This is a genomic window from Leminorella grimontii ATCC 33999 = DSM 5078, assembly GCF_000439085.1.
Classification (GTDB): Bacteria; Pseudomonadota; Gammaproteobacteria; order Enterobacterales; family Enterobacteriaceae; genus Leminorella; species Leminorella grimontii.
Genome location: NZ_AUUA01000004.1, coordinates 114,803 through 172,473 on the forward strand (window position 1 = coordinate 114,803; position 57,671 = coordinate 172,473).

A 57,671-nucleotide genomic window follows, 5' to 3' on the forward strand; every position below is an offset into this window, starting at 1 on the left:
AAGAGCGTGCAGGCGAGCGACGGACAGCGGCTCAGAGCCCATATCGAGGCCGGTGACCTTTGCGCCTTCCTTCGCCATGCTTTCGGCCAGAATGCCGCCGCCGCAGCCGACGTCGAGCACGCGTTTGCCGAACAGACCGTCAGCGCGACTTTGAATGTAGTCCAGACGCAGCGGGTTGATCTGATGCAGCGGCTTAAATTCACCGTCAAGATCCCACCAGCGTGAAGCCATGGCTTCAAACTTGGCTATCTCGTTACGGTCGACGTTTTCTGTGGCGCTCATGACTCGATACCTGAATAAACTATGGGGCCGACAGTATACCCGCAATTTCCCGCGGAGGGGAGTTAGGCTGTGCGGAGAGGAAAAATGGGGAATATTAGAAACCCCCTGCGGGATGTGATATAATTTTGCACCTTTTCGAGGCTAATAAATTAGAGGGATAGCGGCTTCATGAGCGACCTTGCCAGAGAGATAATGCCGGTAAATATCGAGGACGAACTAAGAACGTCGTACCTCGACTACGCGATGTCCGTTATTGTCGGACGCGCGCTGCCGGACGTTCGAGATGGACTTAAGCCGGTACACCGTCGCGTGCTGTATGCGATGAGCGTGCTCGGCAACGATTGGAACAAACCTTATAAGAAATCAGCGCGCGTTGTCGGCGACGTTATCGGTAAATATCACCCTCACGGCGACAGCGCGGTGTATGACACCATCGTCCGTATGGCGCAGCCTTTTTCTCTGCGCTATATGCTGGTCGACGGTCAGGGGAACTTCGGTTCCATCGACGGCGACTCCGCGGCGGCGATGCGTTATACCGAAATTCGCATGTCGCGCATGGCGCACGACCTGCTGGCGGATCTGGATAAAGAGACCGTCGACTTCGGGCCGAACTATGACGGCACCGAGCAGATCCCGACCGTGCTGCCGACCCGCGTTCCCAACCTGCTGGTTAACGGCTCCTCCGGCATCGCCGTGGGCATGGCGACCAACATTCCGCCTCATAACCTGGTTGAAGTGATTAACGGCTGTCTGGCCTATATCGACGATGAGAACATCACCCTTGAAGGGCTGATGGAGCACATCCCGGGGCCGGACTTCCCGACGGCGGCGATCATCAACGGTCGTCGCGGCATTGAAGAGGCCTACCGCACCGGCCGCGGCAAGATTTATCTTCGCGCTCGCGCCGAAATCGAAACCGATGAGAAGAGCGGTAAAGAAACCATCATCGTTCATGAAATTCCCTATCAGGTCAACAAAGCGCGCCTGATTGAGAAAATTGCCGAGTTGGTGAAGGATAAGAAGGTTGAAGGCATCAGCGCGCTGCGCGACGAGTCCGATAAGGACGGTATGCGTATCGTGATTGAAACCAAGCGCGACGCGGTCGCTGAAGTGGTGCTGAATAACCTTTATTCACAAACTCAGCTGCAGGTGACGTTCGGCATCAATATGGTGGCGCTGCACAACGGCCAGCCGAAGCTGCTGGGCCTGAAGGACATGCTGGAGGCGTTTATTCGCCACCGCCGCGAAGTTGTTACTCGCCGCACCATCTTTGAACTGCGCAAAGCCCGCGAACGCGCCCATATCCTTGAAGGTCTGGCGATTGCGCTGGCCAACATCGATCCGATCATTGAGCTGATTCGCGCCGCGGCAACCGCTGCTGAAGCGAAAGTCGCGCTGCTGGCTCGGCCTTGGGAGTTGGGTAACGTAGCCGCAATGCTTGAGCGCGCCGGCGACGACGCCGCTCGCCCTGAATGGCTGGAGCCTGAATACGGCATTCGCGACGGTCAGTACTACCTGACCGAACAGCAGGCCCAGGCGATCCTTGAGCTGCGTTTGCACCGCCTGACTGGCTTAGAGCACGAAAAGCTGCTGGACGAATACAAAGAGCTGCTGGTTCAAATCGCAGCGCTGATTCTGATTCTGGAAAGTCCGGAGCGCCTGATGGAGGTGATCCGCGAAGAGCTGACGGCTATTCGCGATCAGTACAACGATCCTCGTCGTACCGAAATCACCGCCAACACCGCCGATATCAATATCGAAGACCTGATCGAGCAGGAGAACGTGGTTGTGACGCTGTCCCATCAGGGCTATGTCAAGTACCAGCCGCTGTCCGACTACGAGGCTCAGCGTCGCGGCGGCAAGGGTAAATCGGCTGCGCGCATTAAAGAAGAAGACTTTATCGAACGCCTGCTGGTGGCCAATACGCACGATACTATTCTGTGCTTCTCCAGCCGCGGCCGCCTGTACTGGCTGAAAGTGTATCAGCTGCCTGAGGCAAGCCGCGGCGCTCGCGGTCGACCCATCATCAACATTCTGCCGCTGGAACAGGATGAGCGCATTACCGCCATTCTGCCGGTTCGCGAATATGAAGAGGGCCGCAACGTCTTTATGGCGACCGCCAACGGTACCGTGAAGAAGACCCAGTTGACCGAATTCAGCCGTCCGCGCAGCGCGGGCATTATCGCTATCACGCTGAATGACGGCGACGAGCTGATCGGTGTTGACGTCACCGGCGGTTCCAACGAAGTCATGCTGTTCTCCGCTATGGGTAAAGTGGTTCGCTTCTCTGAGGCGGCGGTTCGCTCCATGGGCCGCACCGCTGCCGGCGTTCGCGGTATCCGTCTGGCCGACGGCGACAAGGTGGTTTCACTTATCGTTCCTTACGGCAGCGACAAGCCGCAGGTAGCGGGCGATGAGGCGCTGGAGGACGACGAAGCGCTGGTTAACGACGACCTGCCGGAAGATGACGACGATGACGGCGTAGAGGAAGCCACCTCCAGCGGCATCGGCGATATTCTGACGGTGACGGAAAACGGTTTCGGCAAGCGCACCAGCCTGAGCAGCTATCCGACCAAGTCGCGCGGCACCAAGGGGGTTATCTCCATCAAGGTGAGCGAGCGCAACGGTCAGGTAGTCGGCGCAGTGCAGGTCGATGCCTGCGACCAAATCATGCTTATCACCGACGCCGGTACGCTGGTTCGTACGCGCGTGGCGGAAGTCAGCGTCGTGGGCCGTAATGCTCAGGGCGTAACGATTATCCGTACGGCGGAAGACGAGCGCGTCGTTGGCCTGCAGCGGGTTGCCGATGCGGAAGAGGATGACGAAAACGTCTGTGACGAAGAGGCGCTGGAGGGTGATACCGATACGGTATCGTCTTCTGACGAAGAGTAAGCCGCCTTACCGTCAGTGAATAGAAAAAGCCGATGCGAAAGCGTCGGCTTTTCTTTTACATGGAGTGCGTAAGACAATGCGGTCCGCTACTGATAGGCATCAAACCAATCGTCGGCGCTTTCCCAGGTTTGCTGAAGGATTTCGCTCACCAGCTCCTTATCCGACTTCATTCCACCTAGAACCGTAATGTCATTAGCGCTGCCGCGCCGCACTCTGACGCGCACGTCGGCAAAATGGCAAAACAGCCGCTTTTCCAGCTCTTCCTTCAGCGCGGCTTCGGCTCCGTTGGGGAGAACGTCTTCTTTGCGTATAGAGATTTCAACCTGCATGATTGACCTCGAGATTAAAAAATACTGTATATTTATATAGTATATTAAGCCGAAAAATAAGGCAAACGTCCTTTATTACTCATTTTTGCGGATATTGGGAAAATTACATAAACTCATAGTTGCAATGCGTTACTAATTTGCTTTGTATTATGCATTACTTTGTTAAATAGAATTTTTCAAATTTTTTAGGGGGATAGAATCACTTAAACGGAGGTATAAACATGCCTGATGTCCTTATCGTGAAAGAAAGCCGTTCCGTTTTTTCTGGAAAAATCACTCCTCTGGTCGCCCATGAGGGGCTTTCGATATGCGTTGTGAAGAACGTTTGTGACGTCGAACGATGCATCAAGCGAGAATGCCCGTCTGTCATATTTTTTGATATGAATATGCTGCACGGCCAGCACATTGACTTTTCTTTGCTGAGAAGCGCCAGCGTTATTATGCTTACGGATCATGCTGCTACCGGGTCAACGCTGAGAGCGATACATATTAACGGCCCTGAGAACCGCATTGAGGCAGTGGGTGAACAGCAGCTGCGAGGCCTGCTGTCTCAGGTCAAACGTACGGCAAGATCGGCCGATAGGGCTAGAAACGGCGCCGCGAAGATTAGGACGTGCGATCGCTTCGGCTCGCTTTATGGGCGCTCCCCGCTGATGCGTCACGTCTATGAACAAATTGCCTGCGTTGCGCCAACGAATGCGACGGTCCTTATCGTTGGCGAAAGCGGTACGGGTAAAGAGCAGGTTGCCCAGACTATTCACACCTTGAGCGCTCGCGCTCAGCAGGGCTTTATTCCGATAAACTGTGGCGCAATCTCTGCACAGTTGGTAGAAAGCGAACTGTTTGGCCACGAAAAGGGAAGCTTTACCGGCGCGGACTCTCTGCGCCGGGGGTTGTTTGAGCAGGCCAATGGCGGAACGCTTTTTCTGGACGAAGTGACGGAGATGTCGAGCGAGCTGCAGGTAAAGTTTCTACGGGTGCTGGAAACGGGAAGCTTTATGCGCGTCGGTTCGTCCGGCCTTCGCGACGTTGATGCGCGCATTATCGCCGCGACGAACGCACAGCCTGAAAAGGCGGTCGCTTCAGGGAAGCTGCGGGAGGATCTGTATTACCGCCTGAACGTTTTCCCCATTCAACTGCCCCCGCTGCGCGAACGGCGTGAAGATATACCGATTTTGGCAGAGCATTTTCTTCAGCAGGTTTGTAAGCGGGAAGGGCGCACGAAGCGCTTTCTGCCCTCCACGATTATTCAAATGTGTGACTATGACTGGCCAGGTAACGTTCGTGAACTGCGTAACGCGGTACAGCGTGGATTTATCATGAGCCGCGGCGATAGCATCGGTAGCGAGTGGCGGGTACAGGCTTTTCAGGAGCCGGACAAGCGCCTGCTGATTGACGCCGAGCGAGAGCTTATTTTTACGACGCTTGAACGTTTTCACGGGCACAGAGAGAAAACCGCTGCGGCGCTGGGGGTGAGCCTCAAGACGCTCTACAACCGCTTAAAAAAATATGGTACTGGGCCTGACGGCGGCGAACGTCGGTAAAATTTACCGGAAGATCGGTAAAAAGCGCGTTCCTTTCTCGCTGAGCTTTGTTTTTCCCCTTAAATAGCTCTTTTTTGTTTTCCCTTAATAAATAGCGTGATACGCAAATATCCTTTTGGATATGCCTTCTCCTTACGCGTTGGCACGCCCGTTGCTTAATGGTAGAGGCGCGGCGGCGTTTTTGAAAACGATGCCGTGATGAATTGATTCTATTTATTAGGCTTATTTGAGGAGGAAACCATGACTCAGACAAAAAGGCCGGTGCCTGAAGATTGTCAAAACGAGACGTTTCAGGATGAGAAAGAGAGAAGGAGAGACGACGAAATGGGTGCTCAGCCGCGGGAGAAGGAAGAGGCGTACAACGATAAAAAACGGGAAAAGCCGTGAGGCGGATGGAGGCAGCGATGAAAACGATAAACGTAGTATCTAACGTGCTGGCGGTAGTATTTTTTTCCGGCTTCGTCCTGTGGGTACAGGCTGCCGAGTCGGAAAAGAATCCGTTCGGCGAAAGCGCTCAGACGACGAAAGAGACGAAGAAAAATAGCGACGATAGCTTTATTGACGACGCCGGGCTGACGGCCAAAGTGAAAAGCGCATTGGCCGGTGAGGCGGGTCTGAAAACGTTGAAGCTCAACGTTGACAGCCATAATGGCAACGTCATCGTTACAGGGACCGTGAAAAGCGTGCGCGATAAAGAGGCAATAGGGCGCGCCGTAAGTGGCGTAAAGGGCGTTGAATCATTTAATAACGCCGTCACCATTCAACCATAGCGAGCGGTTACAGAGGGTAATCTATGAACTGGGATATTGTGGAAGGCAACTGGAAACAGTTGAAGGGTGCCGTTAAGGAGAAGTGGGGAAAGCTGACCGACGACGAGCTTGACCAAATTGCCGGGCGGCGGGAGCAGCTGGTCGGAAGAATACAGGAAAGTTACGGCATCTCTAAAGACGAGGCCGAAAAGCAGATTAAAGAGTGGGAAACGCGTAACTAGTACGCGTCTCTCTTCGGTGAGCAAAGAGGAGGGCAATAAACCGCTGTGCTTATTGCCTTTCTCTAGGCGACGTTTCATCACGACGTATCACTTGATCTTGTGCAGAGTGGATATTACGGGGGAATTCATATGCTTTATTACGCCCTGCTGTTTTTTGTCATTGCCCTGATTGCCGCCGCGTTTGGCTTTGGCGGCATCGCCGCCGGGGCGGTGGGGATTGCAAAGATTCTCTTTTTTGTCTTCCTCGCCCTGTTTGTCGTCGCGCTATTTGCGGGGCTGCGGCGCTGATTTCCGATTTGCTTGGCTATCAAGGGGCTTAAGCAAAAAGCCGAACGCCCCGATTTTTGATAGCTGCGTGGGATTGGCCTAGGCGTCGATATGTATCGAGAACCCGGATTGCTCTGGCATGATGTTGGCACTTAAGGTTAAGCTGGGAATGACGTAGTCCCCATCGTTTTGTCGCCGAAATGCGATGGGGGGTATGTTCCATAAATTATCCAGCTTTTGGCCCAGTTCGTCCTGAATATGGGCCATTCTTTTTTGGTCCATTTTTCCCGTCCGATAGATAACCGACGGAGGGAGAACGTCGAATCCCGGATACCAAAGAACGCCGTGGTGTATGGGAAACAGGAGGTCGTCCATAGGGCCATTAATGCCTCTGGCGCTGTAGTGGGGTTCCCAGCCGCCGACGGTGACGAGCAACATGGCACGCTTTCCCTTCATAACGCCGTCGCCAAAGCGGTCACCCCAGTGCGTATCAGAATGCTCGCCAACGCCGTAAGCAAAGCCATAGGCATAAACCCTGTCTATCCAGCCTTTAAGTATGGCGGGCATGGAGTACCACCATAGAGGAAACTGGAGAATAAGCGCATCGGCCCACAGGAGCTTTTTCTGCTCTTTGGCGATATCCACACTCTGTGTTCCTTGCTCAAAGGCCTTTTGGGAATCCAGCGACGGGTGAAAGGGGGCGGTTTTATCTCTGTGCGGAAAATCGTCGGCATCGAGAGCGGACTTCCACTTCATGGCGTAAAGATCGGATACCTGAACGCGGTGTCCTGATTTTTCTAACCTGTTGACGGTGAACTCTTTGAGTGAACCGTTAAGAGAAGTGGGTTCCGGGTGGGCGTAAACCAAAAGTATGTTCATTAATAGCATCTCCGTGTAAATGTCTATCGCAGAATAGGGGATGACTATGTATAGTAAAAATTGATAATTAATATATTTGATATAGCTATGGTTAATTTGATGAGGCTGGATCTTAACCTGCTGATAACGCTGGACGTTTTGTTAAAAGAAAAGAACGTCTCGCGCGCGGCGCGGCGATTAAACCTGTCCCAGCCTTCGGTAAGCGTTCAGTTGGCTAAGCTTCGGGAGTATATGAACGATCCTCTACTGCTGCCCGCCGCCAGGGGAATGCGTCCTACCGCCAGAGCCGAGGCGCTTCAAAAACCGCTGGAACAGGCGCTTTTAGCGCTAACGCAGGCTGTTTCTCCGCCCGATGAATTTAACCCCATGAATTCGTCCCACGAATGGCGCGTTATGGCGTCAGACTATAGTGAAATGACGATATTGCTCCCGGTGCTGGGCGCGCTTCGTCGTAAAGCGCCGGGAACTCGGCTGGCGGTATTTGAGAACGTGCCCGAGAAAATCTCCCGGCTGGTGGAGCAGGGGGATATCGATCTGGCGTTTCACACTCGAAACGACGCGCCGCCGGGCCTGAGAAGCCGAAAGTTGTTTACCGAACGCTACGTGCTTGCCTGCCGGGCCGCTCATCCTTTGCTTACGGCAGCGCCGTCCGTCGAGCAGTTTTGCTCGTTGGAACACGTTATCGTTTCGCCCGATGGCGGCGGCTTTTATGGCGAGACGGACAGGGCGTTGGCTGCAATCGGGACATCCCGACGCGTCGTGCTGTCGGTGCCGCACTTTATGTTTTTGGTTCCCATCCTGATGAAAACCGACCTGGTCGCGATGCTGCCTTCCCGATTAGCTGCGGATATCCCAAACCTTGTAACCTATGAGCCGCCGGTTGAGGTTCCCCCTATGGAAATGCTGATGCTGTGGCATGAACGTTTGCACAGGGATCCTGCACACCAGTGGCTGAGAGAGTTTATTGCCGGTGTGGTTTAACCCTTGGTTTTAAGGCCTTTTGCTTCTCTAAGCGATTGGAAAAATTCAGCAACATGAATTTTTTTCATGCCCCGTGAAATTTCCTCATTTGCCAGACAGTGGCCTGCATGTCAATAATTAGCTATCCAGACGTTTAGCCGTCTATGTTAAATTGTGAATCAAATGGAGATAGCTCATGCAGCGACATACCGCCCCCTACCGCGCCGACATCGTCGGCAGTTTTCTGAGACCGGACGCGATAAAAGAGGCCCGTGAACGGTTTGCCCGCGGAGAAATTGACGCCGCAGCGCTGCGCCAAGTTGAGGATGACGCTATTCGGATTTCGGTTGAAAAGCAGTGCGCCTGCGGCCTTCACGTGGTAACCGACGGCGAGTTTCGCCGCGCGTGGTGGCATCTTGATTTCTTTGCTGGCCTGGAGGGCGTAGAGCTATACGGTGCCGAACGCGGCATTCAGTTTAAGGGCGTTCAGACCAAGGCCCAAAGCGTGCGGATAACCGGCAAGGTCGCATTTGGTAACCACCCGATGCTGAAGGACTTTCTCTTTCTGAAAAGCGTCAGCGGCAACGCCCAGCCCAAAATGACCATTCCCAGCCCCAGCGTGCTGCACTTTCGTGGCGGCTCTGCGGCTATCGATCGTTCGGTTTACCCCGACCTGAGCGACTATTTTGATGATTTGGCAACGACGTGGCGAGATGCGATCCGCGCATTTTATGATGCGGGCTGTCGTTACCTGCAGTTGGATGATACCGTTTGGGCTTACCTGTGCTCCGAAGAACAGCGGGCTGAGGTTCGTGCAAGGGGGGAAGATCCGGACGAGTTGACCCGAATTTACGCCCGCGTGCTGAATAAGGCGCTGGAGGGAAAGCCGGAAGATCTTACGGTAGGTTTGCACGTTTGCCGCGGTAATTTCCGTTCGCGCTGGATCTCCGAAGGCGGCTATGAGCCGGTGGCGGAAGTGCTGTTCGGTACGGTTAACGTCGACGCTTTCTTCCTTGAATACGATAACGATCGCTCCGGTGACTTCTCGCCGCTGCGCTTTATTCGACCGGGAAAGCAGCAGGTTGTCCTGGGCCTGATTACGACAAAAAACGGCGAGCTGGAAAATCCGCAGAGCATTAAGGCCCGACTAAGGGAGGCATCGCAGTATGTCCCTCTGAGCCAAATTTGCTTAAGCCCTCAGTGCGGCTTTGCCTCAACGGAAGAGGGAAACTCGCTGAGCGAAGAACAGCAGTGGCAGAAGGTACGGCTGGTGGCCGAGGTCGCCGCTGAAGTGTGGTGAGAAGGTCTTTTTTGATAGAAGGCGAAAAGACGTAAATCGCGCTATTTACTCGATCCCTGCAATCGCGGCTCTGTAATCAGAGCCGCGTAGTTACTTAAAATGCGGCGTATTGGTACCTCTGTTAGTTCTGACAGGTGATTGCCTAAGTTCTTGTTGATATGATGGGGAGACAAACTTAAAAAGGGCATAAAAATGAAAAAGATAGTTTTTGGCTGTTTGGTATCAGTTCTTTTAACTGGATGTACATCCCCTACATACAATTATGTTCCAAAAACTGAGTTTGTCAGTAAACCATCCGTAGGTAGTGTTAATACGGCTTTTGTTGGTGATGAATTGGTGAGGCAGGGGACGGTAAGTCAATATGAGGGAATAAAAGTTACTGCTTTGGCTAAAATTGGGATGGCTTATAGCATTATGCCTGGCTTTTTGGCTAAGAGAGGTGAAGATGAAAACAGTGAGTTCTACTTGCCAACTGGTGGTGCTGATTCGGCTATTATTGATAAGTCATTTCTTGCTGATCCATGGCAGGCTGTAATGGTAAAAAAAGATACAAAAACTCTTTGTGTCATTACTGCTTTTAATATTTCTACATGTGCAGACAATATGCCATTTGAAAAAATATCACTATCGGTTTCTAGTGATAGTAGCTTTCAACAAACATTACTCTATAACGGTAGGGTTGGTAATAAAATTAATATTGGTTATAGGGAGTTATCTAATAATATGGCTAGACCGGCCTTTAATAATGATGTCGAGTATGATTTATCTGCGTCAAGGTTAATTGGCTATAAAGGCGCTCGTCTTGAAGTTATTGAAGCTACGAATCAAAGCATAACATATAAATTACTTGGTAATTTTAACTAATCAAACTGACATTTAGTTAAACGACTATAAAATATAACTGGCGGCCAATATTGGCCGCCTCTATCGTTTTTATGCCCTCTTAAATGTGTACTACTTTTGACGTAGTATCACTTTACTCCAATCTCCCACTAACAGATTATTTCTATCCTTTCTATGATGTTACACTAATACTTGTGGTGACCGATGAGGATGTACCAGTGATACTTTGGGCAATATGCTATTGGCTGATAAATCGTCATAAAAGTAAATGGTTATTTGATTTAACTTTGTCAGAATACCGTCTCAATGCATCACCGGGATGCAGAGTGCCATCATAAAAAAGGACATATGTCCTTTCTAAGTAAAATTTAATAATATTTTTGTTAATAAGTGTCTTTTGAATTTCTTAATTATCACTATTAATGGTGGTGTTTTTTAGAGCTTACATTACGGTTTGAAATTCACAGGAACTAGCATCGGTATAGTAGCAACCGCTATTTCTAGTTCTGTGACTGGTCTGTTCTTTGGTATAAAAATAAAAGAAAATTAGTCAAAAAGGAATGTACTATTTTTAGGGGGTCAACAAGTCCTATTAGTGTGTTTTTTCTTCATATACTATATTTTTACTAGGTAAAAGCATTTTTATTCTACGCGTAATGAATCTATTAAATTAAGGTCGCTTATTATATTCTTTATTGATTCTATAAAACAGTGTGATTTCATTTCTGAGTGGTTAGATTTTTTCACTTTATTTGTGTTAATTTACTGAGTAAAAAGAAAAGCAACGCAATTAAATTTAAAAGAACAAGGCGGTCATCTGCAATCTGAACAAGATGTTTTATCGCGGATACCGCTGTATATCCGCCGAGGTAGTTTCTCAAGAGCTCAGTTGTATGAGATCGCATTTGAGTGCATGCGTAAGCTTGAAGTGAGTGAGAAAGTGTAGAAGACAGAAACGATCCACATTTGAGCCGCCATTTTTTAGACTTGTAAAGTTGGCTGTCGTAGATGGCTAGATCTGGTTAATGATGAATTAGACGGTTTCGCCATCTTTTTACCATAGTTTCACCACTACCAAACTCAGAACAAAAAAAATCAGCCGCATTGGGCTGATTTTTTGGGGAAATTTGGTCGGCACGAGAGGATTTGAACCTCCGACCCCCGACACCCCATGACGGTGCGCTACCAGGCTGCGCTACGTGCCGAACTAGTGGGCTAATACTACCCTTTATTTGCGTTAATGCAAGAGCGTAAAAGCGCGTTTGCTTTTGTTTTAATCAGTTATTGCACAAATCTTGGTACGCTTTCTGCGTTTTACACTCGTCCGGATTGGTTTTTGACCAACCGGAACGATAGGCAACGGGTTTCCTACCTCTTTTTACGTATTTTGACAAATTCCCGTAGCGCCTTGTATTTCAAAGCTATGGACTTTCCTGCAAATACTTTACAAAGTAAATTATTTAATTTGTTTATATGTGACGTAATGTGTTGCTAAAATTTACATGTAGCATGCTATTCTCTTCTGCTTCGCCGCTTGGGTAAAGCATCAGCGAAGGGGAATTACTCTGGTCTATTTTTTGGAGGAAGCTTAATGAAGCAGAGAAAACATCTGACTCGTCATGAGGTTGAGCAGATTCTTCTGGCGACGGAGCAGGGAAAGCATTTTGAGAGAGACTACTGCCTGATTAAGATGTGTTTTATCCACGGGCTTAGGGTCAGCGAACTGTGTGGTTTAAAGCTGTCGGATATCGATCTGGACGGACGTGCTATCTTCATTCGACGGCTTAAAAACAGCCTGTCGACGATGCATCCGCTGTTTGATGATGAGATCCAAGGGCTGCTTCGTTGGCTTAACGTTCGGCGAGGATGGAGAGATGCAGATTCAGATTGGTTGTTTTTATCTCAAAAAGGGGGGCCGTTGACGCGACAGCAGGTACGTAGGCTGTTAGTTCAATATGGTTCGGAAACGAATATCAGCGTTCGCCCTCATCCACACATGCTTCGGCACGGGTGCGGATTTGCGCTGGCTGATTTGGGAAAGGATACGCGCCTGATACAGGACTATTTGGGGCATAAAAATATCCGACATACTGTGCTGTATACCGCCATCAATACACAGAGATTTGTGAATGTGTGGGGAGGGAAGGTAGGTGAAAATGTTACAAATAGGACCAAGTTGTAGTATAGTTTACTTAGAAATTAATATGAGTCAAATAATTTTGTTATAAAACTTTCCAAATATGGATATCATTATGAAATATAAATGGATTAATAGAAATAAACGCTTTCTCCAACCAGTATGAACTGGCAATAATACAAAAGTAATGTTGCCAGTCCATACGCTCCCTCTCTTTTGGTTATCCTTTTTTTGAAGCTATCCTCCACGCGTTCGTAAAAAATCCTCTTTTCACTCTGTATGTTCCTCTAATTCCGGCGAATATTCCCCTCTTTCCACTTTGGTCCTAAAGGGGTTGTTTGCTGCTTATTATTTAAACAATTGGCCGCGATATGATTGTGGGCGAATCGGGCGTAGCCCGGTCGCTTTTATGTGAGGAAAGTGAAGTCTAAGGAGATGTCATGGATAAGAAAGTGTTATTGGGAATAGCTATCGCCGCCGGTTCATTATGCAGTGCAGTTCAAGCTTCCGATGGTACGATCAATTTTACCGGTTCAATTACCGATAAAACGTGCACCATCGATAGTGGCTCTAAAAGTCTTAACGTTCCGTTGGGGAACGTGTCTAAAGCGTCGCTTCACGGCGCCTCCGGTATGAAGTCATCACCAACAAGCTTTCAGATTGGGTTGAGCGGCTGTCCGGAAACGGCAAAAGCGGCCACCGTAAAGTTTGACGGTAAGGCTACCGGTTCGGATCAAAGCCTGCTGGCGTTAAACGGTGTGGATGGCGTTGCAACGGGTGTTGGCATTGAAATTTCTGATGTGAATAACAATCCTATTGCGCTGTATACGGCATCGCCAGAATTTACCCTAGTTCAGGGCGCTAATACGTTGAAATTCGTTGCACGGTACGTTTCTACCGGCCCTGTAGTAACCACGGGCCCTGCGGACGGAACTTCGCAGTTTACTATCGTCTACAAGTAATTTTGTTTCCTCGGGGTGCGTTTTAGGTCCTTTCTTATCTTTGACTCATCCCGTGTTTGAAATGCGTCATAGCAAGGATTATCCGTAATACCATCTGGAGCAAAAAGTGATACTTCGCATTTCCATTTTACGCCGTTTGGTTATTTGTTCCGTTTCGCTGATTCTGCTGACATTTTTTATCGCCCAGGTCCGTGCGGATATAGCCATTGGCGGGACGCGAGTTATTTATCCTGGGAATAAAAAAGAAACAGGCGTTTCAATAAGCAACCTGAAGGGAAACGACGTCTATTTAATCCAAAGTTGGATTGAAGATGGGGATGCTAATAGAAAAGCGCCGTTTATCGTCACCCCTCCGCTTTTTCGTATCAACGCAGGTGAAGAAAATCAGCTGCGTATAATCCGCACCGGCGGCGAGCTGCCGCAAGACAGAGAATCGCTATTCTGGCTAAGCGTCAAAGCAATTCCCGCTATGACGGAGAGCAATTCGGTAAACGTCCTACAGGTAGTCGTTAAGTCAAGGTTGAAAATGTTTTATCGTCCTGACGGGCTTTCCGGCGAGCCGACAAGCGCCTATCGCCAATTAAACGTTTTCTCTGAGGGAAAAAAGCTCCGAATTGAAAACCCGACGCCCTATTTCGTTACGTTTTTTTCTTTAAAAGTAAATGGAGTAGAAATTAAAGAGGCGGACATGCTGCCGCCTAAAAGCCACATATATTTTACGCCGCCTGGCGGCCGCGTTTCGACGGTCAGTTGGCAGACTATTAACGATTATGGTGGCATCAGCCGAGAAGAACATCGTCAACTATAGGGACGTAAGGAAAGAATATGGACCGTTTCTTTTTACGACGAGAGCGTTTGCTGCTGCTGTTTTCATTCTCCCTGGCGTTGACGGAAGAGTGCGATGCGCGCGAGATTTTTAACATGAGCGCGTTGGAAATTGACCGTGAAGAACAGTCCGTGGTCGACCTGTCGTATTTTTCTGAGGATATGGGCCAGATGCCCGGAACCTATCGCGTTTCCATTTTCGTTAACGGCGAACCTCTGGACAGCGAACAGGACGTTGATTTTATCGCTGGCAAAAACGGGCTGACGGCCCTGATAACGCCAGAGATGCTGTCTCAATGGGGAGTAAGGATTGACGCATTTCCAGAGCTAAGCGCGCTTCCTAAAAACGGCGCGATTGAGGATCTTGGCCGATATATTCCTATGTCGAGCAGCAGCTTTAACTTTAATTCACTGAGGTTGGACGTCAGCATTCCGCAGGCGGCTATCCGTTCTCACGCGCGTGGATGGGTTGACCCAACGCAGTGGGATGAAGGCATACCCGCTGCGGTCGTAAGCTATATGTTCAACGGTTCACGGACGCGACGGGACGATGAAAAAAACGCTCAGGATGACTACTTCCTTAATTTGCAAAGCGGCTTGAATGCGGGTAGCTGGCGCCTGCGTAACTATTCGACCTGGAATTACGCGTCGAGAGACGGTGGACGCTGGGATTCAATTAACACTTATCTTCAGCGCGACGTTAAGTCGCTTAAGGGGCAGTTGACGCTCGGGGACGGCTATACGCCTTCGGACGTTTTTGACAGCATACAGTTTCGCGGCGCACAGCTGGCGTCTGACGATAACATGCTGCCGGACAGCCTGCGCGGTTTCGCTCCCGTCGTTCGCGGTATTGCACAGTCCAATGCGAAGGTGAGCGTTAGGCAAAATGGCTACGTTATTTATCAAACCTATGTGGCGCCGGGCGCATTTGAGATTAACGATCTTTATCCTACTTCCGGTAGCGGGGACCTAACGGTGACGATTGAGGAGTCGGACGGCAGCGAGCGCTCCTTCGTCCAGCCTTTTTCCGCCGTTCCTATCATGCAGAGAGAAGGGAGATTGAAGTATGCGCTCACCGCCGGGAAATATCGCGATTCCGTCTCAGGGAGCGCTGAGCCTAATTTTACTCAGGCGACGGCGATTTACGGTCTGCCTAAGGGCGTCACGGGCTACGGCGGCGCACTCTATTCTGAAGACTATCGCTCCGGCGTCACGGGGCTTGGATTTAACCTGAGGACCTTGGGATCTGTTTCTACGGATATGACCGTTGCCCGAAGCACAATAAATAATAATCAGTCACGGCGCGGTCAGTCATACCGGTTTCAGTACTCTAAAGACGTTCGCAGTACGGGAACGACCTTTACGCTGGCCGCTTACCGCTACTCCACCTCCGGGTTTTATACCTTTCAAGAGGCTAACAGTTCTTCGATTAACGGTTTAAATAGCTGGCAATCGATTGCCCACAAGCGGCAAAAATTTCAGTTGGATATCAGCCAGAACCTGGGCGATCTTGGCTCATTCTATATTTCCGGCTATCAGCAGAACTATTGGAACCTCGACGGCTATGAGCGCACGATAAGTACCGGTTGGAGCAGCGTGTGGAGGAATATCAACTACAGCCTCACCTATAGCTATAGCGATAATCCGGGAGGCATTCGGGGAGACGACCAGCGTTTGGCATTTTCCATCCAGGTCCCGCTTGGCGGCCATACATCCAACGTTTGGGCAAACTACAGCGCAAACGCCAGCAAAGGCGGAAAGGTTAATCACCAGATCGGGATTAACGGGCTGCTTCTGGAGGGGGATCGCCTCAGCTATGGCATTCAGCAAAGCTACGCTAATCAGGGCGGCGGCTATTCGGGTAACGCAAGCCTTAATTATAAAGGAACCTATGGTGAACTCTCCGGCGGCTATAACTATGACGAAGGTGGAAATCAGGTCACCTATGGCGTGAAGGGGGGAATGGTGCTTCATCAGTACGGTCTGACGCTTTCCCAGCCTCTAGGGGAGTCGATTGCCGTTGTCAGAGCGCCGGGCGCTAGCGGCGTGCGGCTTCAAAATGGTACCGGTATTTATACCGACTGGCGAGGATACACCGTCATTCCCTACCTCAATCCCTATCAGAAAAATCGTATTGGATTAGATTCAGATACGTTTGGTGATGATGTTGATGTAGATACGGCTGTGCGTACCGTAACGCCGACTCGGGGCGCGGTTGTGTTGGCCGATTTTAATACGCGGGTTGGGCGCCGCGTGCTGATGACGTTGAGCGAAAGCGGCAGGCCGCTACCGTTTGGTTCGTTAGCTACATTAGACAACGGGGGGAGCGGCATCGTCGGAGAGGATGGGCTGGTATATCTGATGGGCGTGCCGGATGAGGGGGATGTCATTGTTTCTTGGAATGGCGAGCCGCAGTGTACCGTGTTCTATCGATTGCCGGATCTGGAGGAGGGCGCTTCGGTTACTACAATTAGACAGGAATGCCAGCGATGAAGCATCTAAGACAACTAGGTATGTTTATTATTTTGTTGGGCTTTTTATCTAACGTCCATGCCAGTTGTTATAAAGGAGGCGATTTTATAAAAACCATCTCTTTTGGAAATGTCATCGTACAACGCGATATGCCTATTGGCAGCACTATTGCGAGCGTCGTTACAGGGGACTATAACGGTGGAAAAACGATGGCGGGCTGTACAACGGACTGGACGTATCGATGGGAACGATCTCAATGGCCTATGTTGAGCGATCTTGGTAATAAGATTTATCTTACCAATCTTCCTGGCGTTGGAATTCGGTTGACAAATACGGCATCCGGTTTTGTATTGCCTTACGATGAAGCTTTCTATGCAAATGAATACGTCATACTTACTGGCAACGGTATAAAAGCGGAATTGATAAAAATCGGAGATATAACAGGAGGTGCATTGGACTCAGGCCGGTTGGCGCGAGCCTCTGTTGCAAATCAGTTTTATTTTGCCGATTTGCACCTGACGGGCGTCAACAATATTACGTCAGTAGCCTGTAGCGTTACGACGCCTGCCGTCAACGTTCCTTTAGGTCAACGTAATAAAAGCGAGTTCAGCGGTATCGGTAGCGGGACCGTCTGGCAAGACGTCAATATTATGTTGGATTGCAATAAAGACGCGCGTATCAACGTAAGAATTGATGCGATAGCCGATCGGTCCGGCCTGCCGGGCGTTTTGGCGATTGATGAACAGCCTGGAGATATGAAAGCCGGCGGCATAGGTATACAGCTCTACTATCGGCCGGATAATAAGCCGGTTGTATTTAGTCAGGAAACTTTCTATTACCAGTCTCTATATGGCGGCCAGGAGATCGTTAAGTTGAAAGCTCGCTATTGCCAAACCGAAGCAAACATTATTCCCGGTAATGCCAACGGAACGGCAACGTTTACGCTGAGCTATAAATAGTGCGCTTTTATTGGTTTGAGGTTCGCCACGGTGGTCCTGACTGAGGGAGAACTTATGTATATAAAGAAAATCCATGGCGTAACGTGGGGCTTTTTTTTCGTGATAATTTTAACCACATTGGCGCCATGCGTTCACGCAGGCTGTACGCCCATCAACGGCTGGAACTATAAGCGCACGATAGTTAATTTACCCAACCGAATTATTATTCAAGCCAGCGCGCCTTTAGGCGTGCCTTTTTATGAGTCAACCATTAATGGAACATCCGGTGGCGAGCAGTATGCTCGCTGCAGTGGCTCAATAACTACCGGCACAAGGTACGAAAACGGTTGGTCAACGGATGGCTCCGGCATTGCGGCAACGAACGTTGCGGGCGTTGGAGTCCGCCTCTATTGGATGGCCGATGGCGTTCGTCCCTACGCTGTGCCGCACGATCCCATGAGTACTTTTAATACTGATGAACAGCATCCTTTAGCCTGGAGAAATGGCGAACCCTCATGGCGAATTCAACTGATTAAGACGGGTAACATTAATGGTGGAACCTTGAGAACGGGAGACTATGCCGTTTTTGGCGCAGGAGGGGCTTTAATTACGGTGTTAAGCATTGGCGGAGGCGGGGAGATTGTGCCTGCCGGGTGCACAATCATGAAGTCAAACATCCTTGTGCCAATGGGAAAACGCGACAAGTCTGACTTTCAGGGCGTTGGTTCGTCAACCGCGTGGGAAAACGTTGATATTCCTCTGAGCTGCAGCCAGTCCGCAAAAATTAACGTTCGTATTGACGCGGTTGCCGATGGAAGCGCGCCGGGATTAATGAAGCTCGACGGCGCGCCGGGAGATATGGCGGCTTCCGGAGTGGGCATCCAGCTTTATTATCGTTCGGATAATAATCCGGTTGCGTTCGGTCAAGAGCGTTTTTATCAGCAGTCAGCGAACGGAGGAAACGAGAGCGTTCAGCTAAAGGCGCGCTATTACCAAACGCACGAACGTATTGTTCCCGGAACGGCCAACGGGACGGCGACGTTTACGTTGACCTATAAGTAATGCGTTAATGAGCGTGCGATTGCGCTCTCTCCATTGTTCCAATATCGCTAATGGTTCCGTGACTTCTTTCCCCGCGCCTATAATTTAAATCGAATTTTTCCAAATGAGACTTACTTTCAATAGCTATTGATTTGCATTATCATTTAACGAGAAATAAAACATCCGGCTAATAGTTATAAAAACGAGTCTTGGCTAAGTAGGCTGCAAATTTATGCTTAATATTAAATGCATCATTACCACCTTTACCACCCTTATGCTTTTTTTCGTTAGTTCATCCTGCTGGTCTGAAGAGAACGTCGGCTATCCGATTTCGATCCAGCACGCATTTGGCACTACGGTGATAAAGCAAAAACCCGTGCGGGTTGCGACCGTCGCTTGGGCTAATCATGAGGTTCCGTTGGCCTTAGGGATTGTGCCGGTAGGTTTTGCTGCCGCTAAATTTGGTGATGATGATGGCGATGGCGTATTGCCGTGGGTGAGTGCGCGTTTAAACGAGTTGGATGCAAAAACGCCGACGCTATTCGATGAAGGCGACGGTATCGATTTTGAAGCCGTCGCCGCAACGCAACCTGACGTGATCCTCGCTGCGTACTCAGGTTTAAGCCAGTCGGATTATGACACTTTGAGTATGATAGCCCCCGTCGTTGCCTATCCTGATTCTCCTTGGTCAACCGATTGGCGAAGCATGATCCGCATTAATAGTGCTGGTTTAGGGCTGGCTAAAGAGGGGGAAGCGCTGATCGCGACAATTGAAGGCGATATTGCTGAACGCGTGGCCAGCTACCCGGAATTGCGTAATAAAACGGCGATGTTCATTACTCATTTGGATCCAACAGACCTAAGCGTTTTACGTTTTTATACTGCGAATGATTCCCGAGTGAAATTCTTTAAGGATTTGGGCCTGGCCTCGCCGGAAAGCGTAGAAAAATTAAGCCGCTCCGGCGTATATTCCGGCGAAGCGAGTATCGAACAAATCGACGCATTTAATGATGTTGATATTTTTGTGACTTATGGTGGGAAAGAGCTGCTTGACCCGCTGTCTTCTAATCCACTGATGACAAAAATGCGTGCAGTAGAGCAGGGCTCTATCGTCATGTTAGGCAATAGCCCTCTTGCCACGGCGGCAAATCCAACGCCGTTATCGATACCCTGGGTATTGGACGACTATCTTAAGGCGCTGTCTACCGCGGCTCGCAAAGCAAAATGATGGTCATTGTCTCAAAACAAGACTGTCAGTCGAGTAAAAAACGACGTATTTCTCGCCCTGTGAGCTTAGCGGCACTAATAGCTATGTTGCTGTTACTGTGTTTGCTCTCCGTTGCGCTGGGTACGCGCGACGTTTCTTGGCAGGAGATCGTCGGGGCTTTGCAAGGCCATATGGATACGGTTGGTGAAGCCGCCGTTACGATGCGTATCCCTCGCACCGTATTAGCCGTTGTTGCCGGGGCTTCTTTAGGTCTGGCGGGAGCCGTTATGCAAGGGGTTACGCGTAATCCTTTAGCAGATCCGGGGATTCTCGGGGTGAACATTGGCGCTGCGTTTTTTGTCGTCGTTGGGCTCGCATGGTTAGGCATTAATCAGATGCAAAGCTATGTGTGGATGGCGATTTTAGGATCTGCGGTTACGGCTGCTTTCGTCTACACCATCGGCTCAATGGGGCGGGGTGGGGCAACACCGCTAAAGCTGGCCTTGGCGGGGGCAGCTACGTCCGCGGCTTTAGCGTGTTTTACCATAGCCGTTGTGTTACCCCGCAATGATATCGCTGGTGGCGTTCGTTCGTGGCAAATTGGCGGCGTAGGCGGGGCAACTTTTGAGGCTTTACTGCTCGTTCTTCCCTTTATGCTGGTCGGGTTAATTATCACCGTTCTTACGGCAAGAAAGCTCAATACGCTTGCTTTGGGCGACGATCTGGCCGCAGGTTTAGGTGAAAACGTTGTTTGGGCCAGATGCGCCGCCGGGCTAGGAGCGATATTGCTATGCGGAGCAACGACGGCAATCTGTGGCCCAATCGGGTTTGTAGGACTGGTTGTGCCGCATTTTTGCCGCCTGCTAGTAGGGGTTGACCACCGATGGCTGCTGCCATTTTCCGCTTTGGGGGGCGCAAGCTTATTAGTGCTCGCTGATATTTTAGGACGCCTCATTGCGCGGCCTAGTGAACTATCCGTCGGCGTCGTGACCGCTTTTATCGGCGCGCCGTTTTTTATTTGGATTGTGCGCTGTCAACGGGTTAGAGAGCTGTAATGAATGAACCAGTGAGTTTGTACACGCAAGTTAGACACGTACGCTTGCAGCGCTTTCGTCGTTGGATGGGAATTACCATTGGGTTACTGCTGCTCAGCATTGCCGGATGGTGGTTGACTCTACTCCTAGGACAATCGTACACGCCTCCGCCCGTGGTGTGGCAAGTGCTCAGCGGTGAGAATGTTCCCGGAGCAAGCTTTACGGTTGGACATTTACGATTACCGAGAGCGATAGCTTCGTTATTGGCCGGCATGAGTTTTGGCATGGCGGGCGTTGCTTTTCAAACCATGCTGCGTAATTCGTTAGCGAGCCCTGATATTGTCGGCGTCTCTTCCGGGGCAAGTGCGGCAGCGGTCTTTGCTATCATTGTTTTAAAAATGGATGGTTCATCGGTAGCGGCCTTTTCGATTGCCGTAGGCCTATTTGTTGCACTGCTGGTGTACGGGCTTTCCTATAGAAACGGCATTGCCGGAACTAGACTGATTTTGGTGGGTATCGGTATATCCGCGATGATAGAAAGTTGTATAGCTTACTTATTGTCTCAAGCAAACTCTTGGGACCTGCAAGAAGCGATGCGCTGGCTAACCGGCAGCGTCAATTCAGTACAAATCCATCAAACGTTGCCTTTACTGGCGTCGCTTGTTCTTTTTGGTGGCTTACTGCTTTGCCGTAAAAGAGATCTTGATGCGCTGCGCATGGGGGAAGATACCGCCGCTGCATTAGGCGTTAATATTGGATTGACACGTATTACCGTCATTGTGTGTGCCGTAGGGCTGATTGCGGTTGCGACGTCAGTGACCGGCCCCATTGCCTTTGTTGCCTTTTTATCCGGACCAATTGCCGCCCGCATATTGAAAGGAAGCGGCTCGTTGTTAATTCCTTCGGCTCTAGTAGGGGCGGGCTTAGTTTTATTCAGCGACTATATCGGGCAATTTTTGTTACCAAGTCGTTATCCGGTGGGAGTTGTGACGGGCGCTTTGGGTGCGCCGTATTTAATCTATTTAATCATACGCGTTAATCGGAAAGGGGGCTCTTTGTGACAAAAGCTCATGAGCTCGTTATCGAGCAACTGTCTGCCGGATATGGAGAAAAAACAATCTTACAAGACATTAGTCTAAAGATAGCGGCAGGAAAAATAACCTCGATCGTTGGCGCTAACGCGTGCGGTAAGTCTACGTTGCTACGCACGATATCTCGACTGTTGCCACCGTCACAAGGGCAAGTGCTGCTTGATGGTAAGTCGGTACACCATAGCCCAACTCGCATCTTGGCGCGCACGCTCGGCCTATTGCCTCAGTCCCCCATCGCGCCCGAGGGCATCACGGTTGGTGATTTAATCAGTCGAGGAAGGCATCCTCATCACGGGCTGATGTCTCGTTGGAATATCAAAGATGATGAAGCCGTTGCTAACGCGCTAAAAATGACGAAAACCGCTGAGCTGATTGATAGAGACGTAGACAGGCTCTCCGGCGGACAAAGGCAAAGGGTATGGATAGCCATGGCGTTGGCGCAAGAAACCGATATTTTACTGTTGGACGAGCCGACCACTTTTTTGGACGTTACTCATCAGGTTGAAGTATTGGATTTGCTTGTGGATCTTAACCTGCAGCGCGGCATCACAATTGTCATGGTCTTGCATGACCTCAATTTGGCTGCGCGCTATTCGGACTATCTTCTGGCGATGATCAACGGTCGAGTTCACGCACACGGCAATCCACATGAGGTTTTAACGAATGATATGATCCAAGCCGTTTTCGGTTTGAATAACCATATCATTCAAGACCCAGTATCCAGCATCCCCATGATGATCCCAATAGGGCGCCATAAGCTAAAGGGAGCCGCATAAGCGGCTCACCGCATTTTGCCTGATATAAGATTTAAAAACGCCTTTAGCGCCGGGTTATTGGACGTATTTTTATATATAAAGCTCAGCGGAATCGTGTTTGGTAAAATATCGAGCGTGGTATAGGAAACCATGTTGGAGCTGCGAACAAAATGGCGTTCATTGACAATTGCAACGCCATTACCTGCTGCAACTAAACCTAGTATCGTGCTTTCACCGTGTGCCCACTGGGTCATTTCCGGCTTCCACCCCATATTTTGGAATAGCGTTTCCTGCCAGTCATAATAGTGCGGGTCAGCGCTTCTTGGGAGGCGAATGGATGGAAATGCGTTGAGTTCTTCAATAGTAGTTGAAGATGAAATTTTCCCTTCCCAACCGGTCGGATAAGCCAGAACCAGCTTATCTTCAGCAACATGCTGAATTGAATATTCCGCAGACAGTGGAGAGAAATAATACAAAAAAGCGCCATCAATTTGTTCTAACTCTAGCCTCTTCAGCAACACCGTTGGCGTGTCTGAATATGCTTCTAATTCAATCAATAAATTGGCGCGGCAAAATTGACTGATACACTGGGTCACTTCCCCTTCCCATAACACAAAGTCTGGCGCACCAAGGGATAAAGAACCGTATTCAGTATTCGATAGCTGACGCACCTTCGCATTCGCATCTTCTATTTGCTTCATGATTGTCCCCAGCCGCTTCTGGTATACCTTGCCAGCTCTGTTCAGGCATAGCCCCTTAGGCAAACGGTCAAACAGTTGAACGCCTAATTCACTCTCTAGTTCTTTGATTTTACGTGAAATAGCAGGTTGGGTAACGTGAACCTTCTGCGCGGCTAAACGGATATTTTGCGTTTCAGCAACGGCAAGAAAGTATTTTAGGTGACGTAAGTCCATCTCTTTACTACTCAATATAGGCATCGATTGATAACGATATATCAATTCAATTAATTGCAAATAGGACTCATTATCATTATTTGTGGTAAAAAGATCAATCCGTTGATGCTTTCGGCGACTGTCGGCTGTAAGGCCCTTTGCTAAAAGCGATGCGGCACATACACGCTTAAACCTGATGGTGGTGCTAAAAGTGGATTAAAGAGCAAAATTTTACTCACATAGATCGCACGGTAAAAACGGGCAAGTTTTCTATGAAAGATAAATAACGAGTTGATTAATATTATTTCAATGCAAGGACTATTAGAATTTTAAGGGTTAGGATCTCTATGAACATTAATAGAAATGGTATGTGTTTCCCTAAGACGCGCCGTAGCGCAAAACACATGCTCTTATTCTGTCTGCCCGTCTTTACCTATTCGGGGTTAGCGTATTCTCAAGACCAAAATAGCAACGAGGAAAAAGAAGCTCATCGCGTTAATACGATAACCGTTTATGGCCAAGTGCCATCTGATGATGCAAATACGACGGTTGCAAAAGAGCTTTGGGTTGGCGGTAAAGTAGCTACCAGCGTTTTAGATACGCCGGCCTTGGTCTCGGTAATTACAGAAAAAGAAATAAATCAAAGAAACGCGTCCACAACGGAAGAAATTCTTCAATATACTCCGGGATTAATTACTGACTATTATGGATCAGATGACCGTAACGACTATTTCAAGATTCGGGGGTTTCAGGCAACGACCTATCGTGACGGCATGACGCTAGGATCTATGCGGGGCGTACGTGAAGATCCCTATGCCTATGAGCGCGTGGAGGTTATTCGTGGCGCCAACTCAACGCTGTTTGGCCCCGCCGATCCCGGAGGTTCAGTCAACTTTGTCAGTAAAAGGCCTAAATTCGGAAGCTTTGGCAATAGCTATGTGTCATATGGTTCGTTCGATCATAAAGAGGTGGGTTTGGATTTTGGCGATGCGCTTGATGAAGGAAAAACCATTGCCTATCGTTTGACGACGAAAATAAAGGATAGCGATTTAGAGTATGATTATTCGAAGGATAACTCTCAGTTTGTAATGGGAGGGATCACTTGGCAACCTTCGATAGATACGACGGCGACCTTAATCGTTGACTACTTGGGGCAAGACTCTACGCCCAACAGCGGCGGCTATCCATTGGATAAAGAGTATGACCGCAGCGATTTTTACGGTGAGCCTGACTACAACAAGCACGACGTTGATCGTACAAACGTGACGGCGCAGGTCGCGCACTACATTTCTGACAGCATCAAATTTAGCGGTAACCTACGCTATAGCCATTTAAAAGACAACTATGGGTATGTCTATCTGTATGACTATGCGGGACGTAAAGGCAGTGATTTATCCCGCTATTATTTCGGAACGGACACGTCTTCGAGAGAGCTGATTGGTAATACCATCATTCAATATGATACAAGTTTTGCGTTAGTCGATAGCAGTACGCTGGTTGGTTTGGAATATCGCGATGCTTCAAGCCATGATAAGTCAGTTTATGGCTTAGCCAATAGCATTAATATCGATAATCCTGTTTACAGCGGCACTCCGAATATAGGTGCGCCCTATAGCAAGAATGACCAGGATTACACGACTAAATCCGCCTTCTTACAGCAAAATCTCTCATTCGACGATCGCTACATCGTGACTTTTGGTGCGCGCTATGACTATCTGGATCTCTCGAATCGCGACATTAACGGTATACGCACCAGCGATAATTTCTCAGAGACTTCGCTGCGTGCCGCGTTTACGTATAAAGTGACGGAAGAGTGGTCATCTTATATCAGTCAAGTAGAGTCAGTTGCGCCTCCTTCAATAGGCGTAAAGCCTGAACGAGGCGAGCAAATAGAATTCGGCGTCAAATACGCCCCACAGAGCGTTAATGCGCTGTTTTCTGCCGCGGTGTATGACCTGAAGAAGAAAGACGTGACGATGGCGGTCGTTCAGCCAAATGGAACGATTGAGCGAGAAACGGTCGGTGAAACCCGGGTTAAAGGGTTTGATTTCGAGATGAAGGCTGAACTAACGGAAAACCTTAGCTTGACGGGCGGCTATTCCTATATGAAATCTGACGTGGTTCGCGGTAGCACCAGAACGGGCGCTTCGCTGGAAGGGAATGAGTTTGCCAGCGCGCCAAACCACACCGTATCCCTGTGGGGTTATTATACGTTGCCTAACCAAAGTATGGATGTGGGATTAGGGACTCGTTATGTTGGCAGTTACTACTTTGATGCGGATAATACCTCAAAAAGTGAAGCGGCAATGCTTTTTGATGCGGCATTCTCGTATCGAATTACAAAATCGGCGAATCTGTCCGTCAACGTCCATAATATAACGGATAAGCAATATGTCGTAGGCTCCGGTACGGCAAATTACTACAATCCAGGACGTTCGGTTAACGCCGTTTTACATTATTCTTGGTAAGCAAGGAATATAAACAAAAGAGCTGCAGTTTGCAGCTCTTTTGCTTTAAGCGGAATGCTCGCCTCAGATAGCGCATGGATGCCGAGTCAGAACGTAAAACGGGATACGGTGATGACGTCGCCGTATCCTGTTTTTGATCAATTCGCCATAAAGCGTCGAACTTCGGTCAATACCTGCAGCAGCATCGTCAGGCTGGGTTTTTCTTCCAGCCGCTGGTAGTCTGCGTCGTAAGTGCGGTAGCGGCCGTTGTCGCCGATGATGGTGGTTTGCTGCGGCGTAATCACGACCAGCTGTTTGTTGTCGCCTGCAGTTATCCACGGCTGGCGGCGCTGCGGCAAGAACAGGTCTTCGCCCTGTGTATAGGTGTTGGTGGCGTTTTTAACGTATAGCAGGCGCTGCATCAGCGTCGCCATAACGTCTTCATGGCCGGTGAGCTTATTGATTTTTTGCGCCGGTGTGCCGGGCCAGTGAACGACCAACGGAACCTGCACCTGATAGCGGCTGTAGTTTTGACCAAATCCAATGGCGTTCTTGCCGGTGTCATTAAACTCGACTCCGTGCGCGGCGGTGATGACGACGATGGTATTGTCCAGCAGCCCTCGCTGGACGAGCGTTTTCATCACCGTATCAATTTGCGTATCAATATCCGCGGCAGACTGGCGGTAATACTGTTTAAAGGCGTTCAGAGAACCATCTTGCGCCGCCGCAGCCAAATCGCCGTTGCTGTATTGAATATAGGAGAACCAGGCGTCGCCTTCAGTACGTTTCTCCAGCCATTCTTGCCACTGGGCCGTCGTCGCCTGATTGCTTTGGGCAATAGGCTGCGGCAGTGAGAAGTCGGCCAGCAGCGCCTGACGGTAAAGCGGCGCGTCAAAAGCCGAAGAAGAGAACAGACCGAACTGGTAGTTCCGATATGTCAGCGACGCAATCAGCGCCGAGGGCTTTCTGCCCGCCAGCACGCCGTCGATATAGGTCGGAGAGATACCGTAAAACAGCCCGAACAGTCCGGTATCCTGCCGGTTTCCGCTGCTGTAGTGCTGAGTAAATTGGATATTCTCGTCGGCCAAAGCGGAAAGCTTCGGCATGTCCTGCGCTATGCTTTGGTTGCGAAGGCCGTCGGCGACGATCACCAGCAGATTATGGCGCGGCGTCTCATCCAGATAGCTGAGCCTGGCCAATGGATACTCCACTTCGACCGCTTCCGGATTTCCCCGCGTGGCAAGTTTGTCCTGATAGGCCTGAGCGTCCAAAAGGCCGTGCTTTTCAAGGAAGCGCCTGGCGGTCATTGGATAGGACAGAGGCAGATTGGCGCGCTGCATGGTGATCGGACGATAGAAGTTAGCGTCGGCCCAGATGTAGGCCAAATGGGTGAACATAAAGGCCAATATGAATATGCCCGCCAGCGGCCGCCCGAAATGACGTCGGTTAAGGCTGCGAAGCTTTTGCCAGCTCCAGGTGCTAAACAGCATCTGGACTAAAAAGATGATGGGGATGCAGATGAAAAGCAGCTGCCAGTCGCGGGACAGCTCGCTTTCTTCCGGATTAATCAACAGGCTCCAGACCGTCGGATTCAGGTGCAGCCGGAAGCGGAAGAAGACCTCGGTGTCGATAATCAGCAGCGTCAGCCCTGCGGTAGCCAAAATGGCGGACAGCACCCGCATAAGCCGCTGGGACATCACGACAAACGTTAATGGGAAAAGGATCAGCAGATAGGCGGAAAAAGTCAGAAAGCTGAAGTGGCCAAGCCAGCTTATCAGCGCATAGACGCGGCCAAAGAGCGTAGAAGGCCAGTCCGTTACAAACAGATAGCGGCTGCTCAGCGCCAGGCTGAGAATGATGTTAAAGAGAGCGAACCAGTGCCCCCAGCTAATCATCTGGGAGACTTTCTCTTTATAGGACTGACGGTTTATCACCATGTTCACGTTAATTTCGTTCTGTCAACAAACGCCTAGTGGGCTTTATCTTCTCTGATAGAGGCCTGCAGAGCCTCAATAAAAGAGCGAACGATCGCCGGGCGAGCAGCGGGGGCTATGCTGGTATTAATCAGGTTGGTCACCATATTGCCCAGCACCATCAGCGACAGGTCAGTTGGCGTTTTTTGATTTTCGAGGACCTGAACCAGCTCGGCCAGCAGTTTTTCTACGTGTTGATCGCTATAACGGGACGCTTGTGGCATAGGTTTGCGCTTATCTACTCATTAATGCATTAAGGCCGGATATCTTACCGTATTGCCCGATGATTTTCTGTAGTTTATGCAGAAAATATTCCGTTCTTGTCTTTGCGTGCGGTGAGTCGCGCACGGCCTGTTAAAAAACATATAGCCCATAATTTGCTGTGATGCGAAGCTGTCCGCGCGACCTGCATTTTTTAATAGAAGCGCGCCGCAACCCGTACTATCATGCACAGCCTGGGCTAACTGACGACATATTGCATGGAAAACGTGCGTTGAGGAGTATCTATGAGTCTGGATATCGACCAGATTATTTTGCACCAGCTGATTAAACGCGATGAACAGACGCTGGAGATGGTTCTACGGGACTCCCCCCTTGATGCGAACGCGGCGACGGAAGAGATGGTTGCGGAGCTTCACCGTATCTATACCGGCAAAAGCAAGGCGTTCGGGCTGTTCAATCAGGAAAGCGCTTTTGCCGACGCGTTGAAAAACTACCGTTATGGAGATATGCCCTTTTTAGACTTCACGCGCGACAGCACTCAAAGGCTGCGCGACGAGCTGGCTAAGTATCCGTTTGCCGAGGGCGGCATCGTCGTTTTCTGTCAGTATCGCTATCTGGCGGTAGAGTATTTGCTGGTGGCGGTGCTCAGCAGCTGTAGCAGCATGCTGGTCAATGAGCAGCTGGATATTACAACCACGCACTATCTGGACCTGGACAGGGCAGACATCGTCGCCCGTGTCGATCTGACCGAGTGGGAAACCAATCCTGAGTCCGCACGCTACCTGACGTTTTTAAGAGGGCGGGTGGGCAGAAAGGTGTCTGACTTCTTTATGGACTTCCTGTCCGCCGCCGAAGGGTTAGACGCTAAAGCGCAAAACCGCGGGCTGCTGCAGGCGGTCGACGACTACTGCGCGGAAGGGCAGCTTGATAAGAGCGAGCGCCAGTCCTATCGCCAGCAGGTGTATACCTACTGCAACGGCCAGCTGCAGGCCGGTGAAGAAATTGAGATAGACGCGTTGGCGAAAGAGCTGCCGCCGGTAGGGGAGAAAGACTTCCGCCAGTTTACGCAGGACAACGGCTACCAGCTGGAGGACCACTTCCCGGCTGACCGGAGTACGCTCAAGCAGCTAACCAAGTTTAACGGCAGCGGCGGTGGGGTGACGATAAGCTTTGACGCGCTGCTGCTCGGCGAACGCGTTTTCTGGGATCCGGCGACGGACACTCTGACGCTGAAGGGGCTGCCGCCGAACCTGCGCGACCAGCTCCAGCGCCGTATGAGCGGGGGCGGGAATTGATATTCCGGTGAAATAAAAACGCCGCGCATCGAGCGCGGCGTTTTTACGTTTAGAACCGGTTGAGCTAACCGGACTCCGGACTCGACGTTCAGCGATTAAACGCGAACGAAGTCCATGTGGGCCAACTTCGGCTTGAACGGGTGACGCTGTACTGCTTGTACTTTGACTTTAACAGACTTACCGTCGATAACCAGAGTCAGACCGTCTTCGTAGAAGCCAGGCTTTTCCTGCATGTTCATCACGATGTCGTGATCCAGTTCGATGGCAATTGCTTTCTCAGCTCCGCCATAAACGATGGCCGGGAACTTGTTAGCATGACGCAGGCGGCGGCTCGCACTCTTTCCCTGCTCGGTACGTACTTCAGCGTTCAGTGTAAACATAGTTTTTTCTCTTTTAAAAAAATGATACCCGCTACAGGCGACCCAGCAGCGGGTTTATACGTTCTGCTTATAAAAGCGGGGCCGATTCTAGCGAAATTTTAACCGTACGGCAAATAAAACCGTTATCCGCGCAGCTCGTTGGCGCGACGGTAGCGCCCCTGATAGTCGAACATCTTTTCACGCACCCGCCAAAACTCGCCGTGCAGATAGGCAATCACGAAGTCCGGGTGGCGAAGCTTGTCCTGCTGGGCGATAACGTCCAACGCATTGTTCCAAAGAAAGGAGACACCCGGCGCCCTCTGATGCGGCAGAATAAACTTTTGCGTAAAGGCGGCCCGCTGCCCCGGCGTTTTTAGCCTGAACCGCTCGCCGACGTCGGCGCCGTCCTCGTCATAGTAGGTGACGCCAAGCCATTCGCCTTTGTCGTCTTGCCCGCGCTTAAGCGCCATGCCGGAACAGCGTAACACCTTGGCGTTCTTGAGGTTCAGGGCGTCTTTGAGCATGTCGTCAGGGTCGACCAGCACTTCCTGACACTGGTGACAGCGGCGCGCGGCGATGTCGTTTTCCGCCCCGCAGTGGGGGCAACTTTTAAAGCGAAAGCGATAGTCGCACTGTTCGCGATGGCCTTCTTCGTCTTGCAATATTCCCTGGCAGCGCCTGCCGTAGTGTTCAATGACTTCTCCGCCAGGGCCGCTCTTGCCCCAAAACGTATTGGCAAACCCGCAGGCAGGGCAGAAAACCTGAACCGGCTGGCTATCGCCTGCGGGCTTTCGGCTTCCCACTTCCGGCGTATAGAGGTCATAAGGGTTGCCCGCGTAGTCCAGAATCAAACAGTCGGTTTTTCCCGGCGACAGCCGCAGCCCGCGGCCGACGATTTGCTGATAGAGGCTGACCGATTCTGTTGGGCGCAAAATTGCAATCAGATCGACGTGAGGGGCATCAAAGCCGGTGGTGAGCACCGCGACGTTAACCATATAGCGCAGGCGCTGCTGCTTAAACTCGTCGATGAGCCGGTCCCGTTCGGCGGGGGGCGTATCGGCGCTGATAAACGCGGCGCTGCCGGCGGGCAGCAGTCCGTGAACTTCTTTGGCATGCTCGACGGTGGCGCAAAAGATCATGGCGCCTTTACGCGCGTTTGCATATTCCTCTATCTGGCTGACGATATGGGGCGTGATGCGTCGCTGGCGCTTGATTTCCCGATTAAGGTCGACCTCACGAAACAGGCTGCTGCTTCCCGCCTCTAGGCGGCTGAAGTCGTACTGAACGATAGGCATATCCAGCCGGTTTGGCTCAACTAGAAACTGGTGCTTTATCATGTAGCGCAGCGGCAGCTCGTAAATGCAGTCTCGAAACAGGCAGCTTTCGTCACCGCGCACCATGCCGTGGTAGTGGTATTGATAAATCCAGCCCTTGCCCAGGCGATAGGGGGTAGCGGTCAGCCCCAGCAGGCACAGCCTGGGGTTTTTATTTCGCAGGTGGGTCAGGATTTGCAGGTACTGACTGTCTTCATCGTCGCCAATACGGTGGCACTCGTCGACAATCAGCAGAGAAAAGCTGTCATTAAAGGCGTCAAGGCTGCGAGCTACTGACTGCACGCTGCCAAAAACCACTTTGGCCGAGCTCTGTTTCTGATTCAGCCCGGCGGAAAAAATGTCGGCCTCAAGCCCGTAGGCGCGGTACTTGGCGTGGTTTTGCGCCACCAGCTCTTTGACGTGCGCCAGCACCAGCACCTTGCCGCGCGCCAGCCGGGCCAGCTCGGCAATGACCAGGCTTTTACCCGCTCCGGTAGGCAGCACGATAAGCGCCGGATCCTGACGCTGGCGAAAATAGCGCAGCGTCGCCTCTACGGCTTCCTGCTGATAGGGACGTAGGGTAAACGCCATCAGTGGTTACAGATTTTTTCCGGCCGGGTGGTGAAGCCCTCATCGACGGGAACAAACTTCCCTTTTTGCGCCAGAAAGCCCACCAGCTCGGCGGCGGTTAAGTCCTGCTTTGAGCAGGTGTGGAAGCGGGCACCCTGGCCGAATCGGGCGTCGATAGCGGCAATCAGGCTTTCCGTCGAATAGGCTTCGTTAGAAGCAATCATCATTTCCAGAACTTGGTGGCCGTGAATGGAAGACATAGTGAAATTCTCTTTGCTAAATAAACTGAGGCTATTATGCCTTTACGTTCCGTTTGGCGCGAGCCCCTGTCGGTTTTATACTACCCCAAATTAATTTTTGGAAAGCACCATGCGTTTAGACAAGTTTATATCTCAGCAGCTTGGCATCAGCCGCAACCTGGTCGGCCGCGAGCTACGGGCGGGAAGGGTCACTATTAACGGCGACGTTGTTAAGACCGGGGCCAGTAAAATCCTGCCCGACGATGAAGTTGCCTATGATGGAAACGTCCTTCAACAGCTTAACGGACCGCGCTATTTCATGCTGAATAAGCCCGAGGGCTATGTGTGTTCGACGGACGATCCGGTTAACCCTACCGTGCTCTACTTTATCGATGAACCGGTAGCGGAAAAGCTTCACGCGGCGGGAAGGCTGGATATGGATACCACAGGGCTTGTTCTGCTGACCGATGACGGGCAGTGGTCCCATCGGGTGACGTCGCCGCGCCATCACTGTGAGAAGACTTATCTGGTGACGCTGGCGGAGCCTCTGGCGGCCGGAACGGCGGAAAGGTTTGCCGCCGGCGTGCAGCTGCACGGTGAAAAACACCTGACGAAGCCGGCCACGCTGGAGGCTATTGATGAAATCTGCGTTCGCTTGACCATTTCAGAAGGGCGCTATCATCAGGTTAAGCGGATGTTTGCCGCCGTAGGAAACCACGTTAGCGCGCTGCACCGTGAGCGCATTGGCGATATCGTGCTGGATCCTGAACTGGCTCCCGGCGAATATCGGGCGCTGACTCAAGAAGAGGTTGACTCCGTTTACGGCGATACTGCCGGATGTTGTTTATGAGCGGCGCTTCAAACTGCGTTAAACACATTTCATTAACTAAAGTTTAAACTCTGACATGGTGGTATGCTGACCTCATCGTTTGTGCGATGAGGTCGTCATTTTTCCACTTTTCCCGCTCATTTTTCCCTTTATTTCACTCCGCCCGGGCAGCGTGGAATCGTATGTCGCACGCGCCATAAAGGCATAATCTTCTACCCTTTTGCCTTTTTTCCCATATTCTGTTTTATCTTGCCGAGGCTTTTCACCGTATTGGAGGATCGCTTGTGGTTGAATCGAAAAAACTTTGGCTTTTTGTGCAAATTGAGAGGAAATAAGAGGAATAGAGGGGAAGCCCCTTTACGATGTGACTTATTTGTGAAAAAATTGTTTTATCGTAATAAAGGATTTTAAGTGAATACTATGAAGTTATCCGTTCTTCAGCGTTTGCCTCAGTTTTACCATTGGTACGGTGGCGAAGTCGGTAGCCGCGTTGAGGCTTCCGATCTGCCTTCCCAGCTTGACGGAGATCGGGATAGAAACAATTTATTAGGTTTAAAGCTGCTCAGCTATAGCAACGCGAGAGCGTGGGACGTCATGTACAAAATCAGCCTCTATCTCAAGGGGATTGATATTGAAAACAGCGTGATTGAAGTGAGCGGCGAACCCTGTCTGTTTATTCGTTCTCAGGACGAAGCCGTTGCGCTGTGCCGCCTAAAAAGCATGGGCATTGCGATTGCCGACTTTATTCCCCATCAGCCGTTTTGCTAGCCAGTGGCTGGCGGGTGCACTGCATCCTTTTTCTTGTTTTATTCATAAACCAATAGCCAAAGACTTACCGAGCTTTCTCCATCTAGGGGCCGCGCGCCTTGGTGATTAAAGCCTCGAGCTACCGTGCGTCCTCCAACAGGGTTTTGGTATAGGAGTGCTTGGGCGTCAGGAATACCTGCTCACATTCCCCTTGCTCAACAATTTCACCGTGGCGCATCACGATAATGCGATGGCACAGCGAACGGATCACCTGCAGATCGTGACTGATAAACAGGTAGGTCAGGCCGTGTTCACGCTGTAGCGCTTTTAGCAGCTGCAAAATCTGCGCCTGTACCGAGCGGTCCAAAGACGAGGTGGGTTCATCGAGGATCAGCATTTCCGGTTCCAGGATCAGCGCCCGCGCGATGGCGATGCGCTGGCGTTGGCCGCCGGAGAACTCCGTCGGGTAGCGGTGGCGGCTTTCGGGATCGAGCCCCACTTCCTGCATGGCCTTGATGACGCGCTCTTCCCGCTCTTGTTTCGTCAGCTGGTGGTGAACCTCAAGCCCTTCTTCAATAATCTGCGCGACCGTAAAGCGCGGATTCAGCGCCGAGAACGGGTCCTGAAAGACGACCTGAATTCGGCTGCGGTAGGGCAGCATTCGCTTTGAGGAGAGGCCGTGCAGCGGCTGACCGTCAAACCAGATCTCGCCTCTGGCCTCCAGCAGGCGCAGCAGCGCCAGCCCGGTGGTGCTTTTACCGGAGCCGGATTCGCCGACCAGCCCCAGACTTTCCCCTTTACGGATAGCGAAGCTGACGTCTTTTACCACGTCGTTAGGGATCTTGCGGCGGAGAAAGCCTCCCGAACGGGGAAAGCCGATGGTCAGGTGCTTGATGTCCAACAGCGTATCGGCATCAGGAGGCAACGGAATGGGGCTGCCCTTGGGCTCTGAATCGAGCAGCTTTTGAGTATAAGGATGCTGCGGATGGCTAAACAGCGCCCGGCATTCGTTCTGCTCAACGCACCTTCCCTGATTCATCACTGCGACACGGTCTGCCAGCTTGCGGACGATGTTAAGATCGTGGGTGATGAACAGCATGCTCATGTTCAGCTCTTGGCGCAGTTCGGCAAGCAGGCGCAGGATCTGCGCCTGAACGGAGACGTCCAGCGCGGTGGTTGGTTCGTCGGCGATAAGCAGTTTGGGTTTGGTCAGGATCGCCATGGCGATCATTACCCGCTGTCGTTCGCCGCCGGAAAGCTGGTGAGGGTAGGCGTTCAGCCGGTTCTTGGCATCCCGAAGGCCTACGCGCTGTAAAACCTCGATAATTTCGTCTCGGGCCGCCTGCTTGGTCATTCCACGGTGAATAAGCAGCACTTCTGAAAGCTGTTTCTCTATCTGGTGCAGCGGATTAAGAGAAACCATCGGCTCCTGGAAGATCATGGAAATGTCGTTGCCTCGGTATTGACGCAGCGTTCGCTCGTCAGCCCGCAGCAGCGATACGCCGTTAAACAGGATGTCGCCGCTGGGATAGACGGCCAGCGGCGTGGGCAGAAGGCGCAGTACGGACAGCGCCGTGACGCTTTTGCCCGAACCTGACTCGCCGACCAGCGCCAGCGTTTCACCGGCTTCAATCGCCAGAGATAATCCTTCGACGATGCGCTTTTCCTGACCGCCCTGACGAAAGGCGATGCTGAGGTCTTGGATGTCCAGTAACGGCGTGGTTGTCATCATATCAATGGGCCTTTGACGGATCGAAGGCGTCGCGCACGGCTTCACCAATGAAAATCAGCAGCGTCAACAGCACGGAAATTACCACAAAGCCGCTGATGCCGAGCCAGGGCGCCTGCAGGTTGTTTTTCCCCTGCAGCAATAAATTACCCAGCGAAGGAGAACCCAGCGGCAGACCGAAGCCGAGGAAGTCCAGCGAGGTCAGCATCGCGATGGAGCCGCACAGGGTAAACGGCAGATAGGTCAGAGTGGCGACCATGGCGTTGGGCAGAATGTGGCGGAACATGATTTTGGCATCGCTGACGCCCATGACCTTAGCCGCTCTGACGTAGTCAAAGTTGCGCGTGCGCAAAAACTCGGCCCGAACGACGCCGACCAGCGTCATCCAGCCGAACAACACGGTAATGCCCAGCAGCCACCAGAAGTTGGGCTGAATGACGCTTGAGAGCAAAATGATAAGAAACAGCGTCGGCATGCCGGACCATACCTCAATAAAGCGCTGGCCGAGCAGATCGACCTTTCCGCCGTAGTAGCCCTGAGTCGCCCCGACGGCAATGCCTATCAGGCTTGAGAGCAGCGTCAGCGACAGGCCGAACAGGATCGAGATGCGAAAGCCGTAAATCAGGTTGGCCAGCACGTCCAGCCCTCGGTCGTCGGTGCCCAGCAGGTTGGCCGACGAGGGTGGCGCGGGGAAGGGCGACGGGCTTTGGTAGTTAATCGTATTATAGCTAAATCGGATCGGCGCCCAGAGGGCCCAGCCGTTTTGATCTATTTGCGAGGCAATCGCCGGGTCGCTGTAGTCGGCTTCGGTTTGCAGCTCGCCGCCGAAGGTTTGTTCACTGTAGTTCACCAAAAACGGGGTGTACCATTCGCCCTTGTAGCTGACCAGCAGCGGCCTGTCGTTGGCGACCAGCTCGGCGGCCATGCTGATGACAAACAGTATGGCGAAAATCCACAGGGAGTAGTAGCCGCGGCGGTTGTGCTTGAACTTCTGCCAGCGTCGCTGATTCAGGGGGCTGAGCTTTCTCATCGGCGGGCCTCGAAGTCAATTCTTGGGTCGACCAGCGTGTAGGTAATGTCGCTTAAGATGTTAAACACCAGCCCAATCAGGGTGAAAATGTAGAGCGTGCCGAACATGACCGGATAGTCGCGCTGAAGCGTGGCGTCATAGCCTAAAAGCCCCAGTCCGTTGAGCGAAAAAATCACCTCAATCAGCAGCGAGCCGGTAAAGAACATGCTGATGAAGGCGGACGGGAAGCCGGCGATCACCAGCAGCATGGCGTTGCGAAACACGTGGCCGTACAGGATGCGCTTTTCCTCCAGGCCTTTGGCCCTGGCCGTTATCACGTACTGTTTGTGGATTTCGTCTAAAAACGAGTTTTTAGTCAACATCGTCAGGGTAGCGAAGCCGCCGATGGTGGTGGCGCAGACCGGCAGGACGATGTGCCACAGGTAGTCAAGCACTTTGCCGGACAGGCTCAGGCTGTCGAAGTTGTTGGATATCAGGCCGCGCATCGGGAACCAGTCCAGATAGCCGCCGCCGGCAAACAGGATAATCAGCAAAATGGCGAACAGGAAAGAGGGGATCGCATAGCCGACGATAATCAGGCTGCTGGTCCAGACGTCAAACGGCGTGCCGTTTTTTACCGCCTTTTTGATGCCTAGTGGAATTGAAATCAGATAGATAAGCAGCATGCTCCACAGTCCCAGCGTGACGGAAACCGGCAGCGACTGCTTGATGAGCTCCACTACCGATGCGCCGCGAAACAGGCTGTCGCCGAAGTCGAAGCGGGCGTAGCTCCATAGCATGTCAAAATAGCGTTCGTGCATTGGCTTATCGAAGCCGAAGCGCTTTTTAATCTCTTCAATCACTTCGGGATCCAGCCCGCGTCCGCCCTGATACTGCCGGTCGGCAGCGGGAACGGCTGAGCCTTTATCCAAACTGGCGACGTTTGGGCCACCCGCGCCAAAGCCGCTTTGGTGGCCAAGTTCGATAGTGGCGATGGCCTGTTCTACCGGCCCGCCGGGCGCGATTTGAACGATAAAGAAGTTGAGGGTGATAATCGCCCAGAGGGTTGGGATCAGCAGCAACAGTCTGCGAAGTATGTATGTCGTCACGGAACGTCCTTAGCGTCGCTGCTCGGGCAGAGCGGCCGCTTTATTAGCGTCGTACCACCAGGTGTCGAGGCCCAGCGCGCTTTTGGGCCGCACGGCCGGCATGGAAATCTTGTTCCAATAGGCAAACCTGTCGCGATCGCTGTACCACAGCGGGATCATCAGGCGATGCCAGGTCAGCACGCGGTCAAACGCTCTGCCTAAAGACAGCAGCGGCTTTTCCTGCCCCTGATAGTCGGCAATTTTCTGCGTCAGTTCGTCGACCGCCGGGGAGATCAGGCCCGGCGTGTTGTAGGTCGACTTGATATAGTTAGAATTCCAGAAAATCAGCAGGCTGTTTGACGGATAGTCCATGGCCGGATATACGCGGGGGATCATATCGAAATCCCGGCTGCGCAGGCGGTTGATAAACTGGGAACTGTCCACCGAGCGTACGGTCATGGTAATGCCGAGTCGGCTTAGCGCGTGCTGAAAGGGCAGGACGTACCGGCTGTCGCTGCCGCTGAGTAGCAGAAGCTCAAAGGTAAACGGCTGCCCGGTCTTGGCGTTAACAAGCTTGCCGCCTTTTATTTCCCAACCGGCCTCTTTTAGCAGCTGCGTCGCCTTCAGCAGGTTTTGGCGGTTATAGCCGCTGCCGTCGCTTTTCGGCGGCTGATAGGCCTTGGTAAAGACCTCATCGGGAATTTTTCCCTTCAGCGGCGTAAGCCAGGCCAGCTCGTCCTTATCGGGCAACCCGCTGGCGGCGTAAACTGTGTTTTGGAAATAGCTGTCGGGCTGCCGGTAGGCGCCGTAGAACAGCGTTTTGTTTATCCACTGAAAGTCGAACGCCAGCGTGATGGCCTCACGCACTTTCGGGTCGGAAAAGAGAGGGCGCTGAACGTTGAACGCCAGCCAGCGGGTATCCTGTGCGCTCTGATTTTCCCACTCCTGCTTGACGATGTATCCCTTATCAAAGTATTTGCCCTGATACTGGGTGGCCCAGCTTTTGGGCGAGTTTTCCAGACGCAGGTCGTAGGCGCCCGCTTTGAAGGCTTCCAGAGCGACTTTGTCGTCGAGGTAGTAGTCGTAGCGGATGGTGTTAAAGTTATAGCGCCCGCGGTTAACCGGCAGGTCTGCCGCCCAGTAGTTTTCCAGGCGCTGATAGATGATGTACTGCCCTAGCTTGTAGCCGCTGATGCGGTAGGGGCCGCTGCCCGGCGGCGGCGCGTTAAGCGGCTCGCTCAGATTGTGGTGCAACCAGAAGCTTTTTGGGAAAACGGGCAGCCCGCCGACCAGGGAAATCAGCTGCGACTTGTCTGGCTTTGGAAGCTCTATGCGTACGACCAGCGGAGAAGCGGCCTTAATCGTAATGCCCTTGTAGATGATTCGAAACTGGGGGACGCCCTCAGTCATGAATTTTTCGAACGTATAGGCGACGTCTTCAGCCGTAATGGGAGTGCCGTCCTGAAAGCGGGCCTTCGGATTGATATTGACTTCCATCCAGCTGTAGTCGTCGGGGTAGCGAACCGATGAGCCGATAAGCGGGTAGAGGCTGCTTGTTTCGTCCAGCGAGGAGGCAAACAGCGTATCGGTCAGCCTGTCGGTGCCATCGGGGCGATTGCCGCGAGAAGCATAGGTATTGAAGTTATCGTACGTTCCGATAGCGGATAGCGTGAGCTGCCCGCCCTTAGGGGCATCAGGATTGACATAGTCAAAGTGGGTAAAGCCGCTGGGATACTTAGGCTCGCCGAGCAGCGCAAGCCGGTCGGTTTCAATGACGGTAGCGGCTACGGAACTGAAAGAAACAATGGCGCCTGCAAGCAGGAAGAACAGGGGCAATGAAGAGAAAAACGCGTCGAGCCGACGCAACGTTGACCGCAATATGTTCATGTCGCCTTTCTATCCATTTCTAACCGAGCCTCTTCGCGCTGATTCTTTGTAGAGTATATCTCACGCGGCCTCATATGTTTGATATGGAATTATAGATATTTTTGGCATGGAAGCGATACTAAAGGCAATGAAAACAACGCTTTTACCCAACGAATGCGGGTAAAAGCGAGTTGAAAATAGCGGTTAGCCTTTGTTTAAAACGCGGCGGGCCTGATGGTAACGAGTATTCCAGTATTTTTCGTTCATGCTGGAAATCATGACGCCGTTGCTGGTCGACGCGTGGACAAAGTTATCGTTGCCGATGTATATCCCCACGTGACGGCCGGTAGAGCCTGCGCGGAACAAAACCAGATCGCCGGGGCGCAGCTTGGCGCGCTGAATGGGTTTGCCGATGTTTTGTTGCATAGACGTAGAGCGCGGGAGCGTCAGGCCAAACTGCTCGTGAAACGTGATTTGAACGAAGCCTGAACAGTCGACGCCCTTTTTGGTGCTTCCACCCATGCGGTAACGGACGCCTTTCCAGCCTGCGTATTGATTAAGAATGCGCGACTTGATGTCGACGTTCTTAACCATGGATTCGAATTCATCCTGAGTGGATTGAAACGCCAGTCCCTGCTTTTCATCTGAGCTGTGTGAGCTTTGTGCGGAAGTTTGGCCACTTCTCGCGTTCGACGCCTCTGCCGTTGAGGAGAGGGTGCCGCAGCCTGATAACATTACGATTGCGGCTACGGCCGGCGCAAATCGTAGAACGTATCTCAGAATTGGTTGAGATTTGACCATGTTGATGAAATTCCCGTGTAGTCCTTAACGACGCTGTCGCTATAAAAATCAAAAGTCGCAACCCTGTGCGGTAACCCTATTCGTAACGGTAACCCACAGGCAACGGGCCCGGCAGTTTGAGCGGGGTAACGCGTTCCCCAAAAACCTACCCTTATCCGCAATAGCGCGCACAAACGGAAAAAGACTACTTTATCTATTCCTTGATTGCGAGAACTTTCTGCCTCGGTATCGTTACGGCCTAAACCTTTTTGCCTATTTTGTGAGCTAAATCCAATGCGCGGCTAACGGGCGTCTCGGCTACTTTTTGGGGCGATGTCGCCCCGGTACGGCGCGGTTTATCGCATTTATCAGGATATCGCTGGCCGGCGTCAGCAGGCACCAGCTTAGGCCTACGCAGGCGATGCTCAGAGAGCCGACGTAAATGTCGGTAAACCAGTGTGCGCCGACCATAATGCGCGGCAGCGAGAAAACGATGACGTAAAGGGTGGCGACGGCAAACGCCCAGCGGGCAAAGTAACGCAGCATAAAGGCGGCGAAAATCATCAGCATCAGGCCGTGATCGCCAGGAAAGCTGTCTTTTGACGCGTCTTTGGTAGGAATGCCTGAGAGTTCCGTTACCCGATTGATGCCTTCAAAGCTCAGCGTCGGGCTTGGACGCACGACGGGCAGCAGGTGTCCGGCCTGATTAAGCACTACCGCGGTTATCAGCATGACGATGCCCATGATGATAGTCCAACGCCTGCCGGCGGCGTCCTGCTTGAGAAAAAAGTAAAACAGTAAAAGCCCCATTGCCAGAAGCGAAACGGAGTCGAAGGCGCGGTTGTTGGTGACGGCGACCAGCTTAAGATAGGCCGGACTGGCGGCCAGATAGGCGTTGAAGTAGTGAAACAGCGCCGAATCAACGGTAAACCAAAAGCCGTGGTTTTCTGGTAAGTACCAGGAAAGAAAAAGCGCTATTCCAAATGCGTTTAGCAAAAAAATAGCGGTGAAGCGACAGCGGGACATCAAAATACCTTTGAAAAATAGCAGTAAAAAATAGCTTTATTAAGCACGCTATCAGGCGACTTAGCCTTATGGTTTTGGAATTCTGGCCTTTAGCAGCGCGCTTTGCAACTCATTCCACGGCGCATCGCCCGAATTGATAAGCTCTACTCGGCTGTCGACGGGGGCAACGGCCTGCGTTTCTATTTTCAGATCGAACCCCTGTCGGTTAAATACGATGGTGCCTTCCACAATGCGCATGACTCCTTTAACGCGCTCTACGGGCGCAAGCCGCACCCAATCGAGCAGGGCTGCTGTAGAAAAGCAGGTATCGGCGTCAAAAATCCAGCCGCAGCTGACGTAGCCTTGGCCCTGGTTGAGCGCTCTGCGCCACCCTTGGGCGTTCGGCAGGCTGAGCGCCGCCAGCCCGCTCTGCGCTTTTGGCGCATGCGCATGGTGGACGCTGTCCGGAAGCTCCGGCAGATTAAGGCGCGGCGCGTCTAGTACATCAAGAGAGACTGCGCCCTGTTGAATAAATTCATAAGGACGCTCGGGCGCGTTGGCCTGGCGCCACTGGAAAAAGGCGCTGCGGTCTTCTTCCTGATAGGTATCCGTTTTATTCACTAAAATGAGGTCGGCGGCGGCGAGCTGATCGCGAAAGTTATCATTTTGCGCATAGCGAGGCTCCGACAGCTGGCGGGCGTCCAACAGGCAGAGCGTCGCGCCGACGGTGAGTAACGGCTGATAAACGTCTGAGGTTAAAAGCGCCAGAACCTGCTTGGGATGGCCTAGTCCGGTCGGCTCGATCAGTAATCTGTCTGGTTTAGCCTGTTTGAGCAGCATATTGAGGCCAACCTGCATCGGTAGCCCGTTAACGCAGCACAGGCAGCCGCCGGGGATCTCTTTCATCACCGCACCGCGATTTTTGAGCAACGCGCCGTCGATACCGATCTCGCCGAATTCGTTGACTAAAATAGCCCAGCTCTCGCCTTCCGGCTTTTGGCTTAAAAGGTGTTGAATCGTAGTGGTTTTGCCACTGCCGAGAAATCCGGTAATTAAGTTAACGCGCGTCACTGTAATTTCCTCGCGGTAGGCCGACGAAAGATACAAAAATATGGCAATAAGTAGTTAATAATCTAGCCTAGAAAGTATTTAGGTCAATTTTCTGCTAAATTATTCGGGTATTATTGCATTGAGTGAAAATAAAAAAAAGCAGTCTATACTTGGGGTAAGGGGCGAGAGATAAAGACTATTTCCCGCTTAAAATCAATATCTTTTGGCATAGAAGGGAAAGGAAAATACGACTGGCTGTGGGAACGCTCGTGCTAAAGGTCGGTACCGATAAGGCAGCTTCTTATGGCATATCAAACCGTCAGCTCAATTCAGACTTTATTTAAGGCTTCTCTGTTACTTCTTCCTTTTTCCTTTTCCTTAATGCCGGTACAGGCGGCGAGCAGTGGAACAATCAATTTCCTTGGGCGGATTGTAGAAGCGGGATGTGAGACAACGTATAGCACAAATCAGTTAACACAAACGTGCATGGACGGTAACAAGTCGGTTAAACAGCAGATGACGCTGCAGGCAGCGGCTAACGGCGCAGTCATTCAAGGAAAAAATCAGCCTAATCAGGTGTCTTTCCGCTGGATAGACAAAGAGAAAAAGCTGGGTATTGCCGAAATTACCTATAACTAACTGAAATAAAAAGAAACGCCGGGTCTTTGCCCGGCGTTTCTTTTGCATACGTTTCCTACGCCTAGTCGGCGCGGCTCATATAGCGACGCTCCGGAATGTGAATGCGGATTTTTTCGCCCGACTCCAGATACTCCGGTACCTGAATAATAAGCCCGGTGCTCAACGTTGCCGGCTTGTTGCGGGCACTGGCCGAAGCGCCTTTGATTCCGGGGGCGGTCTCAATAATTTCCATATCGACGGTCTGCGGCAGTTCAAGCGCCACGACCTGGCCTTCGACGGTCAGTACCTGAATGCCGGGAATACCGCCTTCGGGGATAAACAGCAGCTCTTCTTCAATCTGATCTTTTTTGAAGATGTAGGGCGTGTAGTCTTCATCATCCATGAAAACGTATTCGTCGCCGTCAATATAAGAAAACGTCACCTGGCGACGGCTCAGATTGATTTCATCAATAATGTCGTCGCCCTTGAAGCGCTCTTCCACTTTCAGGCCGGTGAGGATATCGGAGAAGCGCATTTTGTACAGCGTGCTGGCGCCGCGCGCGCTTGGGCTTTGTACTTCAATATCGCGAACCAGCAGCATTTTGCCGTTGTAGCTAACGGCCATGCCGCGCTTAATTTCGTTTGCTCTTGGCATAGTAAACAGGGATCCATTTTCACGGGTTGAATGATTGGCGACAAATTACTCGCGAGCGGCAAAACAGGCAAGCAGAATCCGCAGCCGGAAATAAAAAAAGCGTGAAAGGCGAAAAAGTGCAGGCCCGCGCGGCGGCGGGCCTAAGAAGCGTTGTATTAGCGATAGACCGGCAGCAGATTCAGCGTTGAGCCGACGTGAGCAAGAATGTTGAGTATGCCGAACAGAATAACGAAATAGATCATCAAGGCGCCGCCAGGCGCGCGATACTCGGCCTGCGGGAATTTTTTACGGCTGGCGCGGGCCAGAAGCGCGGGCACGATCACCGCCCAAACGGTGGCGGCCAGACCGGCAAAGCCGATGGCGTATAAAAAGCCGTCGGGGTACAGCAACGCCGCGACCGTAGGCGGGGCAAACGTAATTAGCGCGGATTTGGCACGCCCGGCCGGGCTGTCTTCAAACTTGAAGAAGTCGGCGATGTAGTCCAAAAGCCCCAGAGAAACGCCCAAAAACGAGCTGGCCAGCGCCATGTAGGAGAACGCGTTGAGAAGCTGCTTCACCAGCGGCGTCACCGTACCGTTATCGAGCTGCGCCAGCAGGTTGCCGATATTGCCGCCCTCGGAGATAACTTCTTTAAACGCCGGGCGAGGCACGTTGCCCTGAATGACGAACTGCCACAGAAGGTAAATCGCCAGCGCGATGAGGGTGCCTATCAGCAGGCTGCGAACGACGGACTTTGCGTCCTTTTGATAATATTTCGCAAGCCCCGGGACGTTGCCGTGATAGCCGAACGAAGCCAGAAGGTAGGGGAGTGCGGCTAACGCATAGGGCAGGTATTCCGGATTGGATTCGGTTCGGTTAAACAGGATTGTCGGCTGCACCTGAGTGAACATATCGCTGACGGAAAAAACGAAGGTAATGACCATGCCGCCTATCAGAATCGTATTAATTCTGTCGACCGCACGCGTCGACAGCCAGACGATAAACGCGACCAGCAGGGCAAAGACCAGACCGGCGACGGTTTGGTTTATAGAAAAGGTGGAAGAAAGCGTATGGCTAATGATGGAACCACCGGCGGAGATGTAGGCGTAGGTCAGTATGTAAAGCACAAACGCGACCGATAGCCCGTTAATGGCGTTCCACGCGTTGCCTAACAGCCCTTTGACCACGGTATTGAAGCTGGCGCCGGCCTCATAGTTGAGGTTGGCTTCCAGCAGCATCAGGCCGGAAAAGAACATACAAAACCAGGTATACACCAACATCAGGGTGGAGCCGCTGAACCAAACGCCGGAGGTGACAATAGGAATGGAAAACATGCCGGCGCCGACCGCCGTTCCTGCAATAATCATGGCGCCGCCGAAGACGGAAGGGCGCTTTTGTGTTTCGGTTTGAGACATTTCTCTTTATTTCCGGATGTAAGTGTATTTTGTACTAGTGGAATGATACGTTATTGCCGCCGTTTGTAAACTCGTTTTTTATCAGGATAGATGGTGACGTATGGCCTGATTATTCCTCGGCTCATTGTTCCTGCTTATGGGCTTAACGATACGCCAAAATACATAACCATCAGAAAGATCCGGTTTTTTACTTAATGGTTCAAAATATGTACTAGAGGACGTGTTAATAAATAGATCGCTTTTTTCTTTGAATGGGGTAGCCTGACGTTTCTCTAGCTTTCTGATAGGGATGAGATAGCGCACCAAATAAAGAGCGGAACCTGCCATATCGGGCCGCCTACTATCAACCTGATATTGGATACGTTAAACGGTAGGCCTGCCTACATATTCAACTTTATTTTAGCCCCGGCGGATTTTCGGCGTTGTCTGCCCGGCTATAAGCATGGGTGATGTAACATGGAATGTCGTACTGACTGTGGGGCCTGCTGTATCGTTCCTTCGATCTCCTCTCCGATCCCCGGAATGCCTGCCGGGAAGCCAGCTAATACAAGGTGTGTCCAGCTAACTGATGACAACCGATGTAACATCTTTGGTTCAAGTTCGCGCCCCAAAGTTTGTGGTAGTCTGAAGCCGTTACTTGATATGTGTGGAGGTAGTCGCAACGAAGCTATGACATATCTTTTATGGCTTGAAGAGAGCACAACTGCCTCGGATGGTTGAGATAGTGACTGTTAAAAGGCCTGGCGCTGCTGCACCAGGCTTTGTTTATTGGCCTAAAGCCGCCATTTTATTTGGACTTGGACAGCGGCGCCGTTGCGCATTCCGCTATAGCCTTTGACGTTAAGGCCGAGGTTCAGATTTTTGCCGGGGTTGGTATAACCTATTCCCGCATTTACTACCGCACTGCCTCCGTTCATGTCGGCTTTATCTAAATTCCAGCGGTATTCTTCGTCACGAACGCTTCCTCGAGCTTCGGCATTCATCATTTCTTCCCAGCTAACGCCGATGTAGGGGCGAAAATTGCTACTACCTGTATAGGTCGCCAGAATGCCGGCCTGAACGCGGTGAGAGTTTAATTCGCTATATGTGACCTGTGAGTCGGCAATGTTAAACTGCTCTTTCTCTCGGCCATCATAGAAATAATTGGCAAACAGCCTGCTGTTCCAGTTTTCCTCAACGGGAACATCCCAGTAAATACCGACATGTGTACCCCAGTATGTGCTGGTCTGTGAGTGGTTCACGTCAGCCATTGCGATGCGTGAATTAAAGTCATCATACAGTACGCCGCCTTTCAGGTAGGCAGTGGTATGTAGGCGCTTAATGGGAGTTGCATAATTCAGGTAGATGCCCGTGCCGCCGTAGCTGTGGTTTCCACTACCATTTACATCGCCATACGGGCTGCCCGTACGTGCGCTATAGCTATTGTAACCCGTTTCCAGAAACACACCGTAGTCAACGGCAGCGGCTTGAAATCCATAGCCAAACAGGGCCGAGGTTTGCTCGGTTTTTAGCTTGTGCTGCGTGTTATATCTGTAATCACCGTATCGAATGGCAGCAAATGGACCGCCGGCTTGTCCACTTTCTGCTCCGGTTAATGCCGTATCGACAAGCAGTTCATCGGAAGCAACCATTGTAGTCAGAGCAGCCAGCGACGCCGTGGAGAAAATGTCGGTTTGACTATTTTGAGCTGTTGCTCCTGATGCCTCTCCATCGACGACGGCGCTGAGGGCGTTATCACTGATTTCCAGACTGTAATCCTGCAGCGGGGAGTAGCTTTCAACCGTGGCCAGAGACTTAAAATTCGCAATGTCAGGGGCTGCTTGAGAACTGATATTCTTCAGGTCTTCTTTCGTGATTTCATAACCCGTATCTGCATCAATAAATCCAGCGGCACTTTTGATTAACTGAAGCTTTGTTCCGCCTTTAATGTCCAGACCCTTTGTCAAGATGGTAAGAGTTGAATTGTCGCCCGGTTCTCGCTTTGTATAGAGCGGTATGGACTTGTCGCCGCTGACCTCAATCATCGCGGTATCAAACTGAGATTTGTCGCTATAGTAAAAGTTATAATGTTGAAAACCTCCCAGCTCGCTTGTGGAGATATTGCTGTAGAGATTTAATGTGTTGCCCTTATAAGTGCTATTAGACTCTGCGCCAAAACCTCCATAGAGAGAGTTGAGATCCCCGGACTGCCCTGCGCCAATCGTTATTGTATTATTTTCGGCGTTGCCTTTTCTCGGCTTATCTTTACTTCCCAGTACTCCACCATAAATACTTCCTGCAAGATGGCTATCTTTAATTAGGATTGAATTCCCTGATGCGCTGATAGTCACATCGCTTGTATCGCTTCCTTCTTTTTCCGTCAGCACATACCCACCGCGTATGGATAAGTTATTATGCATATCAGTATTGGCTAAAATAATTGAGTTGTTGTCAGCAATTCCAATCTTTTTATATACGCCGCTAACTCCGCCATTGATTGTGGTTACTTTCTTTCCTAAAGTGACATCTTCAATATAAACCTGATTATTCTTCGATATATCTTCTGACCATGCCCCGGTGAGAGTGACATTCTTTGCATCTTGAACGTCTTCGCTTAGCGTATTTATCTTTGTGTCGGTAATAATTAATTGATTTCCAATGGCCCGATCGTCAGCATAGTAAGCAGATGAAATATTATATGACATCTGGCTTGTGTTTATATTTATCTCACTTTCTTTTATTACGAGAGCATTGTTTTGTATGTCATATCCTACCGCAGAGTAAATTCTGTTAAGGCTGTTGTCTCCTGTGTTTAAAATTGAATTTTCTATATAGGCAACGTTATCGTTTGCAATAAATTCCTTTGAACCTTTAGAATTATATGTCATCGCGGCCGTCATTGCATCGAATGATAAATTGCTATTTTTGATATATAATGAGTTTTTTGACATCTCAACTGAATTCGATACAGAGCTGCCGTCAAAAGGATTTTTGGGCGTGTGCAGGTAGGCTCCGGTAATTACGGTTCCGGTACTGTCGCCGCTTGGGTCATTAGGCTTCATATATACAGTATCAAGAACCACGGAATTATTATTAATCTTACTATCCTGGAAGCCGCCATTATATGAAGAACTTGCAGCATTGGCCGATGCGCCAATAATTGAACGGCTTCCTGATATCACCGTATTTTTAATGAATATACTATTGTTTCTTAGCTCTTTACCATATGATGCCGCAGCTGCAGAAATGTATCCACCGCCGTCGGGCATCGCATCCTGAAATGACGGTATGTTTAACTCTGCACCGTTTAAATCAATGAATACGTTATTTCCCGTGAAAAAAGATCCTTTGTTTTCTGTAGAAGAAATGCCGCGTATTATTCCAGAGATGCTGCCGGAGTTTTTAATAATAATAGTATTGTTGTGCCCTTCAGCTTCCGTGGTCTTATATCCAAATGAATTTGTAATGCTATTGTGGATGGAGCTGTCGCCTCTGCTGGTATGAAGCGTGTCTAGGCTTTCAGTTCCTGTATAAACCTTACACTGGCTCGAATTGGCCTGATCACAACCTTCAGGGTACTGAACCTCAGGAAAGTTAATTTCTGGTAAGTGTGGTGGGGTTGCGTTGGAACTGAATGATATTGTCGAAGCAGAAATTGCAGATAATAGTGCTAATGCAATTTTAGACTTATTAAGTTTTCTTTTATTATTTTCCATTATTAAATTAGTCCTGTAAAATACTGGAGTATTGAAAAACTTCAGCGTTTGTTTTTAAATATAAATTCGATATTTATGTTGGTTTGTAATGTGTGTTGAGAGTTAACTATAAATTAGGTGAAAGCCTGCGTTAAGAGAATTATCTTGTATGGCTATTATTTTGCATTTTTTGTTAAAAAATAATTTTAATTTTGTCAATTAATGCATTTTTATTAATTGATAGCATATTAATAGGGGGGGAACTTTGCGTATTGGCTCATGCTTGACTGCGCCTTAAAAGAAGGCATTAGCTTTCCAAACGTTCGTAGTAATTTTAAGCCGTTATCAATAATTTTCTCCTGAATAGAGCAATTGTGTAAAAATAGCGCTAGAATCGCCTGAAACGATCCACCTCCCGCAGTCAGGGGATGCGCCGGTTTTTCCGACGGCAAAAAATGTAGTCATGTAAGTAAAAAGAAGACATCAATGAACAGACGCGTAGCGACCATAACCCTTAACCCCGCCTATGACCTGGTTGGTCACTGCCCTAGCATTACGCTGGGAGACGTCAACCTGGTGAGAACGGCCGGGCTGCATCCTGCCGGTAAAGGTATCAACGTCGCCAAAGTTCTGAAAGACTTAGGGATTGATGTCACCGTGGGCGGATTTTTGGGGAAAGACAATCAGGACGGCTTTCAGCAGCTGTTTAGCGAGTTGGGCATCGCTAACCGTTTTCAGGTGGTGCCAGGGCGAACGCGTATTAACGTAAAGCTGACGGAAGCCAATAACGAAGTCACCGACTTTAACTTTTCCGGATTTCAGGTAAGTCCTACCGACTGGCAGCGTTTTACCGCCGACTCCCTGTCGTGGCTGGGGCAGTTTGACATGGTGGCCGTAAGCGGAAGCCTGCCTTCGGGGCTCGATCCAGAGGCCTTTAGCGAATGGATGCGTCAGCTGCGCGCCGTGTGCCCATGCATCATTTTTGACAGCAGCCGGGAGGCGTTTGCCGCAGGCCTGAAGGCGTCACCGTGGTTAGTCAAGCCCAACCGTCGCGAGCTGGAGATATGGATGGGGCATCCGCTGCCTACGCTGGAAGACGTCGTCTACGCGGCCCACGCCCTGCGCGAGAGCGGCATTGCCCACGTGGTTATTTCTCTGGGCATTGAAGGGGCTATTTGGGTTAACGCATCGGGCGCCTGGCTAGCGAAGCCGCCGTCCTGCGACGTAGTGAGCACCGTCGGCGCCGGAGACTCGATGGTCGGCGGGCTGATTTACGGCCTGCTGATGCGGGAGTCCAGCGAACATACGCTCAGGCTGGCGACCGCCGTGGCGGCGTTAGCGGTAAGCCAGAGCAACGTGGGTATTAAAGACCGCATGCAGCTGGCGTCGATGATGGCGCAGGTGGAATTGAGGCCCTTTGCATAAAAAAAGAGCGCATCGATAGGATGCGCTCTTTCTCTTCTTCATTTTTCGTCAGGCCGGTTCTTCAACCCGCTGCTGGCTTTTCAACCAAGCGATTTCGTCTTTCCAGATGTCCGGATTGGTGGTTTCCAGAACAAGAGGAATGTCGTTAAATCGGTCGTCGGCCATGATGTAGCTGAAAGGCGTTTTTCCGATATTGCCCATCCCCAGGCTGTTGTGGCGGTCAACTCGGCTGCCGAACTCGCTTTTGGCGTCGTTTAGGTGCATTCCCCGCAGGTATTTGAAGCCTACGGTGCGCTCGAAGCAGGCGAAGGTTTTCTCGCAGTCTTCTTTTGTGCGAAGGTCATAGCCCGCCGCAAAGGCGTGACAGGTGTCGATGCAGACGCCGACCCGGGTTTTATCCTCTACGCCGTCGATGATGGTGGCCAGGTGTTCAAACTTATATCCCAGATTGCTGCCTTGGCCCGCCGTATTCTCAATCACGGCGGTTACGCCCTGAGTGCTGTCCAGCGCAATGTTGATGGATTCGGCAATCCTCGCTAGACAGGCGTCTTCGTCGATTTGCATGAGGTGGCTGCCGGGGTGGAAGTTTAACAGAGTCAGCCCCAGCTGCTGGCAGCGGTACATCTCGTCAATAAAGGCCTCTCTGGACTTTTGCAGCGCCTCTTCGACGGGATGACCGAGGTTAATCAGATAGCTGTCGTGGGGTAGGATTTGCTGCGGGCGATAGCCGTACTGTTCGCAGGCGCTGCGAAAGTTGGCGATAACCTCATCCGTAAGGGGCGCCGCCTTCCACTGGCGCTGATTTTTAGTAAACAGCGCCAGCGCGGTGGCTTCAAGCTCATAGGCTCGGATTATGGCCTGATCCAGGCCGCCGGATGCGCTGACGTGCGCGCCGATATATTTCATCTCAGTTTCTCCTCCGTATTGGCCAAAGTATCGCACAACTTGGTTTACTTCGGCCAACGCGTTTTAGGCAGTGTCCCGTAGTTGTCTTCGACAACTACGGGACACTGCCTGGCAGAGGAGATGCGTTTAGAGGCTTAGCAGATGGACGGCCTTGTTAATCAGGGCTCCGCCAACGATGAGCCAAATGAACAGCAGTGCGGCCAGCAGCAGCGGCTTGACGCCCGCCTGCCGAATGGCGCTGACGTGGGTGGTCAGCCCCAGTGCGGCCATCGCCATGCATAGCATTACCGTATCAATGTCGATAATAACGCTGACGGCCTTAGTCGGTAACAGGCTTAATGAATTGAAGCCCGCAACGACGATAAACAGAACCGCAAACCACGGAATAACGATAGGTGAACGCTTCTGCGCAGCGCCAGCCGGAGTCGAAGCGCTTTCGCTGCGGTTCAGGTAACCGGACAGTAGAATGAGGAACGGCGCCAGCATCATCACTCTTATCATCTTGACGATGACTGCGCCGTTGGCCGCATCGTCAGAAATAGCGCGACCGGCGGCAACCACCTGGGCGACTTCGTGAACGGTAGATCCGATATAGATACCGAACTGGTTGTCGGAAAAGCCCAGCAGGTGAAAGGCGCCGTCCAGCTGGTGTAGCCAGGGATAGAGGAACATGGCGATAGTACCGAAGATGACAACGGTCGCTACGGCGACGGCTACCTTACTGGATTCCGATTTTACGACCGGGTCGGCCGCCATCACCGCCGCCGCGCCGCAAATGCTGCTGCCCGCACCGATAAGTATCGTAGTTTGTTTATCGATACCCAGAACGCGGTTTCCCAGCCATAGGGCTAAGAGAAACGTAGATCCCAGCGTTAGCGCGTCAATGACGATGCCGCTGGCGCCGACGTCAATAATCTGCTGAAAGGTCAGGCGAAAGCCGTACAGGATGATCCCTAAGCGCAGCAGCTTTTGCTTCGCTAACTGAACGCCTGCGTTGCTCGGGGCAGAAATGCTGGGATAAACCGTGTTTCCCAATACCATACCGGCCACGATCGCCAGCGTCAGCGCGCTAAGCCCAAGCTGCGAAAAAGACGGCAGCGTGGCGGCATACATTGACAGGGCGGTAATAACGCCAGTGAGTAAGAGCCCCGGTAGAAGAGCGGCGAGCCTGTTACTGAGCGGGGCGGTATCTATCATGTGTCGGTGACTTAGTGACATAAAAAAGGGTCCACATCGTGTAAATCATGACGGCAAGAATAAATCTATTGGCTATAAAAGAGAAATTGATTATATATTTATAACTAACCGGAATAAGTGGTAAAAGGTGAACCATGCACGTAACGCTAAGGCAGTTATCGATTTTTGTTGAGGTGCTTAAGAGCGGCTCGACGACGCAGGCCTCATCCGTATTGGCGCTTTCTCAGTCTGCGGTGAGCGCGTCCCTGTCCGATCTTGAAGAGCAGCTAAAGGTCTCTTTGTTTGACCGCGTCGGCAAGCGGTTGGTCGTCAATGAAAACGGCAGGCTGCTTTACCCTAAGGCGCTGGCGCTGCTGGAGCAGGCGACGGAAATCGAGCAGCTGTTTAATCATTCAGACGGAGCGCTGAGAATTGCCGCCAGCACTACCATCGGCAACTACATTCTCCCGGAGACGCTGGCGATTTATCGCCAAGACTTTCCCCACACGCCTCTAGAGCTGACGGTAGGAAACAGTCGAGAGATTATTCAGGCTGTCGCTGATTTTCGCGTCGATCTGGGGTTTGTTGAAGGTCCCTGTCACCACCCTGACTTAATTACTCGACCGTGGCTCAGCGACGAGCTGGTAGTGTTTGCCGCACCGGGCAGCCCGCAGGCGGAGGCCGGCGAGGTATCTCTTGAGGCGCTTATCGCCGCGCCCTGGATCCTGCGTGAAACCGGATCCGGTACGCGGGAAGTTTTGGAGCATAGCCTGATGCAGCATTTGCCCGGCGTTCGTCCGATCCTTGAATTAGGGAACTCAGAGGCTATCAAGCACGCCGTCAGGCATGGAATCGGCATTAGCTGCCTGTCTCGACGCGTGGTGGCGGAGCAGCTGGCCAGCGGTTCTTTGGTTGAACTTGTCACGCCCTTTGGCACGTTGGAACGTACGCTTTTTCTGATTTACCACCGACAGAAGCACCTCTCGGCCAGCCTGTTGCGATTTCTGTCCTGCTGCCGCTTTCCCGTTGATTTAATCGAAAAACGAGGGAAATAGAGGGTTACGACGCCTATTATGACCGCCAGCTTATAACTTTCCGACAGTTATGAACGAATCTTATATTGCGAGCTGAGCGGTTATCGCCGGATCTATCATTTGCTACAATCGCGCACCTTTAATATTGTGAACAAATGGGTTTTTAATGGCTCTGGCAGATACAAACACATCAACGGCAAAAGACGGCCACCGGCTTCGCCGTTCGCTAAAGGCCCGCCACTTAACGATGATCGCCGTCGGCGGCTCAATCGGAACGGGGCTGTTTGTCGCCTCAGGCGCGACTATCGCGCAAGCGGGGCCAGGCGGCGCGCTGCTGTCCTATGCGCTTATCGGCCTGATGGTCTACTTCCTGATGACAAGCCTCGGGGAGCTTGCCGCCTATATGCCGGTTTCCGGCTCTTTTTCTACCTACGGCGCCAATTACGTTGAGCCGGGATTCGGCTTTGCGCTGGGATGGAACTATTGGTACAACTGGGCGGTGACCGTCGCGGTTGACCTGGTTGCCGCGCAGCTGGTAATGCAGTACTGGTTCCCGGAAACGCCTTTTGGTATGCCGGATTGGATTTGGAGCGCGCTGTTCTTAACGCTCATCTTCTTCCTGAACTTTTTGTCGGTAAAAGGATTCGGTGAAGCGGAATTTTGGTTTGCGCTGATTAAGGTCGTTACCGTCGTTATCTTCATCGCGCTGGGCGTTTTGATGATCTTTGGCATCCTGAAGGGCGGCGAAAACTCCGGCTGGCACAACTGGACGATCGGCGATGCGCCGTTTGCCGGCGGCTTCTCGGCTATGATAGGCGTGGCGATGATCGTCGGCTTCTCATTTCAGGGCACTGAGCTTATCGGCATTGCCGCCGGTGAGTCAGCCGATCCGGGTAAGAATATTCCTCGCGCGGTGCGGCAGGTCTTTTGGCGTATTTTGCTGTTCTATATTTTCGCCATTCTTATCGTCAGCGTGCTTATCCCCTATACCGATCCGAGCCTGTTGCGCAACAATGAAACCGACGTCAGCGTGAGTCCGTTTACTTTGGTGTTCCAGCACGCCGGGCTGCTGTCTGCGGCGGCGATAATGAACGCGGTTATTTTGACTTCGGTACTGTCTGCGGGTAACTCCGGCATGTACGCCTCAACGCGCATGCTGTATGCGCTGGCGGCGGAAGGAAAGGCGCCGAGAATTTTCGCCAAGCTCTCTGCCGGTGGCGTACCGCGCAATGCGCTGATTGCGACGACGGTAGTCGCGGGGCTGTGCTTCCTGACTTCTCGCTTCGGTAACCAACAGGTCTACCTCTGGCTGTTAAACACTTCAGGGATGACCGGTTTTATCGCCTGGTTAGGCATTGCCGTTAGCCACTATCGCTTCCGTAAAGGATACGTTTCTCAGGGGCGTTCGCTGAGCGATCTGCCGTATCGCTCAGGTTTCTTCCCGCTGGGGCCGATTTTTGCCTTTGTCCTGTGTTTGATTATTACGCTTGGGCAAAACTATCAGGCGTTCCTTGAGGATAAAATTGACTGGACGGGCGTGGCCGCCACCTATGTTGGTATCCCGCTGTTTTTGGTCATTTGGTTTGGCTATAAGCTTGCTAAAGGAACTCGGTTTATAAAGTATAACGAGATGGAGTTTCCCAAACATATCGATCGCAATGAATAACGATCGTAGTCCCTCTTTTTAAGGCGGAAGTAAAAAGGCGTTTAACGGATAATGTTAACGCCTTTTTTATTTTCATTATAAGTTAATGCGTGAATGAATATAATCAGTATCGTGGCTTTAATAAAGCACATCTGCCATAAATATAAATATTTACTTATATAAAAATAAGTAATTGGTCATTTTAGGTAAATAATAACTTTTATTTATGATCTTTTTTATCCGTTAAAATAAGTCATACGTTGCATGTTTTCTCTTTTTAATTGTATTTATTGATTTTTTTGTGAACTTCCTCGTGTTGTTTCTTATGCGGAACTGGCCGCCGTTAGTATCACATATTAACCACTCTTGATCGGGGGTATGGCTTTCGTGTTATGCTTAATGCCTTGGTGAAATGTAAACTAATAATAAATTAATGTAGCCGATTTCTTATTCTATTCGGTTGGCACTTGGTCGTTTTTATATTGGTCTTATGCTCTATTTCTCATCTGTTTTAAATTCAGCCCTTCAGGATGTTAAGGTAAGAAAAGAATGAAAAGGATACTGCTGTTATCTGTTTTAAGCGCTTCACTATTGTTAGGAGGCTGTGCGTCATTACAGCCCGGCACGGGCCGCTCTCAAAGTTCCACACAGAATAGTTCCGCATCTTATTCCAAACAGTTCCAGTCATGCTTAACGCGCTTAGACACGGTAAGAACGCTGGATGCTAACGTTTATCATCAATATAAACAGCAGTTGGATAAAGATATGGAAGAGGCGACGCGCTATTTGAACGTGCGTTCTTCTTTGTCTGATGATATGTCGGGCGTTATGGACAGCATCTATCAGGCGAATCTTTCGCGAACCTGCCAAAAGATTGACTCTCAGCTAATGAGCCTGCTCATTGAGCGTGCCGACAGGAAGTGACGCCATGAAATTACGCAGCTACCGCTTTATAGGATTACTGAGCGTCCTGGCGCTGATGGGATGTGAAACGCTAAAGCCGACAGCGCCGGGGCAAGATGAGTTTGCGTTCAGCGCCCAGGGAAATGCCGTTCAACAGGGAATGCTAAGCGGCTTGCAGGGATATCTGGTTCAGCTACAGGCTCAGAGCAACGACGGCGATTTGATTTCACAGCGCCGACTGGGAGAGCTGCTGAATGCTTCGGGCCAAGAACATCAGGGAAAGGCGCTGCTTTTGAAAGCCGCTAACGGCGGCGATCTCGATCTTCAGGTACGTCAGGGGGATGAGGACTTTAGCCGCGCGGACTATGCCAAAGCGTTTTCTTGGTACAGCAAGGCGGCCGAGCGGGGCAACGGCCATGCGCAAAGCCAGCTGGCGTATCTTTATCTCAACGGGCTAGGTACGGTGAAAAGCCTTTCTCAGGCCGTTTATTGGGACAGGTTGGCGGCGGAAAAGGGAATCGCCCGATCCCAAAATAACCTCGGGGCGGCCTATACGCGCGGCGAAGGTATTGAAAAGAGCCCTGCTCAGGCCTTCTATTGGTATTCCAAAGCCGCAGAGCAGGGGACTACAGAAGCCCAGTTCAACCTTGCGGGTTCTTATTATCTGGGGCACGGCGTGGCGAAAAATGACGAGCTTTCCTACGTTTGGTACTCCTGCGTAGCGCACGGCGATGATGAGAAGCTTGCTGCAAGGGCAAAAGAGATGATGAAGAAAATTGCTCCTGAGCTTAAACAGATGGGGAAGTACGCTTCGTCTCAGAGGCTGGCTGAAGAATATATGGGGAAATACGGCGAACGGAGCTAGCCGCCGGGCCGTTTCTCATTTTGCGTAATAAGCGTGACGCTCGATCCTACATGCCGGTAGCCGTTCGTCTACCGGCCATTTTCTCTCCGACGACGCTCCTCCTTTTTTATATCATTTGTTGATAATCATTCTCCTTTGCATTATTGTTTGCATTCTTTTAGGCCACGGGAAAGGGGCTTTGTAATGAAGCTATTTAAACGTACATTGACGAAATGCGTAGGGGCTTCCCTCTTGCTGGGAAGTTCTTTGCTGTTAAGCGCGGGCGCATGGGCTGAAACCATTACCGACGTGGCGGGGCGCCAGGTTGAATTACCAAAAAAAGTTGACCGCATCCTTCTCGGCGAAGGCCGCCTCATTTATGCCGTCGCGCTGTTGGAAGGCGATAAGCCGCTTGCCCGCATTGCCGGTTGGCAGGGGGATTTCCGCAAGCTCGATCCGCACGCTTATGCCGCCTATAAGGCGAAGTTCCCTGAAATAGACGATATTCCTTTGATTGGCAACACCACCGCCGAAAGCGTCAGCGCGGAAAAGGTGCTGACGCTGCGCCCTGACGTTGCGGTGTTTGGCCTGTCCGGCCACGGGCCTGGGCGCAACAGCGAGCTGGTGGCTCAGTTGGAAAAGGCCGGCGTGCCGGTGGTCTTTATCGATTTCCGTACTTCTCCGTTGAAAAATACCGTTCCCAGCATGCGCATTTTGGGTAAAGCGCTGCATCGTGAAGCGCAGGCCGAACGCTATATCCAGTTTTATGAAGAAAACGTCGCCAAAATCACGAATGTGACGAAAGATATTGCCGAAGAGAACAAGCCTAAGGTGTTTATTGAGCTTAAAGCGGCGATGACCGGCGACTGCTGCAGCACGGCGGGCAACGGCAACATGGGCGATTTTATCGATCTGGCCGGCGGCAGGAATATGGCTAAAGGGCTTTTGCCGGGCGTGTTAGGCACGGTGAACCTTGAGAAAATCATTGCGACCAACCCTGACGTTTATATTGCCAGCGGCTCGCGTGCTGCCGACGCTAAAGATCCCGGCGTGAAGCTGGGGGCGGACGTACCCGAAGCGATTGCGCGCCAAAGCCTGCTTTCTATCCTTGACCGTAAGGGCATCAGCGCGCTTCCTGCGGTAAAAGAGGGAAGGACCTACGCCATTTGGCACAGTTTCTATAATTCGCCTTATAACGTTCTGGCGATCCAGGCGTTTGGCACCTGGTTCTATC

52 protein-coding genes and 1 tRNA gene (2 of these 53 running past the window's edge) are annotated in these 57,671 nt (G+C 51.2%); 31 read left to right on the plus strand and 22 right to left on the minus strand.

From position 1 onward, the window contains the following. Positions 1-282: the start of a bifunctional 2-polyprenyl-6-hydroxyphenol methylase/3-demethylubiquinol 3-O-methyltransferase UbiG gene (gene ubiG, locus G544_RS0109675; RefSeq protein ID WP_027274412.1), read on the minus strand. Its footprint begins 429 nt before the window's first position; the window shows 282 of its 711 coding nt (coding positions 1-282); it begins with the start codon at positions 280-282; its stop codon lies off the left edge, out of view. Positions 283-450: 168 nt separating this feature from the next. Here ubiG and gyrA point away from each other — a divergent pair, with 168 nt between their 5' ends. Beyond that, complete coding sequence (gyrA, locus tag G544_RS0109680; RefSeq protein ID WP_027274413.1) at positions 451-3,174, plus strand: DNA topoisomerase (ATP-hydrolyzing) subunit A; 2,724 nt, start codon at positions 451-453, stop codon at positions 3,172-3,174. A gap of 86 nt (positions 3,175-3,260) precedes the next feature. On the opposite strand, the gene G544_RS0109685 is transcribed toward gyrA, so the two are convergent. Further along, a complete protein-coding gene (locus G544_RS0109685; protein ID WP_027274414.1) occupies positions 3,261-3,503 on the minus strand; it encodes a DinI-like family protein in 243 nt (80 codons plus the stop codon). Positions 3,504-3,724: 221 nt separating this feature from the next. Here G544_RS0109685 and G544_RS0109690 point away from each other — a divergent pair, with 221 nt between their 5' ends. The 5 genes from G544_RS0109690 to G544_RS21710 all read left to right on the plus strand — a co-directional run bounded on the left by G544_RS0109690 (position 3,725) and on the right by G544_RS21710 (position 6,326). Continuing rightward, positions 3,725-5,047: a sigma-54 interaction domain-containing protein gene (locus tag G544_RS0109690; protein WP_027274415.1), complete on the plus strand. Its 1,323-nt coding sequence runs from the start codon at positions 3,725-3,727 to the stop codon at positions 5,045-5,047. 240 nt (positions 5,048-5,287) lie between these two features. After that, a complete protein-coding gene (locus G544_RS22165; protein WP_154656329.1) occupies positions 5,288-5,434 on the plus strand; it encodes a hypothetical protein in 147 nt (48 codons plus the stop codon). Positions 5,435-5,451: 17 nt separating this feature from the next. Then, a complete protein-coding gene (locus tag G544_RS21310) occupies positions 5,452-5,817 on the plus strand; it encodes a BON domain-containing protein (RefSeq protein WP_051155675.1) in 366 nt (121 codons plus the stop codon). A 23-nt stretch (positions 5,818-5,840) separates the two neighbouring features. Continuing rightward, on the plus strand, positions 5,841-6,038 hold the full coding sequence (locus G544_RS0109705; RefSeq protein WP_027274416.1) for a CsbD family protein: 198 nt from the start codon (positions 5,841-5,843) through the stop codon (positions 6,036-6,038). 129 nt (positions 6,039-6,167) lie between these two features. Then, entirely contained in the window at positions 6,168-6,326 is a 159-nt protein-coding gene (locus G544_RS21710; RefSeq protein WP_027274417.1) for a DUF1328 domain-containing protein, read from the plus strand. Between the two features lie 78 nt (positions 6,327-6,404). Here the strand turns inward: G544_RS21710 and G544_RS0109715 are convergent, their stop codons facing one another. Further along, entirely contained in the window at positions 6,405-7,184 is a 780-nt protein-coding gene (locus G544_RS0109715) for an NAD(P)H-dependent oxidoreductase (RefSeq protein WP_027274418.1), read from the minus strand. 87 nt (positions 7,185-7,271) lie between these two features. Here G544_RS0109715 and G544_RS0109720 point away from each other — a divergent pair, with 87 nt between their 5' ends. The 3 genes from G544_RS0109720 to G544_RS0109730 all read left to right on the plus strand — a co-directional run bounded on the left by G544_RS0109720 (position 7,272) and on the right by G544_RS0109730 (position 10,308). After that, a complete protein-coding gene (locus G544_RS0109720; protein ID WP_027274419.1) occupies positions 7,272-8,165 on the plus strand; it encodes a LysR family transcriptional regulator in 894 nt (297 codons plus the stop codon). 175 nt (positions 8,166-8,340) lie between these two features. Further along, positions 8,341-9,444, plus strand: coding sequence for a cobalamin-independent methionine synthase II family protein (locus tag G544_RS0109725; RefSeq protein WP_027274420.1), 1,104 nt, complete (start codon positions 8,341-8,343; stop codon positions 9,442-9,444). A gap of 192 nt (positions 9,445-9,636) precedes the next feature. Next, positions 9,637-10,308, plus strand: a complete 672-nt coding sequence (locus tag G544_RS0109730; protein ID WP_027274421.1) for a hypothetical protein — start codon at positions 9,637-9,639, stop codon at positions 10,306-10,308. A gap of 1,107 nt (positions 10,309-11,415) precedes the next feature. On the opposite strand, the gene G544_RS0109735 is transcribed toward G544_RS0109730, so the two are convergent. Then, positions 11,416-11,492: transfer RNA gene (locus G544_RS0109735), tRNA-Pro, on the minus strand. Between the two features lie 386 nt (positions 11,493-11,878). On the opposite strand from G544_RS0109735, the gene G544_RS0109740 reads away from it, so the two are divergent. The 10 genes from G544_RS0109740 to G544_RS0109785 all read left to right on the plus strand — a co-directional run bounded on the left by G544_RS0109740 (position 11,879) and on the right by G544_RS0109785 (position 22,770). Then, complete coding sequence (locus G544_RS0109740; RefSeq protein WP_027274422.1) at positions 11,879-12,469, plus strand: tyrosine-type DNA invertase; 591 nt, start codon at positions 11,879-11,881, stop codon at positions 12,467-12,469. A gap of 395 nt (positions 12,470-12,864) precedes the next feature. After that, positions 12,865-13,386: a fimbrial protein gene (locus G544_RS0109745; RefSeq protein ID WP_027274423.1), complete on the plus strand. Its 522-nt coding sequence runs from the start codon at positions 12,865-12,867 to the stop codon at positions 13,384-13,386. 106 nt (positions 13,387-13,492) lie between these two features. After that, positions 13,493-14,194 (plus strand): fimbrial biogenesis chaperone, encoded by a 702-nt coding sequence (locus G544_RS0109750; protein ID WP_245614567.1) that lies wholly within the window; start codon positions 13,493-13,495, stop codon positions 14,192-14,194. A gap of 17 nt (positions 14,195-14,211) precedes the next feature. Next, positions 14,212-16,704 carry a fimbria/pilus outer membrane usher protein gene (locus G544_RS0109755; RefSeq protein WP_027274425.1) on the plus strand — a complete coding sequence of 831 codons (2,493 nt, stop codon included), beginning with the start codon at positions 14,212-14,214 and terminating at the stop codon, positions 16,702-16,704. After that, on the plus strand, positions 16,701-17,642 hold the full coding sequence (locus G544_RS0109760; protein ID WP_027274426.1) for a fimbrial protein: 942 nt from the start codon (positions 16,701-16,703) through the stop codon (positions 17,640-17,642). Before G544_RS0109755 ends, G544_RS0109760 begins: the two co-directional genes overlap by 4 nt. Positions 17,643-17,741: 99 nt before the next feature. Then, entirely contained in the window at positions 17,742-18,683 is a 942-nt protein-coding gene (locus tag G544_RS20315; RefSeq protein ID WP_161624118.1) for a fimbrial protein, read from the plus strand. A 211-nt stretch (positions 18,684-18,894) separates the two neighbouring features. Then, the gene (locus tag G544_RS0109770; RefSeq protein ID WP_027274427.1) at positions 18,895-19,890 is read left to right on the plus strand and encodes an iron-siderophore ABC transporter substrate-binding protein; all 996 of its coding nucleotides are present in this window, start codon (positions 18,895-18,897) and stop codon (positions 19,888-19,890) included. Positions 19,891-19,973: 83 nt separating this feature from the next. Continuing rightward, entirely contained in the window at positions 19,974-20,924 is a 951-nt protein-coding gene (locus tag G544_RS0109775; protein WP_211218901.1) for a FecCD family ABC transporter permease, read from the plus strand. Then, positions 20,924-21,964: a FecCD family ABC transporter permease gene (locus G544_RS0109780; protein WP_027274429.1), complete on the plus strand. Its 1,041-nt coding sequence runs from the start codon at positions 20,924-20,926 to the stop codon at positions 21,962-21,964. Before G544_RS0109775 ends, G544_RS0109780 begins: the two co-directional genes overlap by 1 nt. After that, a complete protein-coding gene (locus tag G544_RS0109785; protein ID WP_027274430.1) occupies positions 21,961-22,770 on the plus strand; it encodes an ABC transporter ATP-binding protein in 810 nt (269 codons plus the stop codon). The genes G544_RS0109780 and G544_RS0109785 overlap by 4 nt, the downstream gene beginning before the upstream one ends. Positions 22,771-22,775: 5 nt before the next feature. Here G544_RS0109785 and G544_RS0109790 read toward each other — a convergent pair whose 3' ends face one another. After that, positions 22,776-23,723: a LysR family transcriptional regulator gene (locus G544_RS0109790; RefSeq protein ID WP_081650772.1), complete on the minus strand. Its 948-nt coding sequence runs from the start codon at positions 23,721-23,723 to the stop codon at positions 22,776-22,778. 266 nt (positions 23,724-23,989) lie between these two features. Between G544_RS0109790 and G544_RS0109795 the strand changes: the two genes are divergently transcribed. Next, positions 23,990-26,110 carry a TonB-dependent siderophore receptor gene (locus tag G544_RS0109795; RefSeq protein ID WP_081650773.1) on the plus strand — a complete coding sequence of 707 codons (2,121 nt, stop codon included), beginning with the start codon at positions 23,990-23,992 and terminating at the stop codon, positions 26,108-26,110. A 137-nt stretch (positions 26,111-26,247) separates the two neighbouring features. Here the strand turns inward: G544_RS0109795 and yejM are convergent, their stop codons facing one another. Together yejM and G544_RS0109805 are read right to left on the minus strand one after the other, a co-directional pair. After that, positions 26,248-28,026 carry an LPS biosynthesis-modulating metalloenzyme YejM gene (gene yejM / locus G544_RS0109800; protein ID WP_027274433.1) on the minus strand — a complete coding sequence of 593 codons (1,779 nt, stop codon included), beginning with the start codon at positions 28,024-28,026 and terminating at the stop codon, positions 26,248-26,250. 32 nt (positions 28,027-28,058) lie between these two features. Beyond that, a complete protein-coding gene (locus tag G544_RS0109805; protein WP_027274434.1) occupies positions 28,059-28,286 on the minus strand; it encodes a YejL family protein in 228 nt (75 codons plus the stop codon). A 282-nt stretch (positions 28,287-28,568) separates the two neighbouring features. Between G544_RS0109805 and yejK the strand changes: the two genes are divergently transcribed. Next, positions 28,569-29,579 (plus strand): nucleoid-associated protein YejK, encoded by a 1,011-nt coding sequence (gene yejK, locus G544_RS0109810; protein ID WP_027274435.1) that lies wholly within the window; start codon positions 28,569-28,571, stop codon positions 29,577-29,579. Between the two features lie 95 nt (positions 29,580-29,674). Here yejK and rplY read toward each other — a convergent pair whose 3' ends face one another. The 3 genes from rplY to G544_RS0109825 form a co-directional block, all read right to left on the minus strand. Next, a complete protein-coding gene (gene rplY / locus G544_RS0109815; RefSeq protein WP_027274436.1) occupies positions 29,675-29,959 on the minus strand; it encodes a 50S ribosomal protein L25 in 285 nt (94 codons plus the stop codon). Positions 29,960-30,081: 122 nt separating this feature from the next. Next, the gene (gene radD / locus G544_RS0109820; RefSeq protein WP_027274437.1) at positions 30,082-31,842 is read right to left on the minus strand and encodes a DNA repair helicase RadD; all 1,761 of its coding nucleotides are present in this window, start codon (positions 31,840-31,842) and stop codon (positions 30,082-30,084) included. After that, on the minus strand, positions 31,842-32,081 hold the full coding sequence (locus tag G544_RS0109825; protein ID WP_027274438.1) for a YecH family metal-binding protein: 240 nt from the start codon (positions 32,079-32,081) through the stop codon (positions 31,842-31,844). Before G544_RS0109825 ends, radD begins: the two co-directional genes overlap by 1 nt. Positions 32,082-32,190: 109 nt before the next feature. On the opposite strand from G544_RS0109825, the gene rsuA reads away from it, so the two are divergent. Continuing rightward, positions 32,191-32,910, plus strand: a complete 720-nt coding sequence (gene rsuA, locus G544_RS0109830; protein WP_027274439.1) for a 16S rRNA pseudouridine(516) synthase RsuA — start codon at positions 32,191-32,193, stop codon at positions 32,908-32,910. Between the two features lie 390 nt (positions 32,911-33,300). Further along, positions 33,301-33,657: a YejG family protein gene (locus G544_RS0109835; protein WP_027274440.1), complete on the plus strand. Its 357-nt coding sequence runs from the start codon at positions 33,301-33,303 to the stop codon at positions 33,655-33,657. Between the two features lie 118 nt (positions 33,658-33,775). On the opposite strand, the gene yejF is transcribed toward G544_RS0109835, so the two are convergent. From yejF to G544_RS0109870, 7 genes are all read right to left on the minus strand, one after another. Next, complete coding sequence (gene yejF, locus G544_RS0109840) at positions 33,776-35,365, minus strand: microcin C ABC transporter ATP-binding protein YejF (RefSeq protein WP_027274441.1); 1,590 nt, start codon at positions 35,363-35,365, stop codon at positions 33,776-33,778. A gap of 4 nt (positions 35,366-35,369) precedes the next feature. After that, positions 35,370-36,395, minus strand: a complete 1,026-nt coding sequence (locus tag G544_RS0109845; RefSeq protein WP_027274442.1) for an ABC transporter permease — start codon at positions 36,393-36,395, stop codon at positions 35,370-35,372. Next, complete coding sequence (locus G544_RS0109850; RefSeq protein ID WP_027274443.1) at positions 36,392-37,483, minus strand: microcin C ABC transporter permease YejB; 1,092 nt, start codon at positions 37,481-37,483, stop codon at positions 36,392-36,394. Before G544_RS0109850 ends, G544_RS0109845 begins: the two co-directional genes overlap by 4 nt. A gap of 9 nt (positions 37,484-37,492) precedes the next feature. Continuing rightward, positions 37,493-39,349 (minus strand): extracellular solute-binding protein, encoded by a 1,857-nt coding sequence (locus G544_RS0109855; protein ID WP_081650774.1) that lies wholly within the window; start codon positions 39,347-39,349, stop codon positions 37,493-37,495. 183 nt (positions 39,350-39,532) lie between these two features. Beyond that, on the minus strand, positions 39,533-40,129 hold the full coding sequence (gene mepS, locus G544_RS20320) for a bifunctional murein DD-endopeptidase/murein LD-carboxypeptidase (RefSeq protein ID WP_027274445.1): 597 nt from the start codon (positions 40,127-40,129) through the stop codon (positions 39,533-39,535). A 297-nt stretch (positions 40,130-40,426) separates the two neighbouring features. Continuing rightward, complete coding sequence (locus G544_RS0109865; protein WP_027274446.1) at positions 40,427-41,134, minus strand: phosphatase PAP2 family protein; 708 nt, start codon at positions 41,132-41,134, stop codon at positions 40,427-40,429. Between the two features lie 66 nt (positions 41,135-41,200). Beyond that, positions 41,201-42,184, minus strand: a complete 984-nt coding sequence (locus tag G544_RS0109870) for a CobW family GTP-binding protein (protein WP_027274447.1) — start codon at positions 42,182-42,184, stop codon at positions 41,201-41,203. Positions 42,185-42,466: 282 nt separating this feature from the next. Between G544_RS0109870 and G544_RS22170 the strand changes: the two genes are divergently transcribed. After that, complete coding sequence (locus G544_RS22170) at positions 42,467-42,802, plus strand: hypothetical protein (protein WP_134389012.1); 336 nt, start codon at positions 42,467-42,469, stop codon at positions 42,800-42,802. 61 nt (positions 42,803-42,863) lie between these two features. Here the strand turns inward: G544_RS22170 and yeiP are convergent, their stop codons facing one another. Next, complete coding sequence (gene yeiP / locus G544_RS0109880) at positions 42,864-43,436, minus strand: elongation factor P-like protein YeiP (RefSeq protein WP_027274448.1); 573 nt, start codon at positions 43,434-43,436, stop codon at positions 42,864-42,866. Positions 43,437-43,591: 155 nt separating this feature from the next. After that, positions 43,592-44,830, minus strand: coding sequence for a tryptophan permease (gene mtr / locus G544_RS0109885; RefSeq protein ID WP_027274449.1), 1,239 nt, complete (start codon positions 44,828-44,830; stop codon positions 43,592-43,594). 456 nt (positions 44,831-45,286) lie between these two features. Between mtr and G544_RS21715 the strand changes: the two genes are divergently transcribed. Then, positions 45,287-45,550, plus strand: coding sequence for a YkgJ family cysteine cluster protein (locus tag G544_RS21715; protein ID WP_071783355.1), 264 nt, complete (start codon positions 45,287-45,289; stop codon positions 45,548-45,550). Between the two features lie 53 nt (positions 45,551-45,603). On the opposite strand, the gene G544_RS0109890 is transcribed toward G544_RS21715, so the two are convergent. Next, positions 45,604-48,525, minus strand: a complete 2,922-nt coding sequence (locus G544_RS0109890; RefSeq protein WP_134389013.1) for a hypothetical protein — start codon at positions 48,523-48,525, stop codon at positions 45,604-45,606. Positions 48,526-48,990: 465 nt separating this feature from the next. Here G544_RS0109890 and fruK point away from each other — a divergent pair, with 465 nt between their 5' ends. Beyond that, on the plus strand, positions 48,991-49,929 hold the full coding sequence (fruK, locus tag G544_RS0109895; protein WP_027274451.1) for a 1-phosphofructokinase: 939 nt from the start codon (positions 48,991-48,993) through the stop codon (positions 49,927-49,929). Between the two features lie 48 nt (positions 49,930-49,977). Here the strand turns inward: fruK and nfo are convergent, their stop codons facing one another. After that, complete coding sequence (nfo, locus tag G544_RS0109900) at positions 49,978-50,835, minus strand: deoxyribonuclease IV (protein WP_027274452.1); 858 nt, start codon at positions 50,833-50,835, stop codon at positions 49,978-49,980. A 126-nt stretch (positions 50,836-50,961) separates the two neighbouring features. Then, complete coding sequence (locus G544_RS0109905) at positions 50,962-52,053, minus strand: YeiH family protein (RefSeq protein WP_027274453.1); 1,092 nt, start codon at positions 52,051-52,053, stop codon at positions 50,962-50,964. Between the two features lie 113 nt (positions 52,054-52,166). On the opposite strand from G544_RS0109905, the gene yieE reads away from it, so the two are divergent. The 5 genes from yieE to G544_RS0109935 form a co-directional block, all read left to right on the plus strand. Continuing rightward, positions 52,167-53,066 (plus strand): DNA-binding transcriptional regulator YeiE, encoded by a 900-nt coding sequence (gene yieE / locus G544_RS0109910; RefSeq protein WP_027274454.1) that lies wholly within the window; start codon positions 52,167-52,169, stop codon positions 53,064-53,066. Between the two features lie 145 nt (positions 53,067-53,211). Further along, on the plus strand, positions 53,212-54,711 hold the full coding sequence (locus tag G544_RS0109915; protein WP_027274455.1) for an amino acid permease: 1,500 nt from the start codon (positions 53,212-53,214) through the stop codon (positions 54,709-54,711). Positions 54,712-55,239: 528 nt separating this feature from the next. After that, positions 55,240-55,614, plus strand: a complete 375-nt coding sequence (locus G544_RS0109925; protein ID WP_027274456.1) for a hypothetical protein — start codon at positions 55,240-55,242, stop codon at positions 55,612-55,614. 4 nt (positions 55,615-55,618) lie between these two features. Continuing rightward, complete coding sequence (locus tag G544_RS21315) at positions 55,619-56,458, plus strand: tetratricopeptide repeat protein (RefSeq protein WP_051155678.1); 840 nt, start codon at positions 55,619-55,621, stop codon at positions 56,456-56,458. 183 nt (positions 56,459-56,641) lie between these two features. Then, positions 56,642-57,671 carry the 5' portion of an ABC transporter substrate-binding protein gene (locus G544_RS0109935; protein WP_027274457.1) on the plus strand. 116 nt of this gene lie beyond the right edge of the window, so the window shows 1,030 of its 1,146 coding nt (coding positions 1-1,030); its start codon is at positions 56,642-56,644; its stop codon lies beyond the right edge, outside the window.

Excerpts from the sequence above, each read along its gene's own strand:
- gyrA (WP_027274413.1), top strand. The coding sequence starts at position 451 with ATGAGCGACCTTGCCAGAGAGATAATGCCGGTAAATATCGAGGACGAA.
- G544_RS0109685 (WP_027274414.1), bottom strand. The coding sequence starts at position 3,503 with ATGCAGGTTGAAATCTCTATACGCAAAGAAGACGTTCTCCCCAACGGA.
- G544_RS0109690 (WP_027274415.1), top strand. The coding sequence starts at position 3,725 with ATGCCTGATGTCCTTATCGTGAAAGAAAGCCGTTCCGTTTTTTCTGGA.
- G544_RS22165 (WP_154656329.1), top strand. The coding sequence starts at position 5,288 with ATGACTCAGACAAAAAGGCCGGTGCCTGAAGATTGTCAAAACGAGACG.
- G544_RS21310 (WP_051155675.1), top strand. The coding sequence starts at position 5,452 with ATGAAAACGATAAACGTAGTATCTAACGTGCTGGCGGTAGTATTTTTT.
- G544_RS0109705 (WP_027274416.1), top strand. The coding sequence starts at position 5,841 with ATGAACTGGGATATTGTGGAAGGCAACTGGAAACAGTTGAAGGGTGCC.
- G544_RS21710 (WP_027274417.1), top strand. The coding sequence starts at position 6,168 with ATGCTTTATTACGCCCTGCTGTTTTTTGTCATTGCCCTGATTGCCGCC.
- G544_RS0109715 (WP_027274418.1), bottom strand. The coding sequence starts at position 7,184 with ATGAACATACTTTTGGTTTACGCCCACCCGGAACCCACTTCTCTTAAC.
- G544_RS0109720 (WP_027274419.1), top strand. The coding sequence starts at position 7,272 with ATGGTTAATTTGATGAGGCTGGATCTTAACCTGCTGATAACGCTGGAC.
- G544_RS0109725 (WP_027274420.1), top strand. The coding sequence starts at position 8,341 with ATGCAGCGACATACCGCCCCCTACCGCGCCGACATCGTCGGCAGTTTT.
- G544_RS0109730 (WP_027274421.1), top strand. The coding sequence starts at position 9,637 with ATGAAAAAGATAGTTTTTGGCTGTTTGGTATCAGTTCTTTTAACTGGA.
- G544_RS0109740 (WP_027274422.1), top strand. The coding sequence starts at position 11,879 with ATGAAGCAGAGAAAACATCTGACTCGTCATGAGGTTGAGCAGATTCTT.
- G544_RS0109745 (WP_027274423.1), top strand. The coding sequence starts at position 12,865 with ATGGATAAGAAAGTGTTATTGGGAATAGCTATCGCCGCCGGTTCATTA.
- G544_RS0109755 (WP_027274425.1), top strand. The coding sequence starts at position 14,212 with ATGGACCGTTTCTTTTTACGACGAGAGCGTTTGCTGCTGCTGTTTTCA.
- G544_RS0109760 (WP_027274426.1), top strand. The coding sequence starts at position 16,701 with ATGAAGCATCTAAGACAACTAGGTATGTTTATTATTTTGTTGGGCTTT.
- G544_RS0109770 (WP_027274427.1), top strand. The coding sequence starts at position 18,895 with ATGCTTAATATTAAATGCATCATTACCACCTTTACCACCCTTATGCTT.
- G544_RS0109775 (WP_211218901.1), top strand. The coding sequence starts at position 19,974 with ATGTTGCTGTTACTGTGTTTGCTCTCCGTTGCGCTGGGTACGCGCGAC.
- G544_RS0109780 (WP_027274429.1), top strand. The coding sequence starts at position 20,924 with ATGAATGAACCAGTGAGTTTGTACACGCAAGTTAGACACGTACGCTTG.
- G544_RS0109795 (WP_081650773.1), top strand. The coding sequence starts at position 23,990 with ATGAACATTAATAGAAATGGTATGTGTTTCCCTAAGACGCGCCGTAGC.
- yejM (WP_027274433.1), bottom strand. The coding sequence starts at position 28,026 with ATGGTGATAAACCGTCAGTCCTATAAAGAGAAAGTCTCCCAGATGATT.
- G544_RS0109805 (WP_027274434.1), bottom strand. The coding sequence starts at position 28,286 with ATGCCACAAGCGTCCCGTTATAGCGATCAACACGTAGAAAAACTGCTG.
- yejK (WP_027274435.1), top strand. The coding sequence starts at position 28,569 with ATGAGTCTGGATATCGACCAGATTATTTTGCACCAGCTGATTAAACGC.
- rplY (WP_027274436.1), bottom strand. The coding sequence starts at position 29,959 with ATGTTTACACTGAACGCTGAAGTACGTACCGAGCAGGGAAAGAGTGCG.
- radD (WP_027274437.1), bottom strand. The coding sequence starts at position 31,842 with ATGGCGTTTACCCTACGTCCCTATCAGCAGGAAGCCGTAGAGGCGACG.
- G544_RS0109825 (WP_027274438.1), bottom strand. The coding sequence starts at position 32,081 with ATGTCTTCCATTCACGGCCACCAAGTTCTGGAAATGATGATTGCTTCT.
- rsuA (WP_027274439.1), top strand. The coding sequence starts at position 32,191 with ATGCGTTTAGACAAGTTTATATCTCAGCAGCTTGGCATCAGCCGCAAC.
- yejF (WP_027274441.1), bottom strand. The coding sequence starts at position 35,365 with ATGACAACCACGCCGTTACTGGACATCCAAGACCTCAGCATCGCCTTT.
- G544_RS0109845 (WP_027274442.1), bottom strand. The coding sequence starts at position 36,395 with ATGAGAAAGCTCAGCCCCCTGAATCAGCGACGCTGGCAGAAGTTCAAG.
- G544_RS0109855 (WP_081650774.1), bottom strand. The coding sequence starts at position 39,349 with ATGAACATATTGCGGTCAACGTTGCGTCGGCTCGACGCGTTTTTCTCT.
- mepS (WP_027274445.1), bottom strand. The coding sequence starts at position 40,129 with ATGGTCAAATCTCAACCAATTCTGAGATACGTTCTACGATTTGCGCCG.
- G544_RS0109865 (WP_027274446.1), bottom strand. The coding sequence starts at position 41,134 with ATGTCCCGCTGTCGCTTCACCGCTATTTTTTTGCTAAACGCATTTGGA.
- G544_RS22170 (WP_134389012.1), top strand. The coding sequence starts at position 42,467 with ATGGCATATCAAACCGTCAGCTCAATTCAGACTTTATTTAAGGCTTCT.
- yeiP (WP_027274448.1), bottom strand. The coding sequence starts at position 43,436 with ATGCCAAGAGCAAACGAAATTAAGCGCGGCATGGCCGTTAGCTACAAC.
- mtr (WP_027274449.1), bottom strand. The coding sequence starts at position 44,830 with ATGTCTCAAACCGAAACACAAAAGCGCCCTTCCGTCTTCGGCGGCGCC.
- G544_RS21715 (WP_071783355.1), top strand. The coding sequence starts at position 45,287 with ATGGAATGTCGTACTGACTGTGGGGCCTGCTGTATCGTTCCTTCGATC.
- G544_RS0109890 (WP_134389013.1), bottom strand. The coding sequence starts at position 48,525 with ATGGAAAATAATAAAAGAAAACTTAATAAGTCTAAAATTGCATTAGCA.
- fruK (WP_027274451.1), top strand. The coding sequence starts at position 48,991 with ATGAACAGACGCGTAGCGACCATAACCCTTAACCCCGCCTATGACCTG.
- nfo (WP_027274452.1), bottom strand. The coding sequence starts at position 50,835 with ATGAAATATATCGGCGCGCACGTCAGCGCATCCGGCGGCCTGGATCAG.
- G544_RS0109905 (WP_027274453.1), bottom strand. The coding sequence starts at position 52,053 with ATGTCACTAAGTCACCGACACATGATAGATACCGCCCCGCTCAGTAAC.
- yieE (WP_027274454.1), top strand. The coding sequence starts at position 52,167 with ATGCACGTAACGCTAAGGCAGTTATCGATTTTTGTTGAGGTGCTTAAG.
- G544_RS0109915 (WP_027274455.1), top strand. The coding sequence starts at position 53,212 with ATGGCTCTGGCAGATACAAACACATCAACGGCAAAAGACGGCCACCGG.
- G544_RS0109925 (WP_027274456.1), top strand. The coding sequence starts at position 55,240 with ATGAAAAGGATACTGCTGTTATCTGTTTTAAGCGCTTCACTATTGTTA.
- G544_RS21315 (WP_051155678.1), top strand. The coding sequence starts at position 55,619 with ATGAAATTACGCAGCTACCGCTTTATAGGATTACTGAGCGTCCTGGCG.